General features: G+C 54.6%; 55 protein-coding genes, 4 pseudogenes and 1 CRISPR repeat array (2 of these 60 cut by a window edge). Of the genes and pseudogenes, 29 read left to right on the top strand and 30 right to left on the bottom strand.

Annotated features, from left to right (window positions below; translation table 11 throughout):
- Both CFI10_RS04465 and hpaD read left to right on the top strand, forming a co-directional pair.
- Nucleotides 1-1,157, top strand: the 3' portion of a protein-coding gene (locus tag CFI10_RS04465; protein ID WP_206839909.1) for a multidrug effflux MFS transporter. 31 nt of this gene lie to the left of the window's left edge; only the last 1,157 of its 1,188 coding nucleotides appear in the window; its start codon lies beyond the left edge, outside the window; its stop codon occupies nt 1,155-1,157.
- Nucleotides 1,158-1,257: 100 nt separating this feature from the next.
- Nucleotides 1,258-2,184 (top strand): 3,4-dihydroxyphenylacetate 2,3-dioxygenase, encoded by a 927-nt coding sequence (gene hpaD, locus CFI10_RS04460; RefSeq protein ID WP_206839906.1) that lies wholly within the window; start codon nt 1,258-1,260, stop codon nt 2,182-2,184.
- Between the two features lie 129 nt (nt 2,185-2,313).
- Here hpaD and CFI10_RS04455 read toward each other — a convergent pair whose 3' ends face one another.
- From CFI10_RS04455 to CFI10_RS04445, 3 genes are read right to left on the bottom strand one after another with little or no spacing between them, the layout of a single operon-like run.
- Nucleotides 2,314-3,330, bottom strand: a complete 1,017-nt coding sequence (locus tag CFI10_RS04455) for a TRAP transporter substrate-binding protein (RefSeq protein WP_206839905.1) — start codon at nt 3,328-3,330, stop codon at nt 2,314-2,316.
- A 15-nt stretch (nt 3,331-3,345) separates the two neighbouring features.
- Nucleotides 3,346-4,341: a ketopantoate reductase family protein gene (locus tag CFI10_RS04450; RefSeq protein WP_206839903.1), complete on the bottom strand. Its 996-nt coding sequence runs from the start codon at nt 4,339-4,341 to the stop codon at nt 3,346-3,348.
- Nucleotides 4,342-4,355: 14 nt separating this feature from the next.
- A complete protein-coding gene (locus CFI10_RS04445) occupies nt 4,356-5,126 on the bottom strand; it encodes a class II aldolase/adducin family protein (protein WP_206839901.1) in 771 nt (256 codons plus the stop codon).
- A 111-nt stretch (nt 5,127-5,237) separates the two neighbouring features.
- Here CFI10_RS04445 and CFI10_RS04440 point away from each other — a divergent pair, with 111 nt between their 5' ends.
- The 19 genes and pseudogenes from CFI10_RS04440 (at nt 5,238) to CFI10_RS04355 (ending at nt 27,629) form a co-directional block, all read left to right on the top strand.
- Complete coding sequence (locus tag CFI10_RS04440; protein ID WP_206839899.1) at nt 5,238-6,188, top strand: LysR family transcriptional regulator; 951 nt, start codon at nt 5,238-5,240, stop codon at nt 6,186-6,188.
- 145 nt (nt 6,189-6,333) lie between these two features.
- Complete coding sequence (locus CFI10_RS04435; RefSeq protein ID WP_206839897.1) at nt 6,334-7,518, top strand: Bcr/CflA family multidrug efflux MFS transporter; 1,185 nt, start codon at nt 6,334-6,336, stop codon at nt 7,516-7,518.
- Between the two features lie 251 nt (nt 7,519-7,769).
- Nucleotides 7,770-8,939 (top strand): p-hydroxyphenylacetate 3-hydroxylase oxygenase component, encoded by a 1,170-nt coding sequence (locus tag CFI10_RS04430; protein WP_091828001.1) that lies wholly within the window; start codon nt 7,770-7,772, stop codon nt 8,937-8,939.
- A 144-nt stretch (nt 8,940-9,083) separates the two neighbouring features.
- Nucleotides 9,084-10,022, top strand: coding sequence for a p-hydroxyphenylacetate 3-hydroxylase reductase component (locus tag CFI10_RS04425; protein ID WP_206839895.1), 939 nt, complete (start codon nt 9,084-9,086; stop codon nt 10,020-10,022).
- A gap of 196 nt (nt 10,023-10,218) precedes the next feature.
- The gene (locus CFI10_RS04420; RefSeq protein WP_206839886.1) at nt 10,219-10,959 is read left to right on the top strand and encodes a helix-turn-helix transcriptional regulator; all 741 of its coding nucleotides are present in this window, start codon (nt 10,219-10,221) and stop codon (nt 10,957-10,959) included.
- 96 nt (nt 10,960-11,055) lie between these two features.
- The gene (locus tag CFI10_RS04415; protein WP_206839884.1) at nt 11,056-11,934 is read left to right on the top strand and encodes a DMT family transporter; all 879 of its coding nucleotides are present in this window, start codon (nt 11,056-11,058) and stop codon (nt 11,932-11,934) included.
- 119 nt (nt 11,935-12,053) lie between these two features.
- Nucleotides 12,054-12,983 (top strand): exopolyphosphatase, encoded by a 930-nt coding sequence (locus CFI10_RS04410; protein ID WP_091828004.1) that lies wholly within the window; start codon nt 12,054-12,056, stop codon nt 12,981-12,983.
- 146 nt (nt 12,984-13,129) lie between these two features.
- Nucleotides 13,130-15,202, top strand: coding sequence for a mechanosensitive ion channel domain-containing protein (locus CFI10_RS04405; RefSeq protein ID WP_242530109.1), 2,073 nt, complete (start codon nt 13,130-13,132; stop codon nt 15,200-15,202).
- Complete coding sequence (locus CFI10_RS04400) at nt 15,199-17,055, top strand: SLC13 family permease (protein ID WP_206839876.1); 1,857 nt, start codon at nt 15,199-15,201, stop codon at nt 17,053-17,055. The genes CFI10_RS04405 and CFI10_RS04400 overlap by 4 nt, the downstream gene beginning before the upstream one ends.
- Before the next feature lie 53 nt (nt 17,056-17,108).
- Entirely contained in the window at nt 17,109-17,627 is a 519-nt protein-coding gene (locus tag CFI10_RS04395) for an FKBP-type peptidyl-prolyl cis-trans isomerase (protein ID WP_206839874.1), read from the top strand.
- Between the two features lie 80 nt (nt 17,628-17,707).
- Nucleotides 17,708-17,989 carry a peptidylprolyl isomerase gene (locus CFI10_RS04390; protein ID WP_091828008.1) on the top strand — a complete coding sequence of 94 codons (282 nt, stop codon included), beginning with the start codon at nt 17,708-17,710 and terminating at the stop codon, nt 17,987-17,989.
- A gap of 95 nt (nt 17,990-18,084) precedes the next feature.
- The gene (locus CFI10_RS04385) at nt 18,085-18,432 is read left to right on the top strand and encodes an FKBP-type peptidyl-prolyl cis-trans isomerase (protein ID WP_206839872.1); all 348 of its coding nucleotides are present in this window, start codon (nt 18,085-18,087) and stop codon (nt 18,430-18,432) included.
- 44 nt (nt 18,433-18,476) lie between these two features.
- The gene (locus tag CFI10_RS04380; RefSeq protein WP_206839870.1) at nt 18,477-20,144 is read left to right on the top strand and encodes a VRR-NUC domain-containing protein; all 1,668 of its coding nucleotides are present in this window, start codon (nt 18,477-18,479) and stop codon (nt 20,142-20,144) included.
- A gap of 183 nt (nt 20,145-20,327) precedes the next feature.
- Nucleotides 20,328-20,603 (top strand): annotated as a pseudogene (locus tag CFI10_RS04375) (type I restriction endonuclease subunit R); the annotation flags it as partial.
- Nucleotides 20,604-20,713: 110 nt separating this feature from the next.
- Nucleotides 20,714-22,018 (top strand): IS1380 family transposase, encoded by a 1,305-nt coding sequence (locus CFI10_RS04370; protein ID WP_206834329.1) that lies wholly within the window; start codon nt 20,714-20,716, stop codon nt 22,016-22,018.
- A 238-nt stretch (nt 22,019-22,256) separates the two neighbouring features.
- A pseudogene (hsdR, locus tag CFI10_RS19440) lies at nt 22,257-24,416 on the top strand (EcoAI/FtnUII family type I restriction enzme subunit R); the annotation flags it as partial.
- Nucleotides 24,417-24,466: 50 nt separating this feature from the next.
- Nucleotides 24,467-24,841, top strand: coding sequence for a type I restriction-modification system subunit M N-terminal domain-containing protein (locus CFI10_RS19140; protein ID WP_242530105.1), 375 nt, complete (start codon nt 24,467-24,469; stop codon nt 24,839-24,841).
- Nucleotides 24,838-25,962, top strand: a complete 1,125-nt coding sequence (locus tag CFI10_RS04360; RefSeq protein WP_242530104.1) for an N-6 DNA methylase — start codon at nt 24,838-24,840, stop codon at nt 25,960-25,962. Before CFI10_RS19140 ends, CFI10_RS04360 begins: the two co-directional genes overlap by 4 nt.
- Nucleotides 25,959-27,629 (top strand): restriction endonuclease subunit S, encoded by a 1,671-nt coding sequence (locus CFI10_RS04355; RefSeq protein WP_206839868.1) that lies wholly within the window; start codon nt 25,959-25,961, stop codon nt 27,627-27,629. Before CFI10_RS04360 ends, CFI10_RS04355 begins: the two co-directional genes overlap by 4 nt.
- Nucleotides 27,630-27,960: 331 nt before the next feature.
- On the opposite strand, the gene tnpC is transcribed toward CFI10_RS04355, so the two are convergent.
- From tnpC to tnpA, 3 genes are all read right to left on the bottom strand, one after another.
- On the bottom strand, nt 27,961-29,517 hold the full coding sequence (gene tnpC / locus CFI10_RS04350) for an IS66 family transposase (protein ID WP_206841919.1): 1,557 nt from the start codon (nt 29,515-29,517) through the stop codon (nt 27,961-27,963).
- A 92-nt stretch (nt 29,518-29,609) separates the two neighbouring features.
- Complete coding sequence (gene tnpB, locus CFI10_RS04345) at nt 29,610-29,945, bottom strand: IS66 family insertion sequence element accessory protein TnpB (RefSeq protein ID WP_206836653.1); 336 nt, start codon at nt 29,943-29,945, stop codon at nt 29,610-29,612.
- The gene (tnpA, locus tag CFI10_RS04340) at nt 29,942-30,301 is read right to left on the bottom strand and encodes an IS66-like element accessory protein TnpA (RefSeq protein ID WP_206835530.1); all 360 of its coding nucleotides are present in this window, start codon (nt 30,299-30,301) and stop codon (nt 29,942-29,944) included. Before tnpA ends, tnpB begins: the two co-directional genes overlap by 4 nt.
- Before the next feature lie 60 nt (nt 30,302-30,361).
- On the opposite strand from tnpA, the gene CFI10_RS04335 reads away from it, so the two are divergent.
- A complete protein-coding gene (locus CFI10_RS04335) occupies nt 30,362-30,814 on the top strand; it encodes a hypothetical protein (protein ID WP_206839860.1) in 453 nt (150 codons plus the stop codon).
- 174 nt (nt 30,815-30,988) lie between these two features.
- On the opposite strand, the gene CFI10_RS04330 is transcribed toward CFI10_RS04335, so the two are convergent.
- Entirely contained in the window at nt 30,989-32,293 is a 1,305-nt protein-coding gene (locus tag CFI10_RS04330) for an IS1380 family transposase (protein ID WP_206834329.1), read from the bottom strand.
- A gap of 150 nt (nt 32,294-32,443) precedes the next feature.
- Here CFI10_RS04330 and CFI10_RS04325 point away from each other — a divergent pair.
- Nucleotides 32,444-32,971, top strand: a pseudogene (locus tag CFI10_RS04325) (RNA-directed DNA polymerase); the annotation flags it as partial.
- A gap of 1,642 nt (nt 32,972-34,613) precedes the next feature.
- Here the strand turns inward: CFI10_RS04325 and CFI10_RS04320 are convergent.
- The 5 genes from CFI10_RS04320 to CFI10_RS04300 form a co-directional block, all read right to left on the bottom strand.
- On the bottom strand, nt 34,614-35,648 hold the full coding sequence (locus CFI10_RS04320; protein ID WP_206839858.1) for an IS630 family transposase: 1,035 nt from the start codon (nt 35,646-35,648) through the stop codon (nt 34,614-34,616).
- 12 nt (nt 35,649-35,660) lie between these two features.
- Nucleotides 35,661-36,059, bottom strand: a complete 399-nt coding sequence (locus CFI10_RS04315) for a phospholipase D-like domain-containing protein (RefSeq protein WP_206839856.1) — start codon at nt 36,057-36,059, stop codon at nt 35,661-35,663.
- Between the two features lie 287 nt (nt 36,060-36,346).
- Nucleotides 36,347-37,354, bottom strand: a complete 1,008-nt coding sequence (locus CFI10_RS04310; protein ID WP_206839854.1) for a helix-turn-helix transcriptional regulator — start codon at nt 37,352-37,354, stop codon at nt 36,347-36,349.
- 84 nt (nt 37,355-37,438) lie between these two features.
- Nucleotides 37,439-39,535: an AAA family ATPase gene (locus CFI10_RS04305; protein ID WP_206839851.1), complete on the bottom strand. Its 2,097-nt coding sequence runs from the start codon at nt 39,533-39,535 to the stop codon at nt 37,439-37,441.
- Between the two features lie 146 nt (nt 39,536-39,681).
- Complete coding sequence (locus CFI10_RS04300) at nt 39,682-40,239, bottom strand: YqiA/YcfP family alpha/beta fold hydrolase (protein WP_206839841.1); 558 nt, start codon at nt 40,237-40,239, stop codon at nt 39,682-39,684.
- 216 nt (nt 40,240-40,455) lie between these two features.
- Here CFI10_RS04300 and CFI10_RS04295 point away from each other — a divergent pair, with 216 nt between their 5' ends.
- A complete protein-coding gene (locus CFI10_RS04295) occupies nt 40,456-40,968 on the top strand; it encodes a hypothetical protein (protein WP_206839838.1) in 513 nt (170 codons plus the stop codon).
- A gap of 155 nt (nt 40,969-41,123) precedes the next feature.
- On the opposite strand, the gene CFI10_RS04290 is transcribed toward CFI10_RS04295, so the two are convergent.
- Genes CFI10_RS04290 through CFI10_RS04275 form a run of 4 tightly spaced genes read right to left on the bottom strand, consistent with a single transcriptional unit; the run spans nt 41,124 to nt 43,678 of the window.
- Complete coding sequence (locus tag CFI10_RS04290) at nt 41,124-42,053, bottom strand: metallophosphoesterase (RefSeq protein ID WP_206839836.1); 930 nt, start codon at nt 42,051-42,053, stop codon at nt 41,124-41,126.
- A 34-nt stretch (nt 42,054-42,087) separates the two neighbouring features.
- On the bottom strand, nt 42,088-42,369 hold the full coding sequence (locus CFI10_RS04285; protein WP_206839833.1) for a hypothetical protein: 282 nt from the start codon (nt 42,367-42,369) through the stop codon (nt 42,088-42,090).
- Between the two features lie 56 nt (nt 42,370-42,425).
- A complete protein-coding gene (locus CFI10_RS04280) occupies nt 42,426-43,274 on the bottom strand; it encodes an SIR2 family NAD-dependent protein deacylase (RefSeq protein ID WP_206839831.1) in 849 nt (282 codons plus the stop codon).
- Nucleotides 43,271-43,678, bottom strand: coding sequence for a hypothetical protein (locus tag CFI10_RS04275; protein WP_206839829.1), 408 nt, complete (start codon nt 43,676-43,678; stop codon nt 43,271-43,273). Before CFI10_RS04275 ends, CFI10_RS04280 begins: the two co-directional genes overlap by 4 nt.
- A 208-nt stretch (nt 43,679-43,886) precedes the next feature.
- Here CFI10_RS04275 and CFI10_RS19135 point away from each other — a divergent pair.
- Nucleotides 43,887-44,363: pseudogene (locus CFI10_RS19135) on the top strand (5'-nucleotidase); the annotation flags it as partial.
- 31 nt (nt 44,364-44,394) lie between these two features.
- A complete protein-coding gene (locus CFI10_RS19130; RefSeq protein WP_242530103.1) occupies nt 44,395-44,811 on the top strand; it encodes a 5'-nucleotidase in 417 nt (138 codons plus the stop codon).
- 54 nt (nt 44,812-44,865) lie between these two features.
- Here the strand turns inward: CFI10_RS19130 and CFI10_RS04265 are convergent, their stop codons facing one another.
- Nucleotides 44,866-45,111, bottom strand: coding sequence for a TIGR02450 family Trp-rich protein (locus CFI10_RS04265; RefSeq protein ID WP_242530102.1), 246 nt, complete (start codon nt 45,109-45,111; stop codon nt 44,866-44,868).
- A gap of 260 nt (nt 45,112-45,371) precedes the next feature.
- Between CFI10_RS04265 and CFI10_RS04260 the strand changes: the two genes are divergently transcribed.
- On the top strand, nt 45,372-45,623 hold the full coding sequence (locus CFI10_RS04260; protein WP_206839827.1) for a TIGR03643 family protein: 252 nt from the start codon (nt 45,372-45,374) through the stop codon (nt 45,621-45,623).
- A 35-nt stretch (nt 45,624-45,658) separates the two neighbouring features.
- Here CFI10_RS04260 and CFI10_RS04255 read toward each other — a convergent pair whose 3' ends face one another.
- The 7 genes from CFI10_RS04255 to CFI10_RS04225 all read right to left on the bottom strand — a co-directional run bounded on the left by CFI10_RS04255 (nt 45,659) and on the right by CFI10_RS04225 (nt 49,971).
- A complete protein-coding gene (locus tag CFI10_RS04255) occupies nt 45,659-45,967 on the bottom strand; it encodes a hypothetical protein (protein ID WP_206839825.1) in 309 nt (102 codons plus the stop codon).
- Nucleotides 45,968-45,992: 25 nt separating this feature from the next.
- Entirely contained in the window at nt 45,993-46,601 is a 609-nt protein-coding gene (locus CFI10_RS04250) for a DUF4326 domain-containing protein (RefSeq protein ID WP_206839822.1), read from the bottom strand.
- Nucleotides 46,601-47,041 (bottom strand): DUF488 domain-containing protein, encoded by a 441-nt coding sequence (locus CFI10_RS04245; RefSeq protein WP_206839821.1) that lies wholly within the window; start codon nt 47,039-47,041, stop codon nt 46,601-46,603. The genes CFI10_RS04250 and CFI10_RS04245 overlap by 1 nt, the downstream gene beginning before the upstream one ends.
- Nucleotides 47,038-47,775, bottom strand: coding sequence for a dual OB domain-containing protein (locus CFI10_RS04240; protein WP_206839819.1), 738 nt, complete (start codon nt 47,773-47,775; stop codon nt 47,038-47,040). Before CFI10_RS04240 ends, CFI10_RS04245 begins: the two co-directional genes overlap by 4 nt.
- 164 nt (nt 47,776-47,939) lie before the next feature.
- The gene (locus CFI10_RS04235) at nt 47,940-48,611 is read right to left on the bottom strand and encodes a hypothetical protein (RefSeq protein ID WP_206839816.1); all 672 of its coding nucleotides are present in this window, start codon (nt 48,609-48,611) and stop codon (nt 47,940-47,942) included.
- Nucleotides 48,612-48,830: 219 nt separating this feature from the next.
- Nucleotides 48,831-49,823 carry a virulence RhuM family protein/type II toxin-antitoxin system death-on-curing family toxin gene (locus CFI10_RS04230; RefSeq protein ID WP_206839814.1) on the bottom strand — a complete coding sequence of 331 codons (993 nt, stop codon included), beginning with the start codon at nt 49,821-49,823 and terminating at the stop codon, nt 48,831-48,833.
- Nucleotides 49,810-49,971, bottom strand: a complete 162-nt coding sequence (locus CFI10_RS04225; RefSeq protein WP_206839799.1) for a hypothetical protein — start codon at nt 49,969-49,971, stop codon at nt 49,810-49,812. The genes CFI10_RS04230 and CFI10_RS04225 overlap by 14 nt, the downstream gene beginning before the upstream one ends.
- Nucleotides 49,972-50,349: 378 nt before the next feature.
- On the opposite strand from CFI10_RS04225, the gene CFI10_RS04220 reads away from it, so the two are divergent.
- Complete coding sequence (locus tag CFI10_RS04220) at nt 50,350-51,435, top strand: IS5 family transposase (protein WP_206839794.1); 1,086 nt, start codon at nt 50,350-50,352, stop codon at nt 51,433-51,435.
- Nucleotides 51,436-51,566: 131 nt separating this feature from the next.
- Nucleotides 51,567-52,379: a CRISPR direct-repeat array (repeat unit 37 nt; unit sequence GTCTTAATCCCCTCCGGTGTCGGGGTAGCTCTCGGAC).
- Between the two features lie 194 nt (nt 52,380-52,573).
- Here the strand turns inward: CFI10_RS04220 and ssb are convergent.
- From ssb to csx16, 6 genes are read right to left on the bottom strand one after another with little or no spacing between them, the layout of a single operon-like run.
- On the bottom strand, nt 52,574-53,080 hold the full coding sequence (gene ssb, locus CFI10_RS04215; RefSeq protein WP_206839792.1) for a single-stranded DNA-binding protein: 507 nt from the start codon (nt 53,078-53,080) through the stop codon (nt 52,574-52,576).
- Nucleotides 53,081-53,133: 53 nt separating this feature from the next.
- The gene (cas2, locus tag CFI10_RS04210; RefSeq protein ID WP_206839791.1) at nt 53,134-53,505 is read right to left on the bottom strand and encodes a CRISPR-associated endonuclease Cas2; all 372 of its coding nucleotides are present in this window, start codon (nt 53,503-53,505) and stop codon (nt 53,134-53,136) included.
- Complete coding sequence (gene cas1, locus CFI10_RS04205) at nt 53,505-54,431, bottom strand: CRISPR-associated endonuclease Cas1 (RefSeq protein ID WP_206839782.1); 927 nt, start codon at nt 54,429-54,431, stop codon at nt 53,505-53,507. Before cas1 ends, cas2 (CFI10_RS04210) begins: the two co-directional genes overlap by 1 nt.
- Before the next feature lie 10 nt (nt 54,432-54,441).
- A complete protein-coding gene (gene cas2, locus CFI10_RS04200) occupies nt 54,442-54,726 on the bottom strand; it encodes a CRISPR-associated endonuclease Cas2 (protein WP_149390992.1) in 285 nt (94 codons plus the stop codon).
- The gene (locus CFI10_RS04195) at nt 54,723-55,778 is read right to left on the bottom strand and encodes a toprim domain-containing protein (protein ID WP_206839774.1); all 1,056 of its coding nucleotides are present in this window, start codon (nt 55,776-55,778) and stop codon (nt 54,723-54,725) included. The genes cas2 (CFI10_RS04200) and CFI10_RS04195 overlap by 4 nt, the downstream gene beginning before the upstream one ends.
- Complete coding sequence (csx16, locus tag CFI10_RS04190; RefSeq protein WP_206839772.1) at nt 55,779-56,066, bottom strand: CRISPR-associated protein Csx16; 288 nt, start codon at nt 56,064-56,066, stop codon at nt 55,779-55,781.
- Nucleotides 56,067-56,227: 161 nt separating this feature from the next.
- On the opposite strand from csx16, the gene csm6 reads away from it, so the two are divergent.
- A protein-coding gene (csm6, locus tag CFI10_RS04185) for a CRISPR-associated ring nuclease Csm6 (protein ID WP_206839770.1) crosses the window boundary here: on the top strand, nt 56,228-57,455 show its 5' portion. 20 nt of this gene lie beyond the right edge of the window; 1,228 of the gene's 1,248 nt are visible here — the first part of the coding sequence; it begins with the start codon at nt 56,228-56,230; its stop codon lies beyond the right edge, outside the window.

Here is a 57,455-nt window from a genome sequence, read left to right as displayed (position 1 = left end):
CACTGATCGCCATGGCCAGTCCACTGGCCCTGAATGCATTCGTGCCGGCAATGCCGGATGCAGCCGCTGCGCTGGATGCGGATATCGCTACCATTCAGCTGACCTTTACCTGTTACCTGTTGACACTGGCCATTGGCCAGTTGATCACCGGACCGCTGGCGGACTATTTCGGCCGTCGTCCGGTACTGCTGGCAGGTCTGGGTCTACACACACTGGGCAGCCTGTTGGCCGCTTCAGCAGATGGGGTCGAGATGCTGATTGCAGGGCGTGTCCTGCAGGCGTTGGGTGGCAGTACATGCATGGCGCTGGCACGCACCATCATTTTGGATGTGCATGGCCGTGAGGGGGCAGCCGGGCGCATGGGCTACGTGGTCATGGCCATTGCCATTGCGCAGGCCATTGCGCCCACCATCGGGGGCTTCCTGAACCTTTGGACGGGATGGAACTCAATATTCTATATGTCCGTGTTCATGGGCGCCCTGGTATGGCTGGTCGCACTGCGCATGTTGCCGGAAACCAGTCGCGCCCGCAGTGACAGCCTGCACCTCGGAGGCATCCTGAAACGGTATGGTGAGGTACTGGGATCAGGCCAGTATCTGGGCTACGTGTTATCCACCACGGCCATCGCAGCGGCATTCTACCTCTTCGTTGGCAGCAGTCCCTATATCGTGACAGACCAGCTGGGCGGCAACTCGGCCGTGTTTGGCAGCTGGTTTTTGACGGTGTCGCTGGCCTTCATGGCGGGCAGTTTTCTGTCAACACGGCTGGCTAAGCTGTTCAGCGTTGACCAGATGGTCCTGTGCGGCAACTTGCTGTCGCTGTTGGGTGCGGCATTGCTGCTGGGCCTTTCGCTGCTAAACGCGCTTAGCTTGGCAGGGCTGTTCCTGCCCATGGCCCTGGTTATTTTTGGCCGCGGCTTGAGCCAGCCGAATGCCCAGTCGGCTGCCATCAGCAGCAGTGACAGTTCGGCCGGAACCGCGTCAGGACTGATGGGATTCATCCAGCTGTTGACAGGTGCCGTCATCGCCCAGCTTGTCCCCATGCTGCTGGATTATGGCACTACACTGGTATTCTGCTGCATTCTGGCAGCACCCGTGGTTGCATTGCTGGCACATTACAGTGCCTGGCGCAGGCGACACGACAACGCTGCCCAATAATGCGCAGGGACGCCCACAAGACTATATCGGTCAATGACCCAAGACTATGCTGACCGGGCAACGGCCTGCCGCCCCGGTAACAACAAAAGAGGAAAATTCGATGGGTAAACTCGCATTAGCTGCAAAAATCACCCATGTACCGTCCATGTATCTGTCTGAACTGGACGGTCCACAAAAGGGCTTCCGTCAGGCGGCCATCGACGGCCATCACGAAATCGGCCGTCGCTGCCGTGAGCTGGGTGTTGATACGATCATCGTGTTCGACACTCACTGGCTGGTCAATGCCAACTACCACATCAACTGTGCGGCACACTGGGCCGGCAACTACACCAGCAACGAGCTGCCTCATTTCATCTCCAACATGGAGTTTGAATACGATGGCAACCCGGAACTGGGCCGCCTGCTGGCCGAGGAATGTAACGCTCAGGGTGTCGAAACCCTGGCCCATGATTCCACCAGCCTTGATCCGGAATACGGCACCCTGGTACCGATGCGCTACATGAACCAAGATCGCCATTTCAAGGTGATTTCGGTATCTGCCATGTGCACCGTGCACTACCTGAATGACAGTGCGCGTCTGGGCTGGGCCATGCGCAAGGCAATTGAAGAAAAGTACGACGGTACCGTTGCCATTCTGGCGTCCGGCTCCCTGTCGCACCGTTTCGCTCAGAACGGTCAGGCACCGGATTTTGCCACCAAAACCTGGTCACCGTTCCTTGAGCGACTGGACCACCAGGTGGTAGAGATGTGGGAAAACGGTGAATGGGAAGACTTCTGCGAAATGCTGCCCGAGTATGCCGTGAAAGGCCATGGTGAAGGTTTCATGCATGACACCGCCATGTTGTTGGGTGCCCTGGGCTGGTCTGAATACGACCAGAAAGTGGAAGTGCTGACCCCCTACTTCGGCAGCTCTGGTACTGGCCAGATCAATGCAGTGTTCCCGGTGTCTCACGTTGCTGGTGATAAGGTTCCGGGACCTCAGGCATCGGTTACCGAGTCATTTTTACCAGGAGCCAGCCGCGTTTAAGCTGTGGTCACTGTATCGAACGGCCTGCATCTGCAGGCCGTTCCATTTTCTGCACTTCGCTGCCACCCGCAGCACCTATAAAAAAACGGCCGCAGGCATCCCTGCGACCGCTTCTATATGTACGGAGATCTACTGGCTAACCTGGCTGCGGTAGTACTCCAGCGCTGCGGCGGCATCCACCGGCATATCTGCCACCGAATCAAGCCATTGTTGATCCATACCTACTGCGGCCTCATGCAGCTCTTCAACCAGTGTATCGCCCTCACTGAGCTGGTTGACTTCGACGCCATTTTGAATCGCTGCTTCCAGACCAGACTGATCCGCCCCTGCCCAGGCCTGCCCCGCTAAACGAGAAAGTTTTTCACCTGAAACCGACATGATCGCCTGCTGATCTTCTTCACTGAGACCGTCAAATACATCAGGATTCATGAAAATGGTAAAGGCGGTGTTATACATTCCACCGGGGAAGAGTGTCAGATGGCTGGTAACCTCGTTCAGACGCAGGTACTTCTGCTCCATGGCCGGCAGAAATACCCCTTCTACCACACCCTGCTGCATCATCTCATACACCTTGGTCGCGGGTGCACTTACCGGCGTAACCTCAAGTCGTGAAGCCAATTCATTGACGATGCCCCCGCCAACACGGATCTTGCGCGATTCCAGATCACTTAAGGAGTTAACGGGGAAGGTGGTATGTAGCTGTCCGGGACCATGCACAAACATACCCAGCACCTTCAACCCATTAAACTCTCCAGCAGGCTCCAGGTATTCCTTGTAGGTTTTCCAGAGTGCAACCGAACCCTGCTCCGCATCAGGAGTTATGCCTGGAATTTCACACAGGGTGGTCAGTCTGAACCGGCCCGGCAGGTAGCCATTAACGCTGAAACTGGCATCAATGACACCGTCTTCCACGAGGTTGAACATGCTTTTGGGGTGCCCAAGGTCATACTCCAGCTTGACCTTAACACGTCCCTCGGTGGCTTCTTCGACCCACTTGGCCCACGTGGGCCAGACCACTGAGTTCTGCGCGCTGCTGGCGGGCAACCAGGTACCCACATTCAAGGTCGTTGCTGCCATAGACGACGCCGACAGCATCACGCCGGCAAAAATACCGGCTACCTGAGTGCCAAAAGTTGTCTTTTTCATCACACTACTCCGTCTTTATTTTAGTTTTTTGTGTTCACATAAATTTGAGTCAAGCAGCCGGATCAGTCCGTACAGGATCTCAAGGTTGGGGGTATCGATCTGCAGCTTTAGTGCAAGCTCATGGACAACACCCACCAGGGCCTGGTACTCCAGCTCTCGACACGCTTCAGCATCCTGCAACATTGAGGTCTTAAAACATCCCAGTTTCCGGGTTTCAGCATTACGCTCTTCCGGTGTCTGTTCCATATGGCAGCCCAGTGCCGCGCCGACTTGTACCGCCTCTGTCATGACTTTGCAGCAGAAACGGCTGACAAGAGGATCATCCAAAATACGGTCAGTGGTTGAGCGAGTCAGAGCCGAAACCGGGTTCATTGTCATGTTCCCCAGCAACTTGAACCATATATCGTGGTGTATATCGGCGGACTCTCTGGCTTCAAATCCGGCATAGCTCAACCGCTCCACCGTCGCTTTCAGGGAGCTCGACATCGTCTTCAGAGGTGACCCGATGAGCAGGGTATTGCCTCCGTTAAGGCGAACAACACCGGGACCGGCCATGGTAGCCGAAAGGTGCAGGACGCATCCCAAAACCTGCTGGCTGGGCAGGATATCCCGCAGATCACCATCCGGGTCCAGGCATCGCAGCACGCGATCATCCGGGGCCTGTTCCAGCCCATCCAGAAACCACCAGGGCACACCATTCATGGCCAGCAGAACGGGTGTATTCTCATTGAGTAGAGGACTGAGTTTTCGGATCACCTCATTGGCCGAACACTGCTTGGTGGCAACCACAACCAGATCCTGCACGCCCAGCACACCGGGGTCGGCAACAGCTGTCACCGGATAAAACTGTGGTGCCCCGTCCACCTGTGCCAGCCCCACCCCCTGTGTTTTCAGGGCAGACAGTGTTTCACCTCTGGCGATCATCGATACCTGCTCGCCCGCGGCGCTCAACCGGGCTGCTATCAGACTGCCGATTGCACCTGCGCCATAAACACATACCTTCATCGCCATGCCACCCTCTTGGATTAACGTTTGAATGATGGGTCCTGTTTCTCAACCAGACGCTTCATAGCCGCAAACACATCTTCACCCGCACCAAACTTGGGATCAAAGTTCAGTGAGTCTGCTACACACTTGTTCAGTACCGATTCCGGTATCTCTCGCAGGGGCCCCATTGGCATGGAAGCCACCTGAACCTCACAAGCGCGGTTGACCAGCCACATCAGTGAAAGGGCCTGTGCCAAGCTTCCCCCCATCACCACCGGGCCATGGTTACGCAGCAGAAGGACCGGCTTGCCCTGGGCGCTGTCCAGAATGCGTTGCCCCTCATCCAGGTGGACGGTGATTCCTTCAAAGTCATGGTAGGCGACCTTCCCATATAGCTGAGCCGAGTAGAAGTTGGTGTAGGACAAACCCTCATCCAGACAACAGACCGCCAGTGTCGGTGTAGTGTGCACATGCATGACACAGTGAGCATCCGGAACCCTGGCATGTATAGCCCCATGGAAGGTAAATCCTGCCGGATTGATCGGCCAGTCAGAATGACCAACGATATTGCCGTTAATATCAACCTTCACCAGATTTGACGCTGTCACTTCACTGTAATGCAGGCCGAAAGGGTTGATCAGAAAATGCTCTGGCTCATCCGGTACACGCAGGGATATGTGGTTGTAAATTGACTCATCCCACTTCAGGTGGGCAAAAATACGGTACATGGCTGCCAGATCTACCCGCGCTTTCCACTCGGCTTCACTGAAGCGCGAAGGCTGCTCATAGTAACGTTTGGACAGTGACATGGTGCTCTCCTCAATCGCAAATTGGTTCGAACACATGCTAAGCAACCGGAGGCACCATAAAAACCAAAATAAATATTGTGGTGCGCAATATTTATTTTATATCCTAAGGGCATGAACAGTAAGCAACTGACCTACTTTCTCAAGGCCGCGGAACTGAACAGCATCGCTGCCGCAGCACGCGAGCTGGATATTGCGCAACCCAGTATCAGCCTGCAGATACAGAATCTTGAGCACGAGCTGAATGCCAAGCTCTTTGACCGCGATTTCCGAGGTGTAGTCCTCACCGATACCGGCCAGCGTTTTCGGGAACATGCTGAAGCCATTATGCGGCAGATCGAACAGGCCCGGCGCGATGTACGCCAAAACGAAGAGGAGCCCAGCGGTTGCCTGCGGATTGGCATGACCCAACCCATCGGCAATATCATCTCCGTTCCCCTGCTGGCTCTGGTTGAGAAGCGCTTTCCCAAGATAACCCTTGATCTGTTTGCCGGTCTCTCCTACAACCTGACCGGACAGATCCAGAACGGAGAGCTGGATATCTCCATCTCATCTCCAGACGGCACCGATGTGTCCCACATGAGGCGGGAGTGGCTGTTTAGGGAACAACTGTTTCTGGCCATGGGAAAGGATCCCAAGGTTGAGAGTCAGAAACCCCTGCGCCAGCGTACCCGTATCACCTTTGAGGAGCTGGCCGAACATGAGATCATCGTCACTGGCCGCCAGGACTCTCTGGGCTACCTGCTGCACCATTATGAGCATCAAACCGGAGTGAAACTGCACCACCGGCCCGCTTTTGGTCAGTTGATGACCACTCTGAGATACGTCGCAGATGGCTACGGTATTCTGCTCAGCCCCTCCTCAGCCTTTTTCCACTTGGAAGCCACCGGCCAGATTCATACGGTAGAAATTGAACAGCCGGAGATATGGCGCGATGTGTTTATCTGCACTTCCGCCGAGAGGCCGCAGACCTCTCTGATGCGAGCGGTATTGCCCTTGATCCGGACGGTAACCCGACATGAGTTTGAAGCTGGGCACTGGCGCGGGCTGCTGAACACAGAGTAGGGTTGCAAAAAATATTCACTGACGAAAGTTCACAGCACCGGATGCCTTTCAGCAGCGGTTATGATATTAATTAACATATTAACAAAGCTCCAGCCTTAGCCATATCGCAGCCGGAGCTGATCTCAACTGCCCGGGAGACTCAAGGATGTCATCGGTAGCCAACCCTAAACGCCTGATCGTACTGTTGGCCGCACTTGTGGCCTTCGGCCCCTTGTCCATCGACATGTACCTGCCCAGCCTGCCTTTAATTGCCCAGGACCTGCACGCGCTTGAAGCCAGTATTCAGCTTACCATCAGTGCCTTCCTGATCGGCCTGTTCATCGGCATGCTGTTTTACGGCCCTCTGTCGGACAAATATGGCCGACGCTACCTACTGCTGGGCGGCATTGCTCTTTATCTTGTTGCCAGTATCGCCTGCATTCTCGCAGACAGCGCCAACTGGCTGATCGCTGCCCGCTTTCTACAGGGGCTGGGGGGCGCGGCCGCTGCGGTTCTGGCCCGTGCCATCGTGCGCGACCTGTTCCCGTTGAATGAGGCGGCCCGGGTGCTTTCGCTGATGCATCTGGTCACCATGATCGCCACCTTGGTTGCACCTTTGCTGGGCGGTTACCTGATCATGATCTCTGACTGGCGCTCGCTGTTTGTCGTGCTGTTCATCTTCGCAGCAATTGTACTGCTGGCCAGTGCCTGGAAAATTCCTGAAACCCATCACGGCGATTCACGCCGCGCCAGTGTACTGGCGGTGTTTCAGGCTTACCTCAGGATTGGTCTGCAGCCGGTGGCCATAGGCTACATTCTCTGCATGTCGCTGACCTTTGCGGGCATGTTCGCCTATATCACGGCATCGCCGTTTGTATACATCGAGTATTTTGGTGTCAGCCCGCAGAGCTATGCCTGGCTGTTCAGCCTGAACATCGGCGGCGTCATCGTATTGGTGAGCTTGAATGCCCGTTATGTGGGACGATTCGGCACCCAGAAACTGCTTCTCGCAGGCGCTTCACTTGCAGCCTTTTCAGGGCTTCTGCTGACCTTCGCTGGTATTACCGAGATCGGCGGCCTGCCCCTGATTGTGGTGGCACTGCTGGGCTTTGTCAGCGTTACCGGTGTACTCGGTGCCAACTGCATGGCAAGCCTGCTATCGCGCTATCCGGAACAGGCCGGTGCCGCAGCCGGACTGGCGGTTGCCTGCCAGTTCGGTCTTGGGGCTCTGGCAAGCTCCATCGCCAGTACTCTGCACGATGGTACAGCCTTGCCTATGGCGCTGATCATTGGTCTTACCGGCTGCGGCTCACTGGCAGCTCTTGCCCTGACCCGTCGTTCTGCAGCCTGAGCCTGGCTGAACTATACTTGGGCTGTCGGTTACTTTTTGATCGATAGCCCGGGTCCAGGCAGACAACAGCAATCCAGCTTAAATACAGAAAAGTGCAATGATAAACCAGAATTTTACATTTCCTGCACAGGCCTGACTCCGCATAATCGTTGCAATCCTTCACGGATCATTATCAAGTTGTTGTTCGGGTAGCCACTCGAAAACCCAATTGCGATGTAACCGATTCCATTATTAGAAGAGAGACGATCCAGATGAACAAACAGAATCCGATGCTCGACAAACTCAAGGAGATCCTCCCTGCCATTCGCGCCAACGCTCCCAAGGCGATTGAGCTGCGTCAGGTACCCCAGGAAAACATTGAGATGCTGCACGGTATCGGGTTGAACCGTGCGTTCCTGCCCAAGGCCTACGGTGGCCTGGAAATGTCTCTGCCTGAATTCACTGATTGCATCGCGGCACTGGCCGGCGCCTGCTGCTCCACTGCATGGGCATACAGCCTGCTGTGCACCCATAACCATCAGATGGCGATGTTCTCCAAAAAAGCACAGGATGAGTTCTGGGCTGAGAACCCCGACACTGTAGCGTCCAGCTCCATCGCACCGTTCGGTAAGCATGAAGAAACCGAAGGTGGCATCATCTTTACCGGTGACATGAAGTGGAGTTCAGGTGTTGACCACGCGGACTGGATCATCGTCGGCTTCAACCGCTTCGACGAAGCCGGTGAAAAGGTGTACAGCTTTGCGGTCATCCCCAAGAGCGAGTTCACCATCATTGATGACTGGTATTCTGTTGGCATGCAGGGCAGCGGAACCAAAACCGCCAGCATCAAGGGTGTATTCGTTCCCGAACACCGCATCCAGGCCGCTCGTGACATGATGGAAGGCCGCCACGTTGGTCGTCCTCTGTATCCGGACAGCAAAATTTTCCATACCCCGTACCGCCCATACTTTGCCTGTGGTTTCGCGGCCATGAGCCTGGGTGTCGCCGAACGCATGATCGATGTGTACAAGGAACTGACCCAGAACCGTGTCCGTGCCTACACCGGCGCTCAGGTGAAAGAGTCCATTCCGCCGATTCTGCGCATCGCCGAATCCTATCAGCAGGTATGTGCCGCACGCGCCTATCTGGAAAAGACTTGGAACGAGCACAAGGAATATGGCGAGCGTCACGAATACCCGGACCGTTACACGCTGGCGCACTGGCGCACCAATCAGGCTTATGCCATCAAGATGTGTGTTGAAGCCGTCAACCGTCTGTGGGCAGTGATGGGAGCGTCCAACTGGTATCAGGATCGCGAGAGCCAGCGTCTGTGGCACGAGTCCAACATGACCGCGGCCCATGCCTACACCGACTACGATGTCTGTGCCCAGATCATCGGTCGTGAACTGCTGGGTCTTGAGCCGGATCCTTCACTGCTCTGATCTCTGCATTATCCAGAGGCGCCCTCCTGTTCATGCGGGCGGGCGCCTTTTCCCTTTTGACGGGGACACCTCACCTTTTCTCAGGTGGGCTGTCTGTTGCTCGTCTACTATAAGAATGTTGTTAACCCGACCCCAGGTGCTGTTATGAGCAATCAAGTCACTGAATTCGATCCCAAAGCCTTTCGTCGTGCTCTGGGCAACTTCGCCACCGGTATTACCGTTGTTACCGCGCAGACCCCGGACGGCGTCAAAACGGGTGTAACCGCCAACAGCTTCAACTCCGTTTCTTTGGACCCGGCCCTGATTCTGTGGAGCATCGACAAGCGCTCCGGCAGTTGCGAGATATTCGAGAAAGCGACGCACTTCGCTGTTAACATCCTCGCTGCAGATCAGATCGACCTGTCCAACCACTTTGCTCGTCCCGGCGAAGACAAATTTGCCGGCACTGATTTCAACGCCGGTCTCGGTGGTGCACCATTGCTGCCGGATACTGCTGCCTGTTTCCAGTGCGAAGCCTACGAAACCGTTGATGGTGGTGATCACTGGATCTTGATAGGCAAAGTTGTAGCCTTTGAGGACAACGGCCGGGCTCCGCTGGTTTACCATCAGGGCAGCTACTCTGTGGTCATGCCACACTCCCGCTTCCCTGCCAAGAAAGAGGATGAGCCGGCTGCCATCGAGCGTCTCAAGTCCCGTTTCAAGGACAATCTGTACTACTTGATGGTGCAGGCCATTCGTACCTATCAGGCCGACTATGCGCCACTGCAGTTGTCCACGGGTCTGCGTACCAGTGAAGCACGCATGCTGATGGTACTTCAGGAAACACCAAAGCTCTGCCGCAAGGAGCTGTTGCGTGAGGTCAACATGCCTGAAGTTGAGGTCGACAATGCGGCTGAAATCCTGCAGCGCAAGGGACTGGTGAGCTTCTCGGAGGAGTGCTACAACATCACGGCCAGCGGTGAAGAGCAGGCCGAAGCCCTCTGGGCCCTGTCCAAGCAGGAGCAGGACAAAATGTTCGGTGAGTTCAGCGAAGACGAGATCGCAACCTTCAAGAAGATTCTGACCAGTCTCGCCTGCCGCTAAGCACAACCCGCTGTTTCCACCCCGGCATGTTCCCCCGAGCTCGCCGGGTGCCGGAGGGCCGGCCACTGACTGATTAGACGGCAGTCAGTGGCCGAATCGCTCTCCGGCTTTTGATCATGTTCTCCCGCCTGTGCCCGTTCTGGGTTAAGCTTCAGCAAAGCATAAGAACCACTCGCACTTGCCACAGGAAAGCTGAATGCCATCGCAGATGACACCTGACTGGAGCCCATCCTCCCAGGTATTACAGGTACTCGAACAGCTGGGGACTCACAGTTTTTACGATGCCTTTCTTGACTGGCTGCATGAAGAGTTCGGTACCGAACAATGTATGGTGTTCTACTGTGCAGACGGTCATCAGGTCTCGACTCTGCTGTTCAAGGATTATGCGCGAGAAGCGTCCGCCAGACAGCTGGCCGAAGCCTATGTGGAAGAACGTCACTACTTGCAGGATCCCAATTTCAGCATCCTGAAAACCATCGCGCCGGGCGAGGTACAGGTGGTTCGCTTTGACTCCGTCAGCAGTGATATGGGGTTACATTATCGCAAGGCCTTTTTTGAATCGCCGGGTTTTCTGGACAAGTTGGCGATCATCCGGGGAACTGAAGCCGGCAACTATTATGTCAACCTTTACCGCCGCAGTTCTCGTTTCGACAGCCGTCTTGATGACCATGACTTTACTCGTCGAGTAGGCGCATTGATCAGCGTACTGATCTACAAGCACTTTGCGCTGAATGAACGCTTGAGGCTTGAAGGACCACTGGCATTTCTGTCAGAACGTGAACAGCAGGTGTGTCGTGCGGTCCTGCGCGGAAAGAAAAACGAAGCAATTGCCGCCGAGCTGGATATTGCCGCCAGCAGCGTAATCACCTATCGCAAACGTGCCTACGAAAAGCTGGGTATTACCAGCCGAGCCCAGCTGTTTGCGCTCTGCACCTGAGCCAGCCGGCGTCAGTTCTCTTCTTGTAAACGTGCCGTTTCAGACTTTCTGCTAACATACACGCTTTGCCCACCGACTACGCAAGGGATGCATATTTTGTCCACCCATCAGAAAGCCGATCTGTTGCTGCTGCTCACCACCATTCTTGCTGCGGCTGGCTGGATTTTCTCGCGTGAGGCCGTACAGGGGCTTGCCCCGCTGCTGTTCATGGCATTGCGATTTATCAGCGCAGGTCTGATCCTGGCAGCTGTTGGCTGGTCGGCCATGCGCCTGTTTACCCGGCTGCAATGGAAAAGTGCCTGTCTGGTGGGAGTCTTTTTTGGTACGGCACTGAGCTTCTGGATAGTGGCTCTGGAGATGACCAATCATGTGGGGGTCGGTGCCTTTTTGACCGGGCTTGGGGTCGTACTGGTGCCCTTGATCAGCCTGCTGTTTGGTGATCGTTCCGGGCCCTATGTTTTCCTGTCACTACCTTTGGTCATCGCGGGCCTTGCCTGCCTGTCTCTGGACAGTGAGTTTCACCTTGGTCTGGCAGAAGTGCTGTTTCTGTTGTCCGCCCTGTTTTTTTCGTTCACGTTTATTCTCAACAGCCGCGCCGCCACACGCATGCCGGTACTTCCGCTGACCGCAGTACAACTGCTGGTCACCGGCCTGATCAGCGCAGTGGCATCACTGTTTCTGGAAGAATGGCACTTTGAACAGTCTGTCAGCATTTGGGGCTGGCTGATCGCAAGCACACTCATTGCAACCAGCCTGCGTTTTCTGGTGCAAACCCATGCTCAAAGCCTGGCACCTCCCAGTCATACGGCCATCATCATGACGCTGGAACCTGTCTGGACAGCTCTGCTGGCCATGCTTTGGCTCGGCGAATCCATGACCGCCCTTCAGCTCAGTGGCTGCGCCCTCATCTTTACGGCAATGCTGGTCAATCGCTGGCCGGCTCTGCGCACCTGGGTCCGTTCACTTCAGACATAGTCGCTATAGGTCAACACAAGCACGCTTTTTCCTGCCCTACAAAGCGGTTCAGGCTTCAGCCACCCGTACGGCTGTGTTACTTTCCAGATACGGTCAATTAATTCTGGGAGCTGTTGCTGATGTCCGCTGAAAAATTTCGCCTCGTTACCCGCAGTGATTTCGACGGTCTTGTCTGTGCCGTGCTGCTTAAGCACCTGGACCTGATCGACGATATCAAGTTCGTTCACCCCAAGGATATGCAGGATGGCAAGGTGGATATCACAGATCGTGACATTACCACCAACCTGCCCTATGTGAAGGGCGTCAACCTGGCCTTTGACCACCATCTGTCGGAAACAATTCGCAACGAGAAGGTGGACAATCACATCATCGACCCTGACGCACCTTCAGCTGCGCGCGTGGTATGGAAATACTACGGTGGCCATGACGCCTTCCCCGTTGAGTGGGACGAAATGATGGACGCTGTGGACAAGGGCGACTCGGCCCAGTTCACTCAGGATGAGGTGCTTAACGCAGAAGGATGGGTGCTGCTTAACTTCCTGATGGACGCCCGTACCGGCCTTGGGCGCTTCCGCGAATTCCGCATCTCCAACTATGCCCTGATGATGGATCTGATCGACTACTGCAAGAACCACAGTATTGAGGAGATCCTTGACCTGCCGGACGTGAAGGAACGGGTTGAGCTGTACTTTGAGCAAGAAGCGAAATTCAAGGAGCAGATTCAGCGCTGCGCTACCGTACATGACAATCTTGTGGTACTTGATCTGCGACACGAAGAGCAGATCTGGGCGGGCAATCGTTTCATGATTTACGCCTTGTATCCGCAGTGCAATATTTCCATCCATGTGCTGTGGGGGCTGAAGCAGCAGAACACCGTGTTTGCCACCGGCAAGTCCATTTTTGATCGCAGTTCAAACACCAATGTGGGCGAGCTGATGCTGCAATATGGCGGTGGTGGTCATCATGCAGCCGGTACCTGTCAGGTCGAGAATGACCGCGCCGAATCGGTCCTGAATGAACTGGTCACTCGCATCAACGCTGACGGCTAAGCCTGATCAGACAGCGCCGTCAGATTCTCCCTCTGCCGGCGTTGTGCTAATCTGAGCCTGCGTCAAGCTATGAACGGAGGCCCTAATTGACCCCAGCCCTGCGACTCCTGCTAATTCTTCTTAGCCTTGTATTTACACCCCTGGCCTTGGCCGAACCCGTCGATAGAGACCCCGTATCAGACTCGGCGCAGATAAACGATCTCACAGCCGAAACCGATGCAGAAGCCTCCCTGTCCCTGCCACGTCGGCTGGCGCAGCTGAGCAGCAGTATCGCGCACGATGCCGGAGAGCAGATCGTAAACCTGGCCTCAACAGCCCGGAACCTGCTGTCTGGAGATCTGACCGATCCCGGTTTCGACTCTACCGCTTTTACCGATGCAGCCCTTAACCTGGGCATGGTAGTACTCTCCACTCTGATAGTGTTCTTTTTACTCAAGCGGCTTTCGCGTCCTCTGTTCACAGTATTCAGCCGTTGGACTGAAGCGGGTGAAAGGCCCACACCCGTTCTGCGACTGGTGTTTTGTGTCGCCCTTGCAACGGTACTGGATTTGCTACTGGTGGTATTGGCCTATGTCAGCGGCAGCCTTTTCGGTACATTCCTGATTGGTGAAAGCGGTGAGCTGACCACTCGAGCCTCCCTGTTTTTGAACGCGTTCCTGATCATCGAAGGCCTGAAAGCGGGTATTCGCATGCCGCTTCAATCCGAACATCAGGGACTGCGCTTGCTCGCCATTGACGCCAACGAAGCGCGCTTCTGGAACCGCTGGATCGGCAAGCTGATCAGCCTGGTGGGCTACGGCCTGATGACACTGGTACCGTTGATCAACCTGTACCTGTCCAAAACGCTGGGCGAAGCAGTCGGTACCCTGATCACGCTGCTGGCATATGCCTATGCAACAACCGTGGTATTAAAGCACCGAAGTCGCCTGCGCATGGTAATTGAGTTGCGAGCGAACAATACGGAAGGTGGTATTACCCAGGTATTGTTGAAAATGCTGTCGCGCAGTTGGCACTTGCTGGCAATTACCTACTTTTCACTGGTACTGATACTTACATTCACCCGACCGGAAGATGCACTGCCCTTTGTACTGCTGGCAACCATTCAGAGTATTGCTGCCATCGTGGCGGGCCTGCTGCTTTCAACTCTTCTCGGCCAGACACTGGGCCGTCGACTCACCCTATCCGACGAACTGAAGCACAAACTGCCAATGCTTGAGTCACGCATCAACAGCTATCTGCCCAATGCACTCTACTTCCTGAGGGCAGTTCTGTTTGTTTTCGTCGCTATGCTGATCCTGGGGGCGTGGGGCGCATTCAATATCAGCGACTGGTTTGTATCGGATACCGGCCGCATGCTGGTTGGCAAAATCATCGCGATTGCCGTCATTCTCACCGTCGCCTTTGCAGCCTGGGTTATCCTTGCCAGCGTGATTGAGCACAAGCTGAACCCCGAAACTGGCACTGGTGAGCCCTCGCCCCGCATCAAGACACTGCTGGCCCTGTTCCGCAATGCGGCCGCAATTGCACTGATCACGATGACAGGCATGGTGGTGCTGTCGGAGGTCGGTATCAATATTGGTCCGTTGATTGCCGGTGCCGGCGTACTGGGTCTTGCCATCGGTTTTGGCTCTCAGAAACTGGTTCAGGACATTATCACCGGCATTTTCATCCAGCTGGAAAATGCCATGAATACCGGTGATATCGTGACCGTAGGGGGCATTACCGGGGTGGCCGAACGCCTCAGCATTCGCTCGGTGGGCATCCGTGACCTTAATGGCACCTACCACCTGATACCCTTCTCCAGCGTTGATACCGTATCAAACTACATGCGCGACTTTGGTTACCACGTTGGCATCTATGGCATCGCGTACCGCGAGAGCATTGATGAAGCCATCATCCATCTGCAAAACGCGTTTGAAGAACTGGCGGCCGATGAAGAAAACAAAAACAAGATTCTGGAGCCGATCGAAATTTCCGGCGTGACCGCACTGGCCGACAGTTCAGTCAATATCCGTGTTCGGATCAAAACCACGCCGGGCGACCAATTCTCCGTTGGCCGTGCCTATAATCGACTGGTCAAAATCCATTTCGACAACGCCGGCATTGAAATTCCCTTCCCGCATACCACAGTCTTTTTCGGACATGAAAAGGATGGTTCGGCACCCGCTGCCAGCCTGCGACTTGAGGCTCCCGGCAATAACCGCGAGGTCAGTGGATGACACAGGACCAGCTGCTGATCGTCGGTATCCTGATTGCGACCATGGGGATGTTCATCTGGGGACGCTGGCGGCATGACATGGTGGCTGGCGCTGCACTTCTGGCCTGTGTCCTCACGGGCCTGATAGAAGCTCAGGATGCATTCACGGGCTTTGCTCACCCAGCCGTCGTGACCGTGGCCTGTGTGCTGGTGCTCAGCCGGGCCCTTCAGGTGTCCGGTGCCGTGGATATTCTGACCCGTCATGTCTTGCCCAAACAGGCTGGTACCACCCTCAGTCTGGCCGCCCTGACCGGGCTGGGTGCCTTTCTGTCCGGATTCATGAACAATGTCGGAGCCATGGCGCTGTTGATGCCTGTAGCCATGCAGCTTTCGGTGCGACTGGACCTTACGCCCGGTCAGGTCCTCATGCCACTGGCGTTCGGCACCATTCTGGGCGGCATGACCACATTGATCGGCACACCGCCAAACCTGATCGTGTCCGGCTTTCGCAGCGAAAGCATCGGTAACGGGTTTGGCATGTTTGACTTCACGGCCGTTGGATTATCCGTCGCCCTGTTCTGCGTTCTGTTTATTGCCGTGCCCGGCTGGCGCCTGGTACCCGCTCGCAAGCAGCCCGGTACTGAAGGCTTCGATACGGGGGCCTATATCACCGAGGCACGTGTGCCGGAAGACAGCAAACTGGCTGGCCTGCACCTGCGCGAGGCCGAAGCCGAACTGGACAAGGCGGATGCACAGATCATTGGACTGATCCGAAATGAGGTTCGTGTCAACGCTCCGTCCTCCGGTCGTCGCATTCGTGCGAATGACATTCTGGTGATTGAAGCGGATGTAGAATCCCTTGCGGGTGTCATCAGCGCGTTGGGACTACAGCTTGAAGAGGCCAAGGCCTCATCGGCCGATGATGACACATCCCTCCAGACAGAAAGCGCCTCAGAGCAGGAAGATAAGGAGACGGATAAAGACAAGGAAAAGGACAAGGAATCTGACAGCAATGGCGATGGCATGATCCTGATGGAACTGGTGGTCAGAACGGAATCACCGCTGCAAGGACGCTCCGCCCGCGACATTCTGCTGCGCACCCGGTACGGTCTGAACCTGCTGGCCGTATCCCGCGAAGGGTCCCGCTCCAAGGCTCGCCTGCGTACGCTCAAGCTGAAACCGGGCGACTTACTCTTGATGCAGGGCTCTGAAGAGGCACTGTCCGAATTCGCGGCCGATAACGGCTGTATTCCGCTGGCCGAGCGCGAGCTGCGCATACCCGACCACAGCAAGGCCCTGACTGCAACGCTGATCATGCTGATTGCTGTCGCTTGCGCTGCCTTTTCACTGCTGCCAACAGCCGTTGCCTTTGCCGCTGGCGTACTGGCATCAATGGCGCTGCGCACCCTTCCCCTTCGGTCCGTGTATGACGCCATCGACTGGCCCGTCATTATTCTGCTCGGAGCGTTGATGCCGGTGGCTGCCGTAATGGAAAGTACCGGTACTGCCACGCTGATTGCCGACGTGCTGATTCAGCACGTAGCCCAAGGAAGCGGCCCTGCAGCCCTGGGGCTTATCCTGATCGTCACCATGCTCATTTCAAGTGTCGTCAACAACGCGGCCACTGCAGCGGCCATGTGTCCCATCGCACTGGGTACCGCCGCGTCACTTGGTGTAAACGCGGATGCCCTGTTGATGGCAGTAGCCATTGGAGCGTCCTGTGCGTTCCTGACACCTATCGGCCACCAGAACAATACTCTGATCCTCGGGCCGGGTGGTTTTCGATTTGGCGACTACTGGCGCCTTGGGCTGCCTGTGTCGCTGCTGGTTTGTGCAATCAGCATCCCGCTGCTTCTGCTGGTTTGGCCGTTGTAGTGTTTATCCTTGCTAAGCCTGTTTCATAATCGGATACTTCGTTTTTTTACTCTATGCCGTACGAGGTGTTTGCGTTGACACAGATTGCCGACAATACAGTGGTTCAGTTTTTCTACACGCTGACCGACTCCGATGACACCCAGATCGAAACCAACCACGGGGCGGACCCCATTGCGTATCTCCACGGCCATGGCAGCATGATGCCGGCAATCGAGGCCGCACTGGAAGGCAAGTCTGCCGGTGATACTCTGCACCTGACACTGGCGCCGGACCAGGCATACGGTGAACGCCAGGAAGGTCAGGAGCAACGTGTTCCCTTGAAGCACCTGCAAGGACTGCCCAAGGGCGTGCGCAGCTGGAAGGCTGGCATGGTCGCCGTTGTGCAGACCGACCAAGGCATGCGCCAGGTAACTGTGATCAAGCCAGGGCTGAAAATGGTGCTGGTCGATACCAACCACCCATTGGCCGGAAAAACGCTGACTTACGATATAGAAGTAGTCGATGTTCGCGCCGCGACAGACGAAGAGATTGCCCATGGCCATGCCCATGGCGTCGGTGGTCATCATCACTGATGGTCTGCTCGAACGCGTCCGCCTGAACAGAGGCCCAAACCGTGTTTGAATTCATTACTCAATTGTTACGGAGAAAACCCATGGCACGTGCAAGCGCTCGTCACATCCTTGTCAGCTCTGAAGCTGAATGTCAGTCCCTGAAAGATCAGATCGCCAATGGCGCCGATTTTGCTGCTCTCGCCAAGGCACACTCGCAGTGCCCGTCCGGCCAACAGGGCGGAGAGCTGGGCAGCTTCGGCCCGGGTCAGATGGTCAAGGCCTTTGACGAAGTGGTCTTCAGCGCCCCGATCAATGAAGTACAGGGCCCTGTGAAAACCCAGTTTGGCTACCACCTGCTTGAAGTCACCAGTCGCGAAGACTGAAAATCGTGACCTGTAGGCTCCGGCCGGCTCCCGCTGCGCCGGAGCCTTTTCATTTATCCACAACATGAAATCCATTGCTCACGACAGGAAGCGCCATGACTGAATGTGAACACCTACAGATCGAGGATATTGTCGAAGGCAGCGGAACCGAGGTGAAGAAAGGCGGCGCATTGATCACGGCGCACTATCGCGGTTTTCTGGAAAACGGGACCGAATTTGACTCCTCGTATCACAGTGGGCAACCCTTTCAAACCGTCCTGAGCCGAAAGAAGGTGATCGCCGCCTGGGTTGAAGGCCTAAAAGGCATGAAAGAAGGCGGTACACGCAAGCTGACAGTACCGGCCGAACTCGGATACGGTGAGCGCGGCTTTGGCGACAAAATTCCACCCAATGCCAATCTGGTCTTTGAAATTGAACTGCTGGAGGTGCTGAATCGAGAGTAGTCACTGGCTCCCATGTGATTGATTCAGCGCCAGACCCCAATTCAATGGATATCGCATCTATCCGCGCATCCTCCCTGGAGGATCCCCTCTACTACCTGCGTAATGCCGAGCAGGTGATTCGTCTGTGCCTGAGCCGGTATGCAGACCTGATATCGCCGGACGAGACACGGCGTCTGACACTGCTGCTATCACTGGACGAGTCTCCACGGGCGCTGCTGATCCGGTTGGTGATGCGAAAAGGCACGCTGTTTCGTACCGATGCCCTGCAATACAGCGAGGTGCCCGATCTCAACGCCGCAATAGCAAGTCTGACGGACGCGGAACTGGTGAATGCAAACCCCAGTCTGTCGCTGGCTGCACTGTGCGATTTGAGTCGGCGGGAAGAATGCCGTGTACTGGCACACTGCCGTCTGCCCGGTGCAGGTTTTGCGTCTTCTGCCCGCAAAGCCGATCTGATTCAGTCACTGCTGGACACCGCCGACGCCGAACAGTCGCAACCGGTTCAGGCATGGTGGCCAGAACCACCTTTCAGGGTCATTGAGTTGCTGTGCAACGATCTGTTTGACCGTCTGCGGCTGATGTTTTTTGGCAACCTGTACCAGCAGTGGTCCGAATTTGTGCTCACAGAACTGGGCCTGCAGCGGTTCGAGCCGGTCCCGTTAACCGCCGAGTCACGCCCCTTTCAAAGCCGGGCTGAAGTGGATCTCTATCTGCAGTTACATCACCTGCAGGCACGCGCCGCTGAAGGTGAGCCGATCGATGCCTTGTGTGCGGTCATGCCTCCTTCAACCGACTGTGAATGGATCCATTACCGCCGCCAGAAGGTTCTGTTTCAGCTGGGCCGAGAAGCGGAGCGCCAGCAGCAAAGGGAGCTGGCGTTAAGCCTCTACCACCAGAGCCAACATCCTGAGGCGCAGTTGCGCACCCTGAGGATACAGGAGAAGCATGAGCCGCCAGAGCGGGTATACCAATGGGCCAGTGATGCCCTGACGCGTCTGCTCCAGCCGGAGATCCGCGTCGGGCTGCAGCGCATACAGCAACGCTGTGCTCGCAAGGCTGGCCTTGAACATGCCCCGCCCAAAGCCCCGGATATCCCGGTCGAGTCGATGACACTGCCAAAACCGGATCACGGGCGTGTGGAGCAGGCCGTCATCACGGCCCTGTCAGATGCAGACACCGAGCTGTTCCATGTTGAAAACCGACTCTTTACCGGGCTGTTCGCGCTGCTGTTTTGGCCCGCGCTGTTCGCACCGGTACGCGGGGCCTTCCTCAACCCCTTTCAGTCCGGCCCTGCTGATCTGTACCGCCCGGGCTTCAGCGAAGCACGATCCGAGTGGCTGGACGAAGGCTTTGCGCAACTGCACTCGGGAACTTACCACCAGACCATATTGCAAAGACTGGAGCAGAAACAGGGCATCAGCTGCTCGCTCATTCATTGGCCAAGCCTCTCGCCCTCATTGGTCGAGCACACGCTGGCATTGATCCCGGCAGCACACCTGGAGGCCGTGTTTCGTCATCTGTTACTGGACCTGCGCCATCACCGCCGTGGCCTGCCGGACCTGATCCTGCTGAACCGCACGGCCGGCCGGTACCGGCTGATCGAAGTGAAAGGCCCGGGAGACCGGCTACAGGACCATCAACGCCTGTGGTTACACACGATGCAGCAACAGGGGATACCGGTCAGCGTACTTAATGTGCAGTGGGCCTCATAAGCGTTTCGGTTGTACCAGTCCATCATGTCGCCTTCTGACTTCAGAAACCTATCCCTTTAAGCTACCCTAAGCCTTGGTGAGAAGCCTACAGATCAGGAGCCTTGGTGAGAAGCCTACAGATCAGGAGCCTTGGTGAGAAGCCTACAGATCAGGCCGTCAGCAACAGGATGCGGGATTTTCAACATGGATAAGAAAAAGCTCACAGAGCGGGACATCTGCACCAAGTTCATCAACCCCGCGCTGGCACAGGCAGGCTGGGATTTACAGACTCAAGTCAGGGAAGAAGTTTCCTTCACCGCTGGCCGCATCATCGTGCGCGGTCGCCTTCATACCCGTGGCAAACGCCGCCGTGCCGATTACGTCCTTAGTTACAGGAAAAACATCCCCATCGCCATTATCGAGGCCAAGGACAATAACCATAGTCTTGGCGACGGTATGCAACAGGCGCTGGCCTATACCTGATTCCGTGACTTACAACCCCACTCACACCTCTACAACACTGTAACCACGCGGCCTGCGGCGGTAATATGGACGCCATTCTCGATTCACCCAGGCAGTGATATCTGACTATGCGTACCTTCAAGCTTGAACAGTCAAAAACCGAGATTATCACACCCCACGGTGGTCTGGCGCTGGTTGGGCACAGCGTGAACAGGATGACCTCTCTGGCTAAGACCTCGCGCTCCATCGTCAAGCGCCATGGCATCGCCAACATCGACCTCATCCGTACCTACCTGGGGTTGATTTGCCTTGGCAAGAGCGACTTCGAAGCGGTCGAGCACGCACGCCATGATCCCTTCTTCAAAGCGGCCATGGGCATCAAGCAATCACCTTCATCGGCCCGGCTGCGTCAGCGCTTTGATGAAGATGCCCGCGCACTGATCCCGTTATTGGATGAGGCCAGCGTCGAGTTTCTGTGTAACGCTTCGGTGCCTATCGGCACACTCACCACCGGGCACGTGCCACTGGATATGGACGTGTTTCCCATGGACAACAGCAACAGTAAAAAAGAGGGCGTGGCCTATACCTACAAGGGGCATGACGGTTATGCCCCCATCGCGGCCTACCTGGGCACGGAGGGCTGGTGTCTGGGCTGTGAGCTGCGACCGGGTAACCAACATGCCAATAAAGAGTTTATTCACACCCTCGACCGGGTGCTGCCTCGAGTCCGAGAGCTGACCGATGCACCGCTACTGGTACGTCTTGACAGCGCCCATGATGCCGCCGAGAACCGGGGGTACTTCCGTGCGCACGGGGCAGACTACCTGATTAAGTGGAACCCCCGCTCACAAGATGGACTGGCCTGGGTCGACAAGGCTCATGCGGCCGGCGCACTTTGGTGCCATACCCGACCGGGCAAAATGGAAACGCTGGTAAGCGAACCGCTGGATGGCACGGACGACCGCCTGATCGTCAAGGTGACGGTGCGCCAGAGTGACAGTTCAGGACAGCTGTTTTTGGAGCCGGAGGTCAGCCTGGAGGGCTGGACGACTTCACTCACATCGGACGCAGCAGATAACGCCAAGGTCATTGCGCTCTACCAGGATCACGCCACCAGCGAACAGTTCCACAGTGAGTTCAAGACTGATCTGGATCTCGAACGTTTGCCGTCAGGGAAGTTCGATACCAACGACCTGGTCATAGCCTTTGCCGTACTGGGCTACAACATACTGCGTTGGATGGGACAGAACGCGCTATTGGGGCCGGATGCACCGGTGCGTCATCCGGCCAAGCGTCGGCGGCTGAAAACCGTGATTCAGGAACTGATGTATATGGCCTGTCGCTTAGTCAGCAGCGGTCGTCGTCTCCACCTGCGCTTCGGACGACATTGTCCCGGTTTCGGGGCATTCAGTCGCGTCTACGGGCTGGCCTGATCCGGACTGTCGGATTTACAGCCATTCAAAATAGCCACACGCCCGAGCGCCATGCATGGCAGGGTATGCCTTGGCCTGCAGACAGAATCGAGACGAAATACTGCGGTGAGAAGCATGATCGATGCTGCAGTGGCGTAGATTAACCCGGTACACGTTAGATAAGATCGAGCTGTGTTAAAGAGCGAGGTCGTCTTCAGTGCTGGGTGCTGCAACAGCGGGTGAAGTCACTGATTCAGGCTATAGCGATGCGCTGGATGCGCCCTTCGTGTTCAGCAGCAACGGCGACGGCTTTCTGTTTCATGACCGTACCGGTCTGTTCGGCAAAACCGAGTCCACACTCGGCCTGAATGAATTCCCTTCGCCTGATACCCTCTGGGAGCTTTACTGCCGGTACAAGGGCATCGGCGAGGCGGCAGCCCGGCAAGCCGTTGAACAGCCCTACTACGATGACGGCAGCGGTCGCTCGCCCCGTTACTATCAGACGGTAGCGATCAACCGTACTGTCGAGGCTGTGGCGCGTGGGCAGAACCGTATCCTGCTGGTAATGGCCACCGGCACCGGCAAGACCTTTACCGCCTTCCAGATCATCTGGCGGCTGTGGAAGTCGAAAAAGAAGAAGCGCATCCTGTTCCTGGCCGACCGTAACATCCTGGTCGATCAAACCAAGAACAACGACTTCAAACCCTTCGGTCAGGCGATGACCAAGGTCAGTAACCGCACGGTTGATCCCTCTTATGAGATCTATCTGTCGCTGTATCAGGCCGTGACCGGCAGCGAGGAAGAACAGAACATCTACAAGCAGTTCTCGCCCGACTTCTTCGATCTGGTAGTGATTGACGAGTGTCACCGTGGCAGCGCTGCCGTGGACTCTGCCTGGCGCCAGATTCTGGATTACTTCTCCGCTGCCACCCATATCGGTCTGACCGCTACGCCGAAGGAAACCAAGGAAGTCTCCAACATCGACTATTTCGGTGAGCCGGTCTACACCTACTCGCTCAAGCAGGGTATTGAAGACGGCTTCCTCGCCCCGTACAAGGTGGTACGCGTCGATATTGACCGTGACCTTCAGGGCTGGCGCCCCAGCAAGGGCCAGACCGACAAGAACGGCGAACTGATCGAAGACCGCATCTACAACCAGAAGGATTTCGACCGCAATCTGGTGCTGGAGAAGCGCACCGAGCTGGTGGCGCGCAAAATCACCGAGTTCATGACGCAGACCGACCCCTACCAGAAAGCCATCGTATTCTGTGAAGACATCGACCATGCCGAGCGGATGCGTCAGGCGCTGGTCAACCTGAACCCGCAGCGGGTGAAGGAAAACCGCAAGTACATCATGCGCATCACCGGCGACGAGCAGGAAGGCAAGGCCGAGCTGGACAACTTCATCAACCCGGAAGAACGCTAGCCGGTGATCGCCACCACCAGCAAGCTGATGACCACCGGCGTGGATGCTCAGACTTGTAAGCTGATCGTGCTGGACCAGCGCATCCAGTCCATGACCGAGTTCAAACAGATCATCGGCCGTGGTACCCGTATCAACGATGACTTCAACAAACACTGGTTCACCATCATCGACTTCAAGAAGGCCACCGAGCTGTTCGCCGACCCGGATTTCGATGGCGATCCGGTCAAGGTCTACGTGCCCAAGGGTGATGACCCGATCAACCCGGACGATGAACAGGCCCCAGAAGATGAACAGCCGGATGACATGCTGGGTGAAGACGATGGCACCTATGAGGTCGACCCTGAAGAAGAGTGGGTATCGGATGATCAACCCAGCGGTGACTGGGACGATATCCTCGAAGACCCGCCACCCAAGCGCATCAAGTACGTGGTCGGCAACGTCGAAGTCAGCGTGATCGCCGAGCGTGTGCAATACCTGGGTCCAGACGGCAAGCTCATTACCGAAAGCCTGAAGGACTTTACCCGCCAGCAGGTGAAGGCCCAGTACGCCACCCTGAGCGACTTCCTGCGCCGCTGGAACGAGGCCGATCGCAAGCAGGCGATCATCGACGAACTGGCCGAACAGGGCGTGATCTGGGACGATCTGATCAAAGAGGTCAGCAAGAAACTGGGCGCCGAGCCGGACCCCTTCGACGTGATCTGCCACATCGTCTACGATCAGCCGCCGCTGAGCCGCAAGGAGCGGGCCGAACAGGTGCGCAAGCACAACTACTTCAACAAGTACGAAGGCGCCAGCAAACAGGTGCTGAACGCCCTGCTGGACAAGTACACCGATGCCGGTATCGAGCCCATCGAAGATGTGAAAGTCCTCACCCTGGCCCCTTTCAGCCAGATCGGTGCGCCGATGGAGCTGCTGCAAGCCTTTGGCGGCAAGCCCGGCTACACCGAGGCCGTGAAGCAGCTGGAAGATGAGCTCTACCAGCAGACTTCGTAAGCCGAACCAAACCCTTTACTCTTTTTTGAACACCCGGGAACAGACGCCTTATGTCGATTAACACCACCATCAAATCCATTCAGGACATCATGCGCAAGGACGTAGGCGTAGACGGTGACGCCCAGCGCATTGGTCAGCTGGTCTGGATGCTGTTTCTGAAGATCTTTGATGACCGCGAGCTGGAATGGGAGATGCTCAACGATGACTACCGCTCCCCCATCCCGACGCATCTACGCTGGCGCAACTGGGCCGCTGACCCAGAAGGCATGACCGGCGACGAGCTGAAAGACTTCGTCGACACCACCCTGTTCCCCGGCCTGCAGAATCTGCAGCCGGCCGGTGACGACTACCGTGGCGTGGTGATCCGCAACGTGTTCGAGGATGCCTACAACTACATGAAATCCGGCCAGCTCAGAGCCAGGTGATCAACAAGTTGCAGGACGGCATCGACTTCAACAAGTCTGCCGAGCGCCATGCGTTGGGCGATATGTACGAACAGATCCTCAAAGATCTGCAAAATGCCGGTAATGCCGGGGAGTTCTACACCCCCCGCGCGGTGACTGAGTTCATGGTCAACCGGGTGGATCCCAAGCTGGAAGAAAAGGTGATGGACCCGGCCTGCGGCAGCGGCGGCTTCCTCACCTGTGCCATCGAACACAAGCGCCAGCACTATGTCAGCACCCCGCAGGACGAGCAGACGCTACAGCGCACCATTCTCGGCGTGGAGAAAAAGCCGCTGCCGCACCTGCTGGCCACCACCAACATGATTCTGCACGGCATCGAAGTGCCGGATCAGATCAAACATGACAACACTCTGGGCCGCCCGTTGATCAGCTGGGGACCGAAAGAGCGTGTCGATGTGATCGTGGCCAACCCGCCCTTCGGCGGCATGGAAGAGGACGGCATCGAAACCAACTTCCCTGCCGCCTTCCGTACCCGAGAGACCGCCGATCTGTTCATGACCTTGTTCATCCACCTGCTGCGTGACGGTGGCCGTGCCGCCGTGGTGCTGCCGGATGGCTTCCTGTTTGGCGAAGGCATGAAGACCCGCCTCAAGGAAAAGTTGCTGGACGAGTGCAACCTCCACACCATCGTGCGCCTACCCAACGGCGTGTTTAATCCCTACACCGGTATCAAAACCAACCTGCTGTTCTTCACCAAGGGCAAGCCCACGGATGCCGTGTGGTACTACGAGCACCCTTATCCGGAAGGCTATAAGAGCTACAGCAAGACCAAGCCGATGCGCTTTGCCGAGTTCCAGACCGAGATCGACTGGTGGGGCGATGAGTCCGATGGATTCGCCAGCCGGGTCGAAAACGAGCAGGCGTGGAAGGTGTCCATCGATGAGATCAAGGCCCGCAACTACAACCTGGACATCAAGAACCCGCATCAGGGCGAGCAGATCAATCACGACCCGGACGAACTGCTGGCGCAGTACGAGCAGCAACAGGCCGAGATTCAGGAGATCCGCCACCAGCTGCGCGATATCCTCGCCGATGCGCTCGCACACAATACCGATACCAATACCGATGGAGGTGCGGCGTGAGTGCGCAGGAGCTGATAACCGATCATCTGGACCTGTGGACCGGGGCAGTCACCAAGAAGTCCACCAGCGGCCGTGGCAGCAACGGCAAGATTGAGCTGATCGGGATTAAGAAGCTGCGGGAACTGATTCTGGAGCTGGCTGTACGAGGGAAGCTGGTTGAGCAGGATCCAAGTGAAGAACCCGCACATCTCATTCTCGAACGTCTTGATTCCACTGTTAAGAAAAGCAGAGGGAAGTCACGAGCATCCTGTGGAACATCACAACCTAGCCTGCCCACAGGCTGGGCCTCTTTCCGAGTTGGCGATCACCTCGATTTCCAATACGGTAAATCCCTCCCTGCGAAGCAACGTGACGACTCAGGAAGCATCGAAGTTTACGGGTCTAACGGCGTCGTGGGCTTCCACACTCTGGCTTTGACGGAGGAGCCTTGCATTGTCGTTGGGAGAAAGGGCTCGGCCGGAGCTCTTAATAAGGCCCTTGGTCCTTCATGGACAACGGACGTGGCTTACTATATTCAGCCACGACAAGGATTCGACTTCGAGTTCACATATCTACTCTTGCAAAGCCTTCACTTGGACCAACTTGGCAAGGGCATTAAGCCCGGCGTCAACCGCAACGAAGCATACGCACTATCTGCTTGCTTGCCACCACTGGAAGAACAACACCGCATCGTCCAAAAAGTCGATGAACTTATGGCGCTCTGCGACCGGCTGGAGCAGCAGACCAGCGACCAGCTTGAAGCGCATGAACTCCTCGTGGACACCCTACTCGGCACCCTCACCCAGTCCGAGAATGCCGCCGAGTTGGCCGACAACTGGGCCCGCCTCGCCGCCCACTTCGACACCCTGTTCACGACCGAACAGAGCATTGACAAGCTCAAGCAGACCATACTGCAACTCGCGGTGATGGGACGGTTGGTGGAACAGGATGCGGGTGATGAGCCTGCAACTGAGCTGTTGAAGAGCATTCAAGCTGAGAAAGACCTGTTATCGCTATCATCGAAACAGCGAAAGACCAAACCACTGGCCCCGATTTCTGAATCCGAGGTGCCTTTCTCACTTCCTTCAGGCTGGGTACTTTCACGCCTGGATGACATCACAGATATCCAAGGAGGAATCGCAAAGGGCAAAAAGGTCTCAGGCAAGCGAACCCGATCTTTACCCTATCTCAGGGTCGCAAATGTTCAGCGTGCGCTACTCGACCTTTCAGAGATCAAAGAAATCGAGATTGCTGATGATGAAGTCGAACGTTACTTGGTAAACCGGCGGGACCTTCTAATTACAGAGGGCGGTGACTGGGACAAGGTAGGCAGAACTGCCATCTGGGATGGAAGCATAGAACCCATGGCACACCAGAATCATGTATTTAGGGCAAGACTCATTCTGGATGAGCAAAATGAACGGTGGCTTGAGCGTTATCTCAACTCACAATTTGCGCGTAACTATTTCGCAAGTTCAAGCAAGCAAACTACCAACCTTGCCTCCATCAACAAAACTCAGCTTCGAAGCTGCACCGTGCCACTTCCTCCGCTGGAGGAGCAGAAACGCATCGTTCAAAAAGTCGATGAACTGATGGCTCTCTGCGACCAACTCAAGGAGCGTTTGAACCAGGCAAGCGAAACACGTTGCCAGCTGGCCGAAGCCTTGGTGGAACAAGCAATCAGTTAAGGACAACTCAATGCCAGTTTTGGATGAAAAGTACGACCAGCTCTCTCTCAATAGCCAATATCTAACAGACCCTCTACTCTTGGCGCTGGCATGGAAAAAGGCCCATGAATACATACGCACGACCAACTGGTATGCCGATAATTTTGAACTCGACATCTCCTCCATCGACCTTCCAAACCGCTGCGAAGAGTGGGCTGGGGAAATCGGAAGCCAAATCCACTTCAAAGATTTGGAACTGGTTCCAGCCCCCAAGCTCCACCAACCTGGTTGGGAATTCATCCCACCAGATGATCCCCCAGGAATAGCGTATCCGTCCGGTGATCACACCTTGTCAGGCGTCATCTACCGGTTTCCAGTTGTGAGGCAACAACTCATGGATCGCACTGGTTTTCTGCGTAGGCAGCCGGGCCAGCACATCTTTCAGATACGCATAGGGTTCATGTCCGTTAAGCTTCGCTGACTGGATCAGGCTCATGATGGTGGCCGCACGGCGACCACTGCGTAACGAGCCCGCGAACAACCAGTTCTTGCGACCCAGAGCCCAGGGACGGATCAGGTTTTCCACACGGTTGTTATCGATGGGGACGGCACCATCCTGCAAGTACCGCGTCAGCGCGACCCAGCGTTTCAGGCTGTAGTCCAACGCTTTGGCCGTGGCTGAGCCATCCAGTACTTTTAGACGCTGAGTCTGCATCCATGCATGCAGCGCTTCGGCGATGGGTTTGGCCCGTGTCTGTCGTAGCTGATAACGTGCCTCCGCTGTCATCTCCCGGCCATCCTGCTCGATGCCATACAGCTGGCCGATGTACTCAACCGCCTGAGCCGCGATCTGGCTTTTGCCCGTCACCTCCAGCTCAACGAACTTGCGACGAGCATGGGCCATACAGCCGATCTCGGTGACGCCTGTGCCGAAGCTGGCCTTGTAGCCGCTGTAGTCATCGCAGACCAGCTGGCCCTGCCAGGGCCCGAGAACATCCCGCGCATGCTGGCCACCGCGTCCCGGTGTGAAGTCATAGATCACGCCCTGCAGACGCGAGAACGCAGTACTGGCATAGGCCCAGATGTAGGCCTTGTGTGTTTTCTTCTTGCCCGGTGTGAGCATGGGGACAGGCGTTTCATCCGCGTGTAAGACCGGCTCCTGCAGCAAGGTATCCCGCAGTGCATCCACCAGCGGTTGCAACTGCACACCGCAGACACCGATCCACTCCGCCAGCGTTGAGCGTGGCAGCGCAACGCCCGCACGGGTAAAGATCTGTTCCTGCCGGTACAGGGGCAGGTGATCGGCATATTTGGCGATCAGCACCTGAGCCAGCAGCCCCGTGGTCGGGATCCCCTTGTCGAGCACATGAGGTGGCATGGGAGCTTGTATCAATGTCTCGCAGGTGTTGCAGACCCATTTGCCCCGGATGTGGCGCTCGACCGTGAACACGCCGGGCGTATAGTCGAGCTTCTCGCTGACCTCCTCGCCGATGCGGGTCAACTGGCAACCACAGTGGCAGGCCGTGTGGTCCGGCTCATGATGGATCTCGGTACGCGGCAGTTCCGGTGGCAACGGCGAGCGCTTGGGCTGACGCTTTTCGGAAGGCGTGGTTGCCGGGGCTTTCAGCCGTTCAAGCTCGGTCTCGATCGCCGCGATGTCTGCATCGACGACCTCGTCCAGCAGGCTGATCTGCAGCACGTTGAGGTGTTCACTGCGTTGGCCGTATTTGTGCCGCCGCAACAAGGCGACCTCATGCGTCAGCTGTCCGATTTTCAGATCACGCTGTTGGATACCCTGATCACGTTCCTGTATCGCCTGTTCCTGCTGTTCAACACGGCTGATCAGCTGCTCGGCCAACTGACGGAGCTGTTCGGGTGTGAGCTGGGTGAGGTCGGGTGTCGTGGTCATGCGGGACAGTATGCCCACATTAAATGGTCATGGGGATGCCCGGATCGGCTAATGGCTCATCGGGCGAGTCTGTGTTCGACTCGGCACCGCTCTCAGACGACGGTGATGACACCTGCGTCACCCATACGCTGCCAGGGCAGGCCTTGTACCAGCGCCTGCAGTTGCTCGGGTGTTAAGGCGATACGGTCGCCGCGCCATGTCTCGGTCCAACTGAAGCGGCCCTGATGCAGTCGGCGCGAACAGAGCCAGATACCCAGGCCATCATGGATCAGCACCTTCATGCGGTTACCGCGCTTGTTGGCAAACAGATAAGCCGCATGCGGTCGCGCCTCGCCGAACACCTTAACCACCCGTGCCAGCGCCGTATCAGGCCCCGCCCGCATGTCCATGGGCTCGGTGGCCAACCAGATCTCATCGATGCGGATCATGACAACAGGTCGCGCAACAGGGCAAGGCACGGCTGGGCTTGATCAACTGGCCACTCAACCACGACTGTTCCCGAAGGTCTTGTACACTCGATGCGAATAACAGAGTGATCGATCTGAGCTGGCCGATGTGGTGCAGGGAGTTGAACGGGGACGAAGGCTGGCATCGGGAGCGGTGTATTGGCGCGTTCGGCTTCTCGCATCCAGCGCCGTACCATGTTGGCGTTAAGGCCATTATCCAGTGCAATCCGTGAAACGGATACGTTCGGCTGGCGGCATTGCGCCACGATCTCGGCCTTGAACACGGGTGAAAAATGACGGCGTTTGCGTGGGCCTTGGGGTGCGCTTGATGGGGTCATTGATAGTGTCCACTTAAAAATAAGTGGACACTATCGGATGGTCAGCCTGTTGAGCTCAAGATGGGTTCACCGGACGGATACGGAATAGCTGAGTTCAAACTGATTTGGCAGCCAAGCAAAGAACTAGATGCGACGGTCACTGGATCTGATAAAAAACAAGAAGATAAGGACAACAACTTTCTTAGGCTAAGACCGCTCGCTCACATTGGCATCCGTGAACAGTCCATCATGACACTGGTTATGATGTGCCTTACGAACGAGGTTGAGACGAAACAGGGCGACCCTTCCACAGACTACAAAGAAGTTCATGAAAAAGGCGTAGTAAGTTACGGGAACCGTCTCTATTGTCGCTATGAAGATGACAAAGCCGAACACAGTTATGGCGCGACCACGACCTACAGCAAGTACTTTACAGACTACCGTAAGTTTCTGGAGCGCCCCTATCACTTTCCTGAATCAGTGACTTCACCCGCTGTTGCAGCACCCAGCACTGAAGACGACCTCGCTCTTTAACACAGCTCGATCTTATCTAACGTGTACCGGGTTAATCTACGCCACTGCAGCATCGATCATGCTTCTCACCGCAGTATTTCGTCTCGATTCTGTCTGCAGGCCAAGGCATACCCTGCCATGCATGGCGCTCGGGCGTGTGGCTATTTTGAATGGCTGTAAATCCGACAGTCCGGATCAGGCCAGCCCGTAGACGCGACTGAATGCCCCGAAACCGGGACAATGTCGTCCGAAGCGCAGGTGGAGACGACGACCGCTGCTGACTAAGCGACAGGCCATATACATCAGTTCCTGAATCACGGTTTTCAGCCGCCGACGCTTGGCCGGATGACGCACCGGTGCATCCGGCCCCAATAGCGCGTTCTGTCCCATCCAACGCAGTATGTTGTAGCCCAGTACGGCAAAGGCTATGACCAGGTCGTTGGTATCGAACTTCCCTGACGGCAAACGTTCGAGATCCAGATCAGTCTTGAACTCACTGTGGAACTGTTCGCTGGTGGCGTGATCCTGGTAGAGCGCAATGACCTTGGCGTTATCTGCTGCGTCCGATGTGAGTGAAGTCGTCCAGCCCTCCAGGCTGACCTCCGGCTCCAAAAACAGCTGTCCTGAACTGTCACTCTGGCGCACCGTCACCTTGACGATCAGGCGGTCGTCCGTGCCATCCAGCGGTTCGCTTACCAGCGTTTCCATTTTGCCCGGTCGGGTATGGCACCAAAGTGCGCCGGCCGCATGAGCCTTGTCGACCCAGGCCAGTCCATCTTGTGAGCGGGGGTTCCACTTAATCAGGTAGTCTGCCCCGTGCGCACGGAAGTACCCCCGGTTCTCGGCGGCATCATGGGCGCTGTCAAGACGTACCAGTAGCGGTGCATCGGTCAGCTCTCGGACTCGAGGCAGCACCCGGTCGAGGGTGTGAATAAACTCTTTATTGGCATGTTGGTTACCCGGTCGCAGCTCACAGCCCAGACACCAGCCCTCCGTGCCCAGGTAGGCCGCGATGGGGGCATAACCGTCATGCCCCTTGTAGGTATAGGCCACGCCCTCTTTTTTACTGTTGCTGTTGTCCATGGGAAACACGTCCATATCCAGTGGCACGTGCCCGGTGGTGAGTGTGCCGATAGGCACCGAAGCGTTACACAGAAACTCGACGCTGGCCTCATCCAATAACGGGATCAGTGCGCGGGCATCTTCATCAAAGCGCTGACGCAGCCGGGCCGATGAAGGTGATTGCTTGATGCCCATGGCCGCTTTGAAGAAGGGATCATGGCGTGCGTGCTCGACCGCTTCGAAGTCGCTCTTGCCAAGGCAAATCAACCCCAGGTAGGTACGGATGAGGTCGATGTTGGCGATGCCATGGCGCTTGACGATGGAGCGCGAGGTCTTAGCCAGAGAGGTCATCCTGTTCACGCTGTGCCCAACCAGCGCCAGACCACCGTGGGGTGTGATAATCTCGGTTTTTGACTGTTCAAGCTTGAAGGTACGCATAGTCAGATATCACTGCCTGGGTGAATCGAGAATGGCGTCCATATTACCGCCGCAGGCCGCGTGGTTACAGTGTTGTAGAGGTGTGAGTGGGGTTGTAAGTCACGGAATCAGGACTTTGCCAGAAAAGAACTTCAGGAAAAGTCAGAAGAACAAGAGGTCTACCTGCTGGAAATCGATTTAAGCCAGTTTTTCGACTGTGTAGACAGAGAGAAACTGATCAAAAAAATCGAGGCGATAGCCCGCAACCAAGGCCCTTTAGAAAAACCCGACGAAGCGACTATAAACAACGTCCTGAACGCATTCAAAAACTGGCAGTGGTCAACCTCAGCCGAAAAAGCCTTCACCGCAGTTTGTTCCGACACGGCCCGGCTGGGGCTCCCGCAAGGACTTGTGGCATCCGGTTTTTTTGCCAACATCTACATGGCTGAGTTTGATGACTTCATGAAAAACTTAATCGGTCAGCCGATTGAGGACGACAGCGACATCAAGCTTGCTGACTACTGCCGTTATGTTGACGATATGCGGCTGGTGTTGGTTGGGCCCACCAGAAACACATTGCTCAATAAAGCAGCTGACACTCGCCAGGGTACTGGCCATCTAGAGGTTATCAAGTCAAAACTACTCAAAAAAGTCACCCCAGAACTAAAAAAATTAAATCTGGATGTTCAACCAAAGAAGACCAAAATAGAAGCCTTTAGAGGGAAATCAATTGGCATCTCCAGCACACTGGAAGATATCCAAACGAATGTTTCGGGCCCAGTTTCCTATGAAGATGCAGAGATTCATTTGGGCCAACTTGAGTCGTTATTGGTCTTATCCGATACCAGTTCAATGGCTCAATCGAGAGGGTCCGGTTACTTCAACCGGCTTGCCACTATCGAAAAAGATATGTTCGACGTTCGTGAAGACACATTGAAAAGATTCGCCGCCAACAAGATTTCCAGGCTTCTTAATAACATTCGCCACTTCACCTCGCGCGAGACCGATGAAAATGGCCAACCCATACCGGGAAATTGGGATTACCTTCAAGAACGCTTAGCCCGACGCTTCATAGCTTGCTGGAGTCGAGATCCCGCCTTAGTGCTGTTACTCAAAAAGGGTTTGGAGTTATTTCCAAGTACCCGTTTACTCGAACCGGTACTGGAGCAACTCGATTATCTAATTTCCCTACCACATGCCAACTGGCACGGCATCCCGTCAGACCTGGCCATTCGGCAAGCAGCTATTGGGAAATACTGCCTTGCAGATATTTTTCGACACGCTGCAACCGTTATTCATCGAAAAGATAGGCAGGCTATCCCGGCTCACGCGAATGTCGATGCTTTCTTCGAATCACTGCAAAACACTGCAGTGAAGACTATTAATGAGTCGATATATACAACCAACGGAGATAGCTATTCTGCGTCCACACCATCGGAGCTTGAAGATGAGCCGCGCCCCGGTGGTTTCAACTTTTTGGCCACTCAAGCTCGATTCCTCTTACTGGTGCGATTGGACACTGTGCTAGAAAGCAGCTCCGGTTGCTGGTTTCATGATTTCATTTTCAAGCTTGCAAAGGGATTCCGGAATATCACCCTTCCTGAAGATGCAGCCGCAAGAGACTTGGCCGCTGGGATTCTGATTGCCCGACAGTTGATCGATGATCCCAAGCCACTTCACCGTGCAGCAGCATGCCTGCTTGAGAAGTATCAGGAGACTTGGAAGGTACTGGAACTGATTGCGGTTCAAGAATCAGCATTACTTCGGGCTCTGGTGCTTCACGCACGAGCGCTACAGTACAGTTGGCCAACAACTCCAGAAGTTGATGCTGTAGTGAAAAAACTTTATATCGACAGCAGGCCTTCCGCAAAACCACTGCCAGAAATCAAAACGTTTACTCCGCTATATAAGCTTATCGCCCGCACCGACAATCCCTTTGGCAACGAAATTATGGCTTTAAAGCTTATGCTAGCGCTACTCAAAGACACAGCAAAGTTTTCCGAGGCAGAGAGTGACCATGTTATCGACCTGTCAAAAACCGAAGTAGAATTTGATGCCTTTTGTACTCCACCAGCATACCAAGCATTTAGTTCAGACGTATTTGTTAGATTGAAATTTCAGGCCTCCCTCGGAGCAGCAGCAAGCCACCTTCATTCCAAGCATGACGATACATTTATCCTTCAACGCGTTGCCCTTTGTCTTCGCGCCGTTTTACAAGGGTCAGCAGACCCCACGGGATTTGGGCAAAACCTTCTGCCAAGGACGGGGTACCGTGGCTTAAAGACAACTCAATTCAAACGACAGATTGGGTTGCTATTAACCAGGCGGCAATTTAGGTCTGTTATGCGGCATAGGCGATATGCTCAGCATCAAAGTATTTTTTCACTCGTTCAGGACGCCGTTGAAGCGTCAGCATGCATGATCGCGTGCGTTTCTTCAGATCGTCGACAGAGCGAGCAGCAGGCCCACTATGCACCATGCCTTTCAGGTCACAGTTGAGGTATTCATCTGGATTCAACTCCGGGGAGTAGGCTGGCAGGAAGAATACTTCCAGATAGCGTTTGACTGTCTTGCGCTCCAGCCAGCGTTTCACGACCTTGGCGTGGTGTACCCGCAAGTTATCCAGGATCAGAAAGACCTTGCCGGGCGTCGATTCGATCAGCGCGCGCAGAAATTTCTTCAGGACCTTGGCGGTCATGGTCGACTCATAGAGCATGAATCGTACAGTGCCTTGGTTGGTGATCGCCGAGATCATGTTGAGCGATATACGCTTGGCCGGCAAAGGTTGCACCGGTGTTTGTCCCTTTGGTGCATAGCTCCGACCGTGCTGGGTATTGTTTTTGATACCCGTCTCGTCACCCCAGAAAATCTGGGCATTCTCTGCTTTGGCACGGGCCTGAATCTGCGGGTATTCCTCCTTCAGCCAAGCGTCAACGCGGGACGGGTTCTGCTCCCACGCTTTCTTCAATGGCTTCTGAGGCGTGAAGCCCCAGCGCTTGAGGTAATCGCCCATCGTGCGGACCGGGATATCAATGCCCCAGAACTGCTTGATCAACTGAGTAATCGCGCGCCGTGTCCACAGCGCAAAGCCAAGCTTGTGCTGGTCGGGCATCTGGTCACGAATCGCCTCGATGACACGTTGTTCCTGTTGTTCGGTCAACCGTCGAGGCTTGTTTTTAGGGCCGCGTTTCTGGACAGCGATAGCGTCGGCACCACCCGCTTGATAGCGCTTGTACCAGCGCCCGACGGTGTCAGGGTGAACGTCAAGAAGCTGACCGATCTGGCGGAAGGTTTTGCCCTTCTCGCGGAGTCGAATCGCCTTCTGCCTGAGAAGTTCTTGTTGCTCCGTGCTGAGCTTGCGTGCGTCTGTATTCATGCAGGCATTATATCAGATGTAAATTGCCACCGGGTTAATAGTTAGTTGCTCGTAAAGCCATTCCGGATCATGAAACTGACTACCATGCGGAAGATCGGTAGCATCGCCGGTTTCGTTCTTTAATAAATCCAAATCCCTCTCATACAGAAAGTGATTTGTCGCAATCGACATAGAGCCGCCATTCGCCACAAATTGAGCGAATCCATAAGCTAACACTTGGATTGCCGAAGAACTAAAGTATCCAAGCTTTAGATAAACCTCGCGTGAGCTAGGAAGCACACTCAGAAAGAATTCTATGGGGAGTGGACCATCATCTGAACTGTACTCTCCATCGAGCGGCAATTCTAATTCGGTGAAACCGGCCATACCAAAGCTAACTCCATTATCTAGTAGTCCGACCTGATTTGACATTTTCCGGCTTATCAGGACAGTGTCAGGCCATTCTCAGTTTACGAGCTTTTCCTTAAAATCTACTGCCCGTCACTACACTCGTCCATCGATGCTTAGCCGTCGAAATTTGCTTAATTATTTTGTTGTTTATCATACCACCCTAGGTATTGGTGCATATCCTACTGTAGTAGTTCAATGATAGAGCTTAAGTTTCTTGTGAGTAGTTGTGGCTGACACGGCACCATGAACTCTACACGGTAAAGATATATGTCCACCCTACCGGCTCTGACTGCACCACACGAATCATATCAAACTTTTATGCCCAGCAACTCCCGCGCCTGCCGATGTATCGCCTCCCGCCAGCTCACAGGCTCGATCACATCAATCGCCGAGCCAAAGCCCTGTATCCACCACTGAGTTTGCTGGTCGTTCGGCACTTCGGACTCCAGCTGGCACCAGCCTTTATCGTCCGGTTCAACAGTTAGCGTCTGCACATCACTCAACGGCGTTTCTGACAACAGTCTGGCGACTTCAGGCCGGATTCGTGCCTTCAGTTGCACGAACTGCTCATCCAGCGGGTAACCAAAGGCGCCGGTTGAGATGTACTGGTCGACGCTAAAATCCGACTTGGATCGGTACGGCTGTTCACTAACTTTAATACTGACGATGCGATGTAGGGCAAACTGGCGCACATCGTCATAGTCGTTCACGGTGGCCAGCAGGTAGGACACGCTGTGGCGCGCGACAATGCCCAGCGGGTGTAGCGTAAAGGTTTTGTGTTCGTCCTTGGAGCGGCTGCGGTATTCCACATCCAGCGCGTAGTGGTTGAGCAGCGCATCGGTCACCAGTTGCCAGACATCGTGTTGAATCGGCGCCGGGATCAGTGCCTTGCCGTTGGGAATGGCTTTGACGTACTCGCTCCAGTGCGCCAGCCTGTTGCCGTTGAGGCCATCTAGGTACTTGCGGGCGTTTTCAAACTGCCCGGCCAGCTGGTCGATGGCGATCTGCGGCAGCAGGCCATGCAGGTATTCTTCGGCCAGCACCAGCGTAAGCGCAGTGGCGGTGTCCAGTGCCGGCAGGTTGCTTTTGAAGGATGCATCAAAAGACCAGCGGAACGGTCGGTGGGTACCATCACGCAGTAGCGGGAAATGCGCTGACAGCTTTTCCAGATCGCGCTGCATGGTGCGCAGCTCTACATTGAATCCGCGCTCCTCCAGCAACGTATGCAGCGTCGTGGTGGCACGGTAGTGCGGCGCCCGCGGAATGAGTTGCAGCAGAGCCAGGTGACGAAACAATGTGTCTTGGCGGCTACTCATACCACCTCCTTGTGATGCTGTGTTTCTGATAGCCGACATAGTACCAAATCCTTGATTACATGGAAGTTTCATTTCATTCGCCTTTCAGCTTATAAAGCCAATGGGGCGACCCTCCCCCTGATGACGGGTCTTGATGGCATGCTCCTGCTCCAGCCCAACCATCAGTTCTTCGGGTGTCAGCGGCTCGGCCAGCACCTTGGCGCGGCGCTCAACGGTGGCGAAGTCGCCGGGGGTCAGCTGAGACAGGCGTTTCAACCGAGTCTCGTACCCTGCTACATTGACTGCAGCGAAGGGTTGAGACTGGTGCATCCCCAGCAGGCGGTTAAAAAACGACCAGGACTGGTCAAAGTCCAGGTAGTTAAACCGAATTTTGAAGTCGAACCGGCGCAATGCGGCGCTGTCGAGGTGATCCATGAAGTTGGTCGACATGATCAGAATGCCGTTGAACTCTTCCATCTGTACCAATAGCTCGTTGACCTGGCTGACTTCCCACTGCTGCTGGGCTGCGCTGCGTGACCCCAGAAAGCTGTCGGCCTCGTCGATCATCAGGATGGCGTTTTTCTGTTTCGCTTCGGCAAAGGCGGCAGCCAGCTGCTGTTCGGTCTGACCCACAAAAGGGCCCAGCAGATCAGATGCCTTGCGCAGCAGCAACGGCTTTTCCAGTACAGATTCCAGATAACGCCCCAGCTCGCTTTTACCGGTGCCCGGCGGGCCATAGAGGCAGATGCGGGCCTGGCCACTGCGTTTGAGTCCTGAGACCAGTCGCTCGAGCGGAAAATCCGTGTTTGACAGCGCCGGGTTGAACGCGGATGAGGACGGGCGACGCTCCTTGTGCTCCCACTGGTATCCCAGCGCTTGATACAGGCTGCTCAGCAACTGTTCCATTGTTTGCTCCACACGTTCGGGTTTGCGCAGGCGTAACTGGCGCACCACTTTGGCAGCACGGGTCAGGTGGGCCGGTTGTAATCCCTGCTTCTTGGCCAGCGTGCGCATCCACTCTTCGCGGACATTGAGGCCCTGCAGCGTGCGCTGGACCATGACAAAGCGGGTCTCTTCGTTCAGCTCCGGCATGCAGATCAGCATATCGAAGCGGCGCAGGTAGGCTTTGTCCATGCTGTTGATGTCGTTGCTGATCCAGAACACCGGGCGCGGATTCTGCTCCAGCATGTTGTTGATCCAGGCTTTTTGGCCGTTCTGCTCACGGTAGGTGAATACGTCTTCGATTTCATCGAACAGGATCACCGACTGGGGGCTGGCCCTGAGAATCTGCTGGCTGATCAGGTAGGCGGAGAAACGCTCGTCACCACTCATGGGCTCGCCGTCATGGCGGGCATACTTGACCTCAAACAGCTCCAGCGAGAGTTCATCACCAAGGGTGCGAACCAGTTCGGTCTTGCCGGTGCCCGGTGCGCCGTAGATCAGGATATTGGTTCCCACCGCTCCCGAACGTACGGCGGCCTTCAGGTAGCGTTTGAGCTGTGAATACTGGCTATCGATATGGATGAAGTCGTCCGGCTGCAGCTCGGGTCTGGCACCCAGCTGAGTAAAGTGACGCAGAAGTGACTCGGGGCCCTGCTGCTCATACATCAATACATTGTCAATGCCGTTCAGCAACTCCAGGTCGTCACCACGTCCTTTGGGGTTCAGCAGGCGGCATCGCACCAGTACGCTGTCATTCGATAACGCCTTGGCAATCAAATGGCGCGGCAGCTGCAGGGCGATGCTCATTAGCGAGATCAGCTGCTGAGTAGGCGGCAGACCGTAGTTGGTTGAGAACAGCTTGAGGGTGTCATCTACCCCTTCAACCTGCTCCTTGATGCTCAGGAAGCCTAGGACTGTTTTCTCTGCCGGTGTCAGACCCAGAGACTGCCCCAATTTGGACAGGTTGCGATCCAGAAGGTCTTGCTGAGGGTGTTTCTGCTCCAGTTCGGACAGACGTGTCTTGAGCAGCTGCAGCCCTTCTTTCAGGGTGATCTCTTCGTCATACTGGGACTCAAGCCCGATTAGACGGAGGATGTCAGCGTCATTGAACCCTTCCTTGTTGATGAAGAAACGGTAGCCCTTGCCGTTCACCAACAAACGCAGTACCCAGAGTGCAGCCCGAGTTTGATAGGTCTCGCTGGTTGCCAGCGGCACTGCATTGCGGCGTGAGCGTTTACGCAAAAAAGCGGGGATTCCCATGAGTGACTCCTGTACATCTGATCGATGGGAACAGAGTACGGGAGCCATGCGTCAGAATGGGTCGCTTTTTTGAAAGGGCCTGCCCAACCGCCTGTATTACAACAATATTGAAGGCGCCATCATCTACGACATCGTAATGATGGTCATCACCCTGGAGATTGGATAACCCGCTCAATGTGTTGAATCAGCAACGGTATATCCTCGACACGGTGCCCCCAATTCACATCATGCCATTCGATCCCCTGCTGGCGGAAAAACTGCCGTTGTGCGTCCGGGTTAATCACGTCATCCCGGGTGCCGACAATTGCCCTAAGTTGCGCACGGCTGTTCCTTGAAGATTTTACTGCCTCAAAGGCATCCAGCATGGGCTGATCAAACAGGATTGGCTGATTGGTCACATAGTCCATGGCGGGTGTCCGGAGGTAATGCCGTAACAGCGTTGCCGGATCGAAGCAGGCGTTCACGACCAGCGTATTGAGGCCGTAGCGTTCATTGAGTTTCAGCGCGTAGTAGCCGCCCATGGAGGTCCCCACAAGGATGTCAGGCTGTTCGGCTTCTACCTGCGCAGCCAGTTGCTGAAGGCTTTCTGTAAAGTGTTGCGGTTTGTAATCAGGCGCTACCACCTCCAGCCCTGCTGCTTTCAGCCCTTGGACGGTAGAGGACTGGCCGGACGAACCCAGTCCATGCAGGTATAGAATTTTCATATGTAACCTCATTGAATGGGATATAAATCAGTATTCGGATCTTGGTGGCCCCTCAGCTTTGAGAAACACACCTTACTCCTGCAGGGCGTCATATCTTGTCGCCCTCGGCATGATCCGATTCGGACAGAATAGCCAGCAAAATAATCAAAACAGACGACCATATATGTCGCGCCAAAACGATAGACTAATACCGTGATTTTGACTGGAAGCACAAACATGATTGGACTGCAGAAAGGGCCAAAGTACTGGGTCGAAAAAAACGCGATGCGGTTTGTTTACCCGCCTGATCTACAACAGATGGATGATGGCTATTTACGCATAACCTTTTCTGGCCTCAACCCAAACCTGGTACTGTACATCAGCGAGAAAGGCAATGCCAACGCATTATTATATCTGTCTGCTGGATCCCCTGACATAAGTTCAGAGAAGGAGATAATGGACCTCGTTTATGACGATATCATCTCCATTCACATGGATACAGATGGCAGATTCTATTGTGATTTATGCCCTGAGCCAGAATATTACTCCACCCCGGATGAACTCTGGATGAGGCATACGCTTGACGATATTATTGAATGGGTCAATAGCTTCAGACAGGATGAGTGCTATTTGTTCTTCGTGACTGAAGGAGCTGTTGGGGCCGACCGCATCAAAAAATCAAATGCTAAGAACAAAGAATGGTATGCATGCGTTCCTATCGTTATGGATAATTATAATTTATCAGAATAACCCTCTTTCTGAAGATAGGAAACCACCTTTTCATCGGGGGCATCCGAAAAATAAACAAAGGATGCAATAACCAATACCAGTGCTGAAAAAAATTTCAGCGCAGCAAAAGCCCTACTATTTTTTATAACTTGCATTTTCTGAACCCCTTGACGATTTTATGCAGTCACCGAAAACCATTCGATATGCTTTACACTGCCATTCCAGCGCGCCGCAACCAACTGGCCCTGTTTGGCGATGCTGTAATCCAAACAGAAGGCACGCTGATCACGAATGTTCGCGGGGTCAAAGTCACGCTGCCAGTAGTGACCGAAAAAGGCGGGCTTGCGGTCCTGGTATTCAAACTCATTCGCCTGCCGGTACTGTGCTGACAAGTCGTGTACATCATGCAATTCCGGCTTGATCGCCAGTGACGCGGCCGGCCCCTTGTGCAGCTGCCACCAGCAAATGCGCGCCTCGCTCCGCAGGGTGCCATCCTTGTCTGCAAAGCTGGCGCCCGGCGGTAGGGGCACTTCAGGTCCCTTCAGCAGGCATTCAACAGCGGCATACAGAGGATCACTTTTGACGGCATAGTGCTGATAGAACTGGTCGTTATGCAGGCGGTTGTTGTCATCCACCCAGGGGGCAAGCGCCTCCATACTAGGGTCATGCCAGCAGGCGTGGATGGCCCGCAGCTCATCCAGCTCCAGCCAAAGCGGCAGCTGTTTGAAGAAATCGATGGCATCTTCATGAAGCGCAGAGCCGAACGGGAAGGCTTCAAGAAATGCACTGTGCTGTTTTGTGTTTTTCTCGATATGCGGGCGCACATAGCCACCACTCTCGCTCGAAGTGGCGTAGCAGATGGCATTGAATTCGTGATTGCCCATCAGCACGATGGCATCACCGGACTCCATCATGGCTCGGGCGATCTCAACCACCCGCTGCTGCTGCGGCCCTCGGTCGATCAGATCGCCGATCATGATCAGGGTACGATCGGGGTGTGCATACCCCTTTCCTTTGGGACGATACCCCATCTGCTTGAGCAACTGCTCCAGTTCATGGGCGTGTCCGTGAATGTCACCGACCAGGTCATACAGCGCTGAACCCATGTGCAACTCCTTGTTTTGCATGGATGGCAATTTTCTATTCATAGGAAAAGTTGAAGTTTACAAAGCAATAGTCACCGCTGTCGCGGCTAAATGTAAACTGGCTGGCTGCCTCCGGCAGTCCGCTGGCAATGGCAAGATCCCGCAGCTGGTCATCGTTTAGACCGGTAACATCCTCAGCGAGGAAAATCAGGCTCATTGCGCTAATCCCATCCCATACCCAGACCTGCACCCGAGCGGGGCGTCCTTCAACTTCAATGGACTGATTGGCGATGATACGGGTATCGGGGTCAATGGGAAGATTGGCAAACGGATCCATGGGCAACTCCTTGTCGTCTGATTCAAACTGGATGATGACATGGCCAGGCGACAGATTTAGTCGCCTATCAGAATGTTGAGCGCTTGCAGGGAATGTAATGCGCCGGATTTGATGCCCACCCAAGGACAGTAGACCTCTTGCGGTTTCGGTTTTTCAGGGTTGATCTGAATAACAGCCAGCGCATTTCGTGATAGTGCCCAAGTCTCATCCTCAACCACAGTTACGGTATCACCAGCACCGATTTCAAGAACGACATAGGGGCTGTTATCCACACCGAGCTGTTGCTTGAAATGCTCCCATCGCGCCAATGCCGGAGCCTGAAGCCTGTGATCAAAACTGCGGTCGCCGAACATGAGCACGTGTGGACGCATCAACGCACCGCAGGCACAGCGGGGAATCCGAGTCGGATCCTGGCGCTCCAACCGGTTCTGATGAATCGGGACAGGCCCCTGGCTGCGGAAGACGCAATCAGGCCGATCACAGTACATCCAACCAATCGTACCGTGGCATTCATACAGTTGGTTATCCGCAAAACCGGCTCGACGGAAGTAGCCATCCGTGTTCGAAGTAAGCACGAAGCTGTTACCCTCGCCCAGTCGATGACACCATTGCCGCAAGAGCTCATAGCCTTCATGTGGCTGATGGCATCGGTATTGAGCCAACCGGCTAAGGTAGAACGCCCAGACAGCTGCAGGATCCTGCTGGAACTGCTCGTAACCGGCTAATTGAAATGGCCGTTTCTCTGTATTGCGCCAGAAACCTTCTTCACCACGGAAGGTTGGCAACCCGGAATCAGCACTCACGCCGGCACCTGCGAGGATCACCAGCTGCCCTGCCCGTTTCAGATAATCCGCAGCCCGTTGCAAGTCATGGCCGAGAACGTCTGCACCATCGCTACCTCTCATGCGACTGGTGCTTCCACTTTGTAGAAACGGTAGACACCGGGCCGCTGTTCATACAGCTGGTATCCAAACTGGTTGGCAATTCTGACAGCAAAGCGCCGGTAAACCGAAGCCTTTGCCTTTTCATTGGCGCTGTAGACGAAAAAGTACGGCTGATATCGGGCAATGACGGAGGCGATGAAGCTGCGCACTTCGCTCAGTATTTTAAACACCTGCCCCGTCTGAACATGCTCGCTGATGAACCAGACGGTATCCGGTGGCTCATCTCCGAAAGCGCACTCAAAAGGTGTCTGGCTATACACCTTGCGCTGCGATTTGAGAGCATCAATATGCAGGGTGATGGACTGGCTGCTTTCCTGGAAGCTCAGTACGTAGTGAATTCCATCGATATTGAACTCTTTTCTCATCCCCAACTTCTATCCTCCGTCTACTCACAGCAACCTTAGTGCCCGTTCTGGTGATTCAAGATCATATCCAAGATAATCGCGGGCAACGATGGTGATTATTGCGCTTTTCAGTGAGTCATTCTGGGCCGCCTAAGCGTCATTCTGGGTCGCTTCAGTACAGGACAATACGATTTGGCGCCCGACAGTTCTGCTCATAAAGGAATACAGCATGGCTTACCCTATTGACGATAAACTGGTGATCGCAGTGGCTTCCAGTGCCTTGTTTGACCTGTCTGAATCGGACAGGATCTTTCGTACCCAGGGCGAAACCGCCTACCGCCAATATCAGGAGGAGCATCTGGATATGCCTCTGAAAACGGGCGTGGCGTTTCCGTTCGTTCGCCGATTCCTCAGCATCAACCAAAGCTTTCCTGCCCAGTCACCGGTTGAGGTGGTCCTGCTGTCACGCAACTCAGCCATAACCGGAAAGCGTGTATTTCGTTCGATCCACCACTACGGCTTGGATATTACCCGCGCGGCCTTCCTGGAAGGCAAGTCACCCTATGCCTACATCCCGGCGTTCAATGCGTCGTTGTTTCTGTCGGGGAATGAATCTGATGTGCAGCAGGCGATCGACTACGGGCACCCGGCCGGTACCGTGCTACCCAGCCAGGTGGTTGATGATCAGGATGATTGCGAGTTGCGCATCGCCTTCGACTTTGACGGTGTCATCGCTGATGATGCATCGGAGCGTGTATGCAAAAACGGACTCGCTGGAAGCCTTTCAGGCACACGAAAGCTCCAACGCTCACATTCCACACAGTCCTGGTCCGCTTGCCGATCTGTTTCGCAAAATTTCAGCGCTTCAAAAACTGGAGGACCGTGCCGTTGCCGACAATGCCGATTACCGGCGCCAGCTGCGTACTGCCATCGTTACCGCACGCAATGCGCCGTCACACGAGCGAGTACTGACCACGCTCGAACACTGGGGTGTTGAAGCCAATGAGGTGTTCTTTCTCGGTGGGATGCAGAAAGATCGAATCCTGCAGATTCTGAAACCCCATATGTTCTTCGATGACCAACGGTCTCACCTGGAGTCTGCGGCCGGCAACGTGCCGATGGTACATATACCGTTTGGGGTTGCGAACAGTTGAATGACTTGGCTCAAAGCGACTGAAGAAGGTTGAAATGATGCTGGATACCAGCGGTCAGGGTTTCCAGCCCTGCCACCACTCTTCAGAGTCGAGCAATACTTGCCAGCGAAGTGTTTGTGTCCGTTTTGAGAGCACGGCTTGCAAGTCAATCCACTCGATTGGCTCATCGGGATGCTCGGGCTGGACAACACGCGTCACAATGAAATGCTTTTCGCGATTGATAGGATTTACAGCCGTCCATTTACTCAGCAGCAGCTTGCGGGGGTTGATCCGGCGTGGATGGGCATTGAGCACAGGCACGATTTGTTTGTCCTCGGGGTCAAAGAAATGCTTACTCCGGATCTCTTACGGCATATTCAGCCAGTTGGTTTAATAGCACTTTAAGCAAAATATACCCTGCAGAATCCCCCAGCAGCTGCCGCCTTCCGATCAAAGCACTCATGGAATACGAATACTAAAATCAGCCCAATCATCACGACAGAGGGTAGATAAAGCAACATGCGATCGGATTCGTCAGGCCAGTCGTATACAAGCTAAACGCACCAGAAGAATACGCCCGCATGTTGCTGCCACCCGAAGATCACTCCCGTATTATCGAGATGGCATGGGAGGATCGAACCCCATTCGAAGCCATTGAGCACTGCTACAGACTGACGGAGTCTGATGTAATCCGCATCATGCAGCGCAGCCTCAAGCCAAGTAGTTTTAAGCTGTGGCGTAAGCGGGTAGCTGGGCGAAGGACCAAACATCTTCAGCTTCGATCAGCTGAGGTCCGTCGCGGATTCGCCCCCGGGCAATATAAACATCGATGAACGATCTGGTGGTTGCTGCTCAGTAGCTCGCCTGGCTAGCTTTTATCGAGCATGCAACCATGAAGCTGCCCAGCCTTCCCCTTCAAGGCAGCATGTACCCCATAGGCTTCTAATCCGCCGCTTGATTGGTTCAGCCTAAATCTACCATCCGGCTCTGAATGAGCCAGCTGCAGCAAAGGTATACCGTAGTCATCAGATTTGGATTCCCACTGGCCGTCAGACCAGCATTCGACCTGCAGCCCACTGTTCCAATTACGGTAACGCAGACAGCTTGTAACCGGCTCGGAAAAGTGAATGATCAGGTTGTTATGGTTATCCAGTGTCATTGCAACTTCAGCTTTCACTCCATGTCCTCTCTCAACCTTTGGCTCACTCACCATCATCGTAGCGATTCAAGAAGTCGGCCAGGACGTCACCGTGGCAGGGAGCAGGCTTGCAAAAGCAACCCAGTCTTTTGCCTGCCAATTCATGCACCCTTGTCGGGTCAATCTTGATGAACTTGTTGTACTCAAAGTCATACTGGTATTTACGAATGACTTCTTCTCGGCTCTCACCCTCTTCATGCATGGAGTGGGGGTTTCCCCAGTAAGACCCACGGCCAATATACTCATAGGCTGCAGTACTCTTCATACCCTCGAACTCAGGCTCACGTTTAAGATTAATCACCCGGGTTATCTTGATTTTGATCCAGCGCAGGGGAATACCAGCCTGCTTCAGGTCATTTCTGAGCTCGGCAAACTCCTCTCCATCATCAAACACCACCGCGTGGGTGACCTGGGCAGTTTCAAGACTGGAAACTTCCTGGAGTGCACCAACACGTTCATCTTCAGCGAAAAAGGCGGATATGAAGCCGTTGGGATCGCCCTGATGAATAACCTCGAAGCAGGTAAGCCGACTCAAAATCTGACTCACCTTGCGGTCAAACTTGCTCTGACAGGCAAAGATTTCTGGGTAAACAATCAATACACGCGCTGTCATTAGTACAAATGCTCCACTTTCAGGCCGGTTTCCCATCGATCGTTCAGGTACTCAACCACCAAACGCCGATGGCACTGGTGCGGTTTATGCTCGCTGCACAACAGGCAGCCACCGTCGAACAGCTTGCGGTCAAGTACCCTCTCCACTTGCCGCTGTGTCATCAGGTCGAGAAATCGTTTCTCATACTCAGCCCACGTCATCTCACCTTGCTTGTAGGCTTTGAGGATATCCTGAGTGGGCGCCAGCTCGGGCATATGCACATATTCTGCCTGACACAGCTCTTTCAGGAAGAAGCGCAGGTCATCCCGTTTGGCAAAACCGGCCAGCTGCGACACGTTGTTCAGCCGCACATCAATCAGGGTGTTGATATTAGCTGCGCGTAACAAGCTAAAAAACCGTTCCGCTTTTTTCTGGGTAAAACCAATTGTATACACGTTCATCCATAACTCCTGTTCAGATAGCCGGAATGATCCAATATGGCAGCAGCTAACACATAGTGATTGCCCATGAATTCTGGTGACAAGCTTAAGGTCACCCAGTAGCGATCCCGATTGCGCAGTTGCTTCTGATACTGCACGCCCGGCGCGGCAGGAAACTGGTTGCAGAACACCTTGGTAATGGCCGGATCCGTCACTTTGATACGGTTATAGGATTTTCCCGCATGCATGAACGAAGCAGATATGCGCTTGCGCAGACCATAGGGCATCTGTTCGACTTCAAGCGTGAAGGTGAGATTCTCAGGCTGAATCACCATCAGTGAGTGGCACTGCGCTACCGATGCAGCCGCTGCCGGTGAGATCTGGTCATCACGAACGGTACGGTCATCAGACCAGATTGAGACGTTTCGTTGAGCCAGACAGTTGATAACATCCAGCTGTGACAGGGTGGTCACTTTGCGAATGCGTGTATCCTGCAGCAGCCAGTTTTCAGGCTGACCCGGTATATACTCAGCCGGCACCGCATTGATCTCGATGATATCGAATACCGAGAAGCCCGTGCACAGGTGCTTATCCAGACAACCCTGATGCTGACCCTCTTCCGTGACTGTAACCGGACGAATCCAGGTATTGCTCAGGTATTTGCGCCCGTCATCACCCAATACCAGCTCGATACCACCAACGCAGTAACCACCTGTTTTGCATGACTTGGCCAATACCAGAATTTCTTTCTGCACCTGCTTTCTCCGCAACCCGAATCCAGATTGGATTTTAGGGATGCGAAGAGGGTGTCAGGGGGCTGGCAAGCTTGTGGGAATGGAGCGATTATTCTGTTAACACAAGCCTCATATACGTGAATGTAGGTAATGTAAATCAGAATTGATGTACAAGATCACATCATTTATCGGCCTTTATCGTGTAACGAACCGTCTGCACTGATCCACATTCCATCACACAAATACTCATCACCTCCGCTACCAGACGAAATGGCATTATAGACATCTACCATTTCATTCCGATTAAAGTGATCTTTCCTATCTGGAATAATACCGAAACGATCAGCTTTTTGTTCTTGCCAAGTCTTACCGTTACCTGCTTTCATTGATTCCTCAATAGGCAGATTATTAACAAGACGCGAAGCAATTTTCAAAATCAGATCATGTACGACCACATTACTTTTATAATAGTAATTTCTGACCATTTCACCACCATCGGTGAAAAGTCTTCCCTTGGAGTCAATCTTCGTATCTCTCACATAGTCGTATATTTTAAAATCAATACTCCTTTTACCAATCAAAAAATAAATAGTCTGGCATTCATTGCTTGCAATGAATGCATGTTGCCATGAGTTTGTTCTGGGAACATATGCCTCGAAGCCCATATTCAACAAACATTGGATAACATCATCACGCGTCAGCTGTTTGCTTTCACCACAATTATGAATCGCTTGTTTCGACACATCAAAAGGCATCCATTTACCAGGAGTAACTTCTGTCCACCGCATATTATCTGCGCCGCAAAAGTGGCAACTGAAAAGTGATTCGGATTCGCTTGAGTTAAGCCTGCTACTCATCTTAGCCTCCCAAATAAAAGGACATAACAGCAAGAAATGATTAAATGGTAGCTGTGTTTACTTATTTATAGAGGCTTGGCAAGCTTGTAAGGGTGCTGCTACTTGAGGCTAACTCTGTCAGCGGAATAAGTGGATAGAACCTCGTGTTAATCTCCTGATCCAATCAACCAATCGATACAGCGAGGACCCAGTTGATTTTCATCCATCAGTCAGTCGTGCCTACTTGAGCAGGATGAAGTGCTCAATCAGGCGAATGATCAACTCTTTCTGGTCTGGCAGGCTCTCGGCTACCAGTAAGGCCAGTGCTACCAGTGTGTTGTCATTGATTAGATGTTCCACCGGGCGTGCCAGCAAGTGCTGGTTCAGGCGCAAGTACCATAGAAACAGGAAGGATCCGCTGCGCTTGTTGCCGTCGGCCAATGGGTGGTTCTTGATCACGAAGTACAGCAGATGGGCAGCGCGGCTGGCCACGTTGGGGTAGAACAGTTCATCGCCAAAGCCCTGCTCGATGGTGGCCAGTGCCGATGCCAGCCCCTCACCACGCAGCTTGCCGAACAGCTCCGTGGCTTCGCCCTTGGCGATCAGCGTCTGCTTCAGCGCAGCAATGGCAGCCAGCACGTCATCCAATGCCAGCAGCTGCATGCTGTCCTGACGCACACCGACGTCACTGAGGCTCTGCTCATCGTAACCCTGTAGCAGACTCCATGAGCGGGCGTAATCGCTGATCACTTGTACAACGGCTTCGCCGGAAGGGGCGATCAGCTGCTGATTGCTGAGCGTGCGTGACAGGAGGGCCACCGCTTGTTCAAACTCGACGCCTCGTTCGGCCAATCGCTTCTGGTTCAGCGTGTAGCCCTGCACCAGATACTGTTTCAGCAGGTTGGTGGCCCATTTGCGGAACTGGACGCCACGCTGTGACTTGACGCGGTAGCCGACCGATATGATGACGTCGAGGTTGAAGTAGTCGACCTGATAGGATTTTCCGTCGGCGGCAGTATGTGCAAAATTTGCACATACTGAATCGCGCTCAAGCTCACCCTCGTTGAATACGTTGCGGATGTGCTTGGTGATAACTGAGCGCTCACGCCCGAAAAGCTCACACATCTGCGCCTGGCTGAGCCAGACGGTCTCCTGCTCCAGCGCGACTTCAAGCTGGGCTTGGCCGTCCTGTGAGGTGAACAGGTGAACCTGTTGCTGGTCAGACTGTGGCATTGGCAATGACCTGTGATTCGGCTTGAGTGGCCTCGGTGTTGGGCAGCGTCAGCTCGCCGGAGCGGAATTCTTCACTATCTTCGCTCGGCGCAGTGCGCATACCCGGATAGGGATATTTCTGACGCAGGATATCAGCATCCCACTCCACCTCAAACTCAGGTGCCAGTGGATCAAGGTCTTCCAGTATTCGATCGGACGAGGATCACCCCTATGTACGGTGGGTGCTGAGTGTCTCAATCCCCTCCGGTGTCGGGGTAGCTCTCGGACTCCGGAATGATTAACAACCCTACTTTTTTCTTCTAGTCTTAATCCCCTCCGGTGTCGGGGTAGCTCTCGGACACGAACGGGGACCACACCACCATAACCTGCCCGTCTTAATCCCCTCCGGTGTCGGGGTAGCTCTCGGACAGGCCATGAAGCTCAAGTCGAAGTAACCGCGGAGTCTTAACAGGCTGTTGATTTTCTACCCCATATAATGGGGCCTTGGTAGACTATCCGCATCAATAACCGACTGACACGACCCAATATGCGCGGCGAAGACATCATTCAGGAGTCATTGTTCACGACCGTCCATCTGGACACCTTCGTTCCCAGTGAACACCCATTACGACCGATTCGGCAACTGATCGATGAGGCCATGAAGCGGCTCAACTGGCTATTTGATCAGATCTACGCCGAAGGTGGCCGTCAGTCGATCCCACCTGAGCGTCTGATTCGTGCACAGCTGTTGCAAGTCCTGTTCTCGATTCGCAGTGAACGGCAGCTGGTAGAACAGATCAGCTACAATCTGCTGTACCGCTGGTTCGTTGGGCTGACCATTGATGACCCGGTATGGCACCACTCAAGTTTCAGCACCAACCGGGATCGACTGCTGGAGCATGATGTCGTTACTCATCTGTTTGAAGAGGTGGTCACTCTGGCACGGGAGCGCAGTCTGCTTTCAGACGAGCATTTCAGCGTCGATGGGACGCTGATCCAGGCCTGGGCATCACAGAAGAGCTTTCGCCGTAAGGACGGTACGGGCAATACAGATGACGATGGTCCTGCCGGACGCAATGCTGAACGCAACTTCAGGGGTGAGAAGCGCAGTAATGAGACCCACGCATCTACCACAGATCCAGAGGCTCGACTGGCCAAGAAGTCGCGGGGTAGTGAGTCACGCATGGCGTACATGGGGCACACGGTCATGGAAAATCGCAATGGCCTGATTGTGAAGGCGGCGGCCAGCCTCGCAACAGGTACGGCTGAACGCGATGTTGCAGCTGAACTGCTGGCCAGACTGCAGGGCAGTCATCGCAAAACGGTGGGGGCTGACAAAAACTACGATACCCAGGGCTTTGTTTCGGCTTGTCGAAAGATGAAGATAACGCCCCATGTGGCACGAAATGAAAACCGATCTGGGGGCTCCGCGATTGATGGACGTACCAGCCGCCATGCGGGTTACACAATCAGCATGCGTCAACGAAAGCGGGTAGAAGAACCCTTTGGCTGGGGCAAAACCATCGGACCCATCCGGCAAGTGATGATGCGCGGTCGGGAGAAGGTTCACAGCCTGTTCCAGTTCACGATGATGGGTTGGAACCTGGTCCGCATGCGCAATCTACAGGGATAGTCCGCTTTGAGGCCCGGAATGGCAGCTGAGCACCGAATATATAGCCCAAAATGGCTAAAAACACGATTCAGCGGCGCTAAAATTGATCAAAAAACAAACATGGCTGTTGAAGCCTGTCAGATTTTCAACAGCCTGTTAATCCCCTCCGGTGTCGGGGTAGCTCTCGGACGTCAACCGTTCTCGGTAACTGCGACCACCGAGGATGTCTTAATCCCCTCCGGTGTCGGGGTAGCTCTCGGACCAGAGTGGGAGACATTCACCGCTCGTCAAGAGCGTCTTAATCCCCTCCGGTGTCGGGGTAGCTCTCGGACAAATGAGAGTGCGGTACCCTTCGCTAACTCAAGGTCTTAATCCCCTCCGGTGTCGGGGTAGCTCTCGGACGACTACAAAGATTAACCATATCTTCCCGATATCCTGTCTTAATCCCCTCCGGTGTCGGGGTAGCTCTCGGACAATCAGCCGGCCTCAGTACCGCATAAGGACGGGTCTTAATCCCCTCCGGTGTCGGGGTAGCTCTCGGACCGTCTAAGGTCGCGCACAGCGTTATCCGTACTGGTCTTAATCCCCTCCGGTGTCGGGGTAGCTCTCGGACCACCATTGTCCTCAAACGCAGCGTTGCCGGTCTGGTCTTAATCCCCTCCGGTGTCGGGGTAGCTCTCGGACGTACTGCTATAGTCTTATCTTCACGCATTTTAGTCTTAATCCCCTCCGGTGTCGGGGTAGCTCTCGGACTGCTAAGCTTATGCTTAAGAAGGGTTATACGCCTGTCTTAATCCCCTCCGGTGTCGGGGTAGCTCTCGGACGGCAAACGGCACCGGCTACCTGAATGGGGCAGTGTCTTAATCCCCTCCGGTGTCGGGGTAGCTCTCGGACGGACGGCCGCGTATATAGAGTTGGGTCCTGTAATGTCTTAATCCCCTCCGGTGTCGGGGTAGCTCTCGGACTCTAATCAAATATTTTTAACAATCAAATCAAGCAGATAAGACCTGCTTTTTACTGATTGTTTTTTAACCAATAAGCTGGCTAATATTTGATCAGATGTAACCTTGAGCATTGTTTGCCTCCCAGTCCGAGAGCAGACTCAGATTGCCGTTAAATCCGTTCGATTTCAAGCCATTCCTTGGATCAACTTGCTGGATCAGAACGGTATATCGAAAGGGTCATCCATATCGACGTTATTTTTAACGGTAGATCCTGATGGCTTGAAGCTTTCTTCACCGAAGGGAATCGAGCCATATTCATCATCCCATGATGTGTCCTGACGATTACTGGTTGCATTTGACTGTTGCGCAGGTACTGTTACATCGCTGTTGCGATCCAGCATCTGCATCTCTTTAGCCACAATTTCTGTCATGTAACGCTGCTGACCATTATTGTCTGTCCAAGAGCGGGTTCTCAGATTTCCCTCAACATAGACCTGTCGTCCTTTGTTCAGATATTGCGCGCCAATGTCAGCCAAACGACCAAACATCACCACACGATGCCATTCAGTCCTTTCCTTGCGCTCACCAGTCTGGCGGTCCTTCCAGCTTTCATTTGTTGCCAGGCTGATGTTCACCAGCTTATCGCCACTTGGCAACTCCTTAATCTGGGGATCTTGCCCACAGTGGCCCATCAGGATTACTTTATTGACTCCACGTGCCATTTCTTTCTCCTTTTAATATGGTTGTTACCGCTCGGTAGAGTGAACATCCCTCATCAAGCCGCTTCTTCATCGGGCTCCTGTCTATGATCGTCATCAGGTTGCAGCCGATCAGGGTCAATAAGATGACGCTGATGAGGCGGATAACCAGTGTCAAAAACGCCTTCAGCAAATGGACTTTTGCCCCATAGCTGTATCTCGGTGCCAGCACGCACTCTGTAACCGCGCAGGTCATCTTCTGTTGTATCAATAAAATCCAGCATTCGTGCCTGTAATTGAAGCTTGGCCCGCTCTGTTCCGTACCATGCGAATACAGATTCCTGCAGCGCATAGGCCTGGGTGCGCAAAAAGCGATGTAAGCGCTGAAGCCGCCGGGGTGAACGCACATCGTATGCAATCAATGACCAGTGCTGTCGCTGTGTTGGCATTAGCCTGCTCCCGCTTGATCAATCCGTCTGGCAAGCCAGTGAGCACCCGCTGCCAGTTTCCGCCGCCACTGCTGGGCCGCTTCGTCAAATGCAGCGTAAAATTCGGATCTGCCCGCTTTACCTAGAAAACAACCCTGCGCTGATTGCGTGAAGAAGCGTTTGTCGAGGATGTTTTCATTGAAGAGTTTCACTACCCAACTCTCCACATGAGGCCTCACCGGCTCCATCAGATCACACGCCAGTGATTGCCGACCAAAGGCGGTGCGGTGGTAAAAACCAAGCTGAGGATCCAATCCGTATCGTTTGGCCTGCCTCACTGCATCCTGATGCACCAGGGTATACGCCAATGAAAGTACCGCATTCACAGGGTCCTTCGGAGGCCTGCGCTCGCGCCTGACGAAGCCCAGAGAAGACGGTATTTGTTGTCGCCAGATGTCAAATGCCATCCGTTGCAAGCTGCCCTCTATGCCTCGCAGTTGGTCATCTGAGTGACAGCTGACCAGTGTATGACGAGCTTCTTCAAGCCGTTTACACGCGCTGAAAGCAGGCATGGTGTGGTACTGCGACAATAACTTGGCCATCACTTTAAATTTATGACTGCACAGGTCACGAGCAAACTCTAACCGATCGGAATCGTTCTGTTGCCAGCGATATTGCCGGCAACGCCGCTCTACCTGACGCTGCTGGTCAGAAAACAGAGCAAAGCTGCTGTTTTCATAGCGCATATTCAGCACAATCAGGTCGATGCCCCGCTTGTACAACTGCCCGATCAGCTGAGTGGTCAGGTGCACGCTGTGCAAACAGATGAGCTGATCCACCCGCCCCAAGGGTACTGTTCTGGGTATCTCCTCCGGCACCCTGACGATCATGCAGTCTGTCGCGTATTCGAGAGTCACATGATGCCGATCAATAATGATATGAGTCATGGCGCCACTCCTAACAGAGGACCAGTAGCTGTCCGGTGGGTGTCATAATGCCTGTGCCAAGCTGCCAGGCCTGCTCCTGCACGCTGAGGCGCACATAAAACAGTTTGTCGGTTTCAGGGTCGATGTAGGGCAACAAGCGTTCAACCAATTGTTCTGCATGGCCTTTATTCAGATTGAGTTCGAACACCGAATCTTGATAACCAAAGCATTCGCTGCGCAAGATCTTGAGCGCTCGGCGCCGACGGCGGTCATCGGCTATGTCGTATCCGAATAGATAATCCCGTGCTGTCGTCATGGCATAGACTCCGCTAATTGACGTTCGACCTCACCAAGTCCATGCAGCTGGTGTAGATCGTTAAAGTCACTTGGCTCTGCCCAATGATCCTGTTGGCTGAAATGTGGGCCGCAGAGCAGATCATCGTGCTGACTTGCCTGACGAGCTGCCCTGTACCCTGTATTGCCTGCTTCAGGATGCCACTGATCGTTGTCGTAGCAGAAAATCACCTGAGGCTCACCTGTGAGTTGGAGCCGCACTCGCTTGAGGTTGACCGAGCTGAGTGCGACATAAACGCTATTACCTGAGCACAGGGCCAACGTCAGCCCTGTCGCCAGGCCTTCACAGATAATGGGTGGCTGTGCTCGCCCGGTGACAAGACCCGGCAGCTTTACGAAGGCACCCTTCATCGCACCCGCATATTGGACGTAATGCCGCTTGGACTCATGTTCAGTACCCAAGGTGATTTCGTGAAAGCCTACAATTTCGGCCGCACTATTCTCGATCGGCACCAACAACTGAGCCCCACATACTCGCACCCCAGAGTCCACCCATAACCGGGAGCCGTTGATGCCGGGAAAACGCCGTTTTACCCACGGGTGAGTAGATGACAAGGGTATTGCTGCGTTGTAGCGGCGCAGTAATGATGCATGTCGACGCTGTCGGGCACGGTTATCGTCCTCTTGGAATGCCGCTGCCCGATGATCAGCTGGGTTTGTCTGGCAGGGTTTGATATCGGGCAAGGAGGTTTCAACGATGTATCGATGGTGATGCAGCCAGCGCCAGCCATTGAATACCCGCTGAAGACCGCCATGGCGAAACGTAAAAAACTGCAGATACGGCCAGCACTCCCCAGAGCAATTTCTGAAGACTCGAAACAGTACGTAGCAACGGCCTTTATAACCGCTGCTGAGCACAGGTACGGCACGTCCTTTGATAAAACAATCATCGATCAAGGGCTGTTGCAACAAGCTGTGACCATCAATGCCCACTTCGCTTGCCAGCTCACAAATATCACCGGCTGCGGCCTGCAGAATGGCGCTAACATATTGACTGCCCTGCCAGTTGTTCATTCAGCCCTCCACAACTCTGAAGCGGCGCAGGCTGACACCCAGTACCTGCATATAGTCCGCAGTGTGCTCGCGGCCACGGTCGTTAAATCCCTGCTCTAGGCAGAGATGCCAGTACTCCACTCCAGCGCAATTCACCGCATGAATAAGCTGTACCGGCAAAGTACCGATAACCTTGTCGCCCGCCTTCAGCATGCCAACGTCCAGGTGCGGCAAAAACGTACCGGTGATGCCCTGGCGCTCCAGAAATTCAAGCGCACCGGGGTGACGTGTTACGATCCAGGTTGTCATTACCTTCACCTCTTGTGTGCTGATCATGTCTGCGAAGCAACAATGTGGTGTAACAATAGAGCCGATGTGTGGGGTCGAGTGTGCTCGCAAGCTTGTCAGCAGACGGATTTGCAGGTGAGAGACATAGACTGCCAAGGAAACGCAATCAGGAAGGAGCGCAAATGAAAACGATGCTATTGGCCGTAAGCGGCATGTCGCCGGCCATCATTACCGAAACGCTGTACGGCATAAACAAGCGTGGAGATGCCTGGCCCAAGTCGATCAAAATCATTACAACCTCAATCGGGGCTGAGAAAATCTGGCAAGGCCTGGTCGAGCACCAGCAGCTTGAGCACCTGTGCGTCGAGTTGGATAAGCCGCTGATTCAGATTACGCGCGAAGATATTTTAGTTGTACCCAATGCCGCCGGAGAACCTGTGGTGGATGCACGCTCGGAAGAAGACCATGAAGCCTTGGCCAACTTTATAATGAGTACCGTGCGCGACCTCACGCAGGACGACCACACTTCGATCCATGCCTCACTGGCGGGCGGCAGAAAAACGATGACGTTTTACCTGGGCTACGCCATGACACTGTTTGGTCGTCATTTCGACCGTCTTTCTCATGTATTGGTCAGCGAGGGGTTTGAGGGCCACCCGGATTTTTACTTTCCCACCCGCAGCAGCCGCGAAATCACCAATCGTGACGGCGAAAAGCTGGATACCAAAAACGCCGTTGTGACCCTGGCTGATATTCCATTTATTCGCCAGCGTCAGTTGGTGCCTGAAATGCTGACAGAATTCGGTGAGCGGGTTAACTTCCGCAAGCTGGTTGATCAGATCAACTTGGGGGAAGACGTAAAGCACCTCAAGCTACAGGTCAATGCCAAAGCCCAGACCGTAAGGATCTCATCACCAGCCTACCCGAGCATTGATGTCGAAGTCGGATTTTCAGGTATTTGGAGCTGGACACTCTACCTGCTGATCCTTGAAGAATCGCTGTTACAGCCCGAACAGGGTCGCGGCGGGTTTACTCGGCCGTCAAAACCAGACGACATCCTGCCGATAATGATGGCGACCAAGTTGGCTGCTCTTAAAGACATACAGCTGCGCAGCGAAACAGCAAATGAAATGCTCAACGAGCTGTTGCAGCATGACCAGTTGCTGGATGCCCACCCCAATCTTGAGCGCACCTTTAAACCCATCATCGAGAAAGGAGGCGTGACCGGCAGCCAATTTGACAGCTATCTGCAGCAGCTTCAAAAATCACTGCAGCATGCCCTGCCCAAAAACCTGGCCAACGCGCTGTTGCCCACTCAGATCTATGGTGAAGATGGCGAACTGCTCAACAACACCGGTAAAAGCAAACATAAAGGTGCGGGTTACGGCATTGCACTGCCTGAGCCGCTGC

Origin of the sequence: Marinobacterium iners (genome assembly GCF_017310015.1) — a bacterium.
GTDB lineage: Bacteria > Pseudomonadota > Gammaproteobacteria > Pseudomonadales > Balneatricaceae > Marinobacterium > Marinobacterium iners.
Note: the sequence above shows the minus strand (reverse complement) of the source record. Positions and strands in the feature narration are given on the sequence as shown.

Bases quoted from the DNA above. Each gene is read 5' to 3' on its own strand.
- CFI10_RS04330 (WP_206834329.1), bottom strand. From the start codon at position 32,293: ATGCGTACCTTCAAGCTTGAACAGTCAAAAACCGAGATTATCACACCC.
- CFI10_RS04395 (WP_206839874.1), top strand. From the start codon at position 17,109: ATGCCGTACGAGGTGTTTGCGTTGACACAGATTGCCGACAATACAGTG.
- CFI10_RS04305 (WP_206839851.1), bottom strand. From the start codon at position 39,535: ATGGGAATCCCCGCTTTTTTGCGTAAACGCTCACGCCGCAATGCAGTG.
- CFI10_RS04380 (WP_206839870.1), top strand. From the start codon at position 18,477: ATGGATATCGCATCTATCCGCGCATCCTCCCTGGAGGATCCCCTCTAC.
- tnpA (WP_206835530.1), bottom strand. From the start codon at position 30,301: ATGACCCCATCAAGCGCACCCCAAGGCCCACGCAAACGCCGTCATTTT.
- CFI10_RS04275 (WP_206839829.1), bottom strand. From the start codon at position 43,678: ATGAGAAAAGAGTTCAATATCGATGGAATTCACTACGTACTGAGCTTC.
- CFI10_RS04410 (WP_091828004.1), top strand. From the start codon at position 12,054: ATGTCCGCTGAAAAATTTCGCCTCGTTACCCGCAGTGATTTCGACGGT.
- CFI10_RS04300 (WP_206839841.1), bottom strand. From the start codon at position 40,239: ATGAAAATTCTATACCTGCATGGACTGGGTTCGTCCGGCCAGTCCTCT.
- CFI10_RS04400 (WP_206839876.1), top strand. From the start codon at position 15,199: ATGACACAGGACCAGCTGCTGATCGTCGGTATCCTGATTGCGACCATG.
- CFI10_RS19130 (WP_242530103.1), top strand. From the start codon at position 44,395: ATGATGCATCGGAGCGTGTATGCAAAAACGGACTCGCTGGAAGCCTTT.
- cas1 (WP_206839782.1), bottom strand. From the start codon at position 54,431: ATGACTCATATCATTATTGATCGGCATCATGTGACTCTCGAATACGCG.
- CFI10_RS04195 (WP_206839774.1), bottom strand. From the start codon at position 55,778: ATGAACAACTGGCAGGGCAGTCAATATGTTAGCGCCATTCTGCAGGCC.
- CFI10_RS04260 (WP_206839827.1), top strand. From the start codon at position 45,372: ATGTTGCTGCCACCCGAAGATCACTCCCGTATTATCGAGATGGCATGG.
- CFI10_RS04420 (WP_206839886.1), top strand. From the start codon at position 10,219: ATGCCATCGCAGATGACACCTGACTGGAGCCCATCCTCCCAGGTATTA.
- cas2 (WP_149390992.1), bottom strand. From the start codon at position 54,726: ATGACGACAGCACGGGATTATCTATTCGGATACGACATAGCCGATGAC.
- hpaD (WP_206839906.1), top strand. From the start codon at position 1,258: ATGGGTAAACTCGCATTAGCTGCAAAAATCACCCATGTACCGTCCATG.
- CFI10_RS04445 (WP_206839901.1), bottom strand. From the start codon at position 5,126: ATGTCACTGTCCAAACGTTACTATGAGCAGCCTTCGCGCTTCAGTGAA.
- CFI10_RS04250 (WP_206839822.1), bottom strand. From the start codon at position 46,601: ATGACAGCGCGTGTATTGATTGTTTACCCAGAAATCTTTGCCTGTCAG.
- CFI10_RS04230 (WP_206839814.1), bottom strand. From the start codon at position 49,823: ATGCCACAGTCTGACCAGCAACAGGTTCACCTGTTCACCTCACAGGAC.
- CFI10_RS04280 (WP_206839831.1), bottom strand. From the start codon at position 43,274: ATGAGAGGTAGCGATGGTGCAGACGTTCTCGGCCATGACTTGCAACGG.
- CFI10_RS04320 (WP_206839858.1), bottom strand. From the start codon at position 35,648: ATGAATACAGACGCACGCAAGCTCAGCACGGAGCAACAAGAACTTCTC.
- CFI10_RS04440 (WP_206839899.1), top strand. From the start codon at position 5,238: ATGAACAGTAAGCAACTGACCTACTTTCTCAAGGCCGCGGAACTGAAC.
- CFI10_RS04220 (WP_206839794.1), top strand. From the start codon at position 50,350: ATGCGCGGCGAAGACATCATTCAGGAGTCATTGTTCACGACCGTCCAT.
- tnpB (WP_206836653.1), bottom strand. From the start codon at position 29,945: ATGATCCGCATCGATGAGATCTGGTTGGCCACCGAGCCCATGGACATG.
- csx16 (WP_206839772.1), bottom strand. From the start codon at position 56,066: ATGACAACCTGGATCGTAACACGTCACCCCGGTGCGCTTGAATTTCTG.
- CFI10_RS04435 (WP_206839897.1), top strand. From the start codon at position 6,334: ATGTCATCGGTAGCCAACCCTAAACGCCTGATCGTACTGTTGGCCGCA.
- CFI10_RS19140 (WP_242530105.1), top strand. From the start codon at position 24,467: ATGTCGATTAACACCACCATCAAATCCATTCAGGACATCATGCGCAAG.
- CFI10_RS04430 (WP_091828001.1), top strand. From the start codon at position 7,770: ATGAACAAACAGAATCCGATGCTCGACAAACTCAAGGAGATCCTCCCT.
- ssb (WP_206839792.1), bottom strand. From the start codon at position 53,080: ATGGCACGTGGAGTCAATAAAGTAATCCTGATGGGCCACTGTGGGCAA.
- CFI10_RS04455 (WP_206839905.1), bottom strand. From the start codon at position 3,330: ATGAAAAAGACAACTTTTGGCACTCAGGTAGCCGGTATTTTTGCCGGC.
- CFI10_RS04245 (WP_206839821.1), bottom strand. From the start codon at position 47,041: ATGAACGTGTATACAATTGGTTTTACCCAGAAAAAAGCGGAACGGTTT.
- CFI10_RS04335 (WP_206839860.1), top strand. From the start codon at position 30,362: ATGGGTTCACCGGACGGATACGGAATAGCTGAGTTCAAACTGATTTGG.
- CFI10_RS04295 (WP_206839838.1), top strand. From the start codon at position 40,456: ATGATTGGACTGCAGAAAGGGCCAAAGTACTGGGTCGAAAAAAACGCG.
- CFI10_RS04285 (WP_206839833.1), bottom strand. From the start codon at position 42,369: ATGGATCCGTTTGCCAATCTTCCCATTGACCCCGATACCCGTATCATC.
- tnpC (WP_206841919.1), bottom strand. From the start codon at position 29,517: ATGACCACGACACCCGACCTCACCCAGCTCACACCCGAACAGCTCCGT.
- CFI10_RS04370 (WP_206834329.1), top strand. From the start codon at position 20,714: ATGCGTACCTTCAAGCTTGAACAGTCAAAAACCGAGATTATCACACCC.
- CFI10_RS04235 (WP_206839816.1), bottom strand. From the start codon at position 48,611: ATGAGTAGCAGGCTTAACTCAAGCGAATCCGAATCACTTTTCAGTTGC.
- CFI10_RS04310 (WP_206839854.1), bottom strand. From the start codon at position 37,354: ATGAGTAGCCGCCAAGACACATTGTTTCGTCACCTGGCTCTGCTGCAA.
- CFI10_RS04315 (WP_206839856.1), bottom strand. From the start codon at position 36,059: ATGTCAAATCAGGTCGGACTACTAGATAATGGAGTTAGCTTTGGTATG.
- cas2 (WP_206839791.1), bottom strand. From the start codon at position 53,505: ATGCCAACACAGCGACAGCACTGGTCATTGATTGCATACGATGTGCGT.
- CFI10_RS04390 (WP_091828008.1), top strand. From the start codon at position 17,708: ATGGCACGTGCAAGCGCTCGTCACATCCTTGTCAGCTCTGAAGCTGAA.
- CFI10_RS04425 (WP_206839895.1), top strand. From the start codon at position 9,084: ATGAGCAATCAAGTCACTGAATTCGATCCCAAAGCCTTTCGTCGTGCT.
- CFI10_RS04450 (WP_206839903.1), bottom strand. From the start codon at position 4,341: ATGGCGATGAAGGTATGTGTTTATGGCGCAGGTGCAATCGGCAGTCTG.
- CFI10_RS04290 (WP_206839836.1), bottom strand. From the start codon at position 42,053: ATGGGTTCAGCGCTGTATGACCTGGTCGGTGACATTCACGGACACGCC.
- CFI10_RS04385 (WP_206839872.1), top strand. From the start codon at position 18,085: ATGACTGAATGTGAACACCTACAGATCGAGGATATTGTCGAAGGCAGC.